Source organism: Streptosporangium sandarakinum (genome assembly GCF_050942225.1).
In the GTDB taxonomy this organism is placed as follows: Bacteria; Actinomycetota; Actinomycetes; order Streptosporangiales; family Streptosporangiaceae; genus Streptosporangium; species Streptosporangium nondiastaticum.
Map to the genome: position 1 here is coordinate 3351411 of NZ_CP192034.1, position 57671 is coordinate 3409081.

Sequence of the window (57671 nt, forward strand, 5' to 3'; positions counted from 1 at the left end):
GGCCGGCCCGCCGCGTCCGTTCGGGGCCCGGGTCCGCACCGGGGTTCCGCCGCGGCCGGTCGGGACCCGTTCCGACCGTTCGGGGGCCCCGGCGCGGGCCGGTCCCCGGGTCAGCCGGGCACCCTCCGGGGATCCCCCGGGGGGACGCGGCCGTTCCTGGCCTGGCGCTGGCCGGGAGGGCGCCCGCCGACCAGGCCGCCGGAGCGGTCCCGGGGCCTGAGCCAGTCGCCGAAGTCCTCACCGGTGACCCGCTGGAGCAGCTCGACGTCGTCGGCGAAGTACGGGATGAGCCGCTGCCGCTGCTCCCAGGTGAGCGGGCGCCGCGGGTCGCCCCGCCGCTGGAGCAGGCCCTCGATCGGCTCGGCCAGCGCCGTGCCCAGCCTGCCGGGCAGGAAGCGCCCGGCCAGTGCCCCGGCCCGCGCGGCGGCCGACAGCAGGGCGTGCCTGCGGCCCGCGTCGGGATGGGCGGTCACGTTCTCCCGGGGCACCTCGGCGAGCAGGCCCTGCCGTACGCCGAGGAAGGCGCAGATGCGGTCCAGCGTCACCGCGGGCCGGTCCACCAGGTCCCGGTAGCGGAAGGCCAGCACCTGCTCGCGGGGGAACAGCGTGAGCAGGTGCGCGAGCTGCTCGCCGTACCGGCCGAGCCGCACGTAGTGCCAGAAGTGGGCCCAGCCGGCCGTGACCCGCCGGTCCTCCTCGGCGCACGCGCGGACCACGTCGCCGATCGGCTCCAGGCCCGCCGACCACAGGTGGGTCCAGTTGGAGTGCGCCCGCTCGACCGGGTCGCGCAGCACGACGACGAACCGGACGTGCGGTACGGCGTCGTGGATGCGCCGGTGCGCGGCGCGGTCGTAGAGATAGAAGGGGGTGGCCTCGCCGCTGAGGGTCCCCGGCGGGGCGGCGGCGAACAGCGCCTCGTAGTCCTCCCGCCGCCAGACGTGCTCGCGGTAGGTCTGGACGTCGCCGGGCCCGCCGCGCGTCGGCGGCGGACCGTCGGTGAGGAAGAACTTCGGCTCCTTGACAGGGGACAGGTAGAGCTCCGGATGGCGCTGAAGCGCGGCGTGCAGGGCGGTGGTCCCCGCCTTGGGAGCGCCGGCGATCAGGAAGTCGGGCAGGGGCATCGTCGTCCTCTCGGTACGCCGTGACGAATACCGGTCTTCCCTACCAATTTTGTGGGATAGTTTAAACATGGGCCTGGATCCGACGCGCTCATCGAGCGCCCGCGCCGAGACGCCCCTGACCGCCGCCATCATGGCCGGCCGCTGGATCCGTTCGGCGGCCGTCGACGACGAACGGGGGCGGCACTGGCGGGCCAACCCCGACGCCCGCGGCAGGTCGGCGCTCTCCCCGGAGCCCGGCTCGCTCTACGCCGGGGCGGCCGGCATCGTGCTGTTCTTCCTGGAGCTCGCCGCCGCCACCGGCCACGAGGCGTACCTGGAGGACGCCCGTGCCGGGGCCCGCCACCTCGCCGCCACCTGGCCGGAGCAGCGGGACGTCTCCCTCTACCACGGCCTGGCCGGCACGGTGTTCGCGCTGACGCAGGCCGGCTGGGTGCTCGGCGACGAGGAGTTCGGGGAGGCGGCCCTGGCCGCCGCCGGCCGGATCGTCCGCGCCGCGCGTCCCGTGCGCGGCGGCGTCGGCTGGTCGCGCGAGCCCGCCCAGCGAGGCGACGGCGGGGTGGTGCTGGGCCTGCTGCACGCCGCCGCCGTCCTCGGGGCGCCCGCCCTGGAGGAGCTGGCCGTCGAGGCGGGCGAGCGCATCGCCGGGCAGCCGGTGCCCGGCCATCTCTTCGGCGACTGCCCCGGCCTGCCCGCCGACGCGGTCACCCCGGGCTTCCTGTCCGGTACGGCCGGCACCGCCTTCCTGCTCGCCCGGCTGTACGGCGTCACCGGCGACGTGCGGTTCCTGGAGGCGGCGCGGCGGGGGGCGGACTTCGTCCGCGCGGTCAGCGTCGTCAGCGGCGAGTGCGCCGTCGTCCCGCACCACCTGCCGGAGGGCCGCGGCCTGCACTACCTCGGGTTCTGCTCCGGCTCGGCCGGCGTGGCGAGGATGTTCCACGAGCTGTACCGGGTGACGGGCGAGGCGTCCGACCTGATGTGGGTGGAGCGGCTGGCGCGCGGCGTCATGCACAGCGGCGTGCCGTACCGGCGCACGGCCGGGTTCTGGAACTCGGCCTGCCAGTGCTGCGGCACCGCCGGCCTGCTGGAGCTGTTCGTCGGGCTGTGGTCCGAGACCGGGCGGGAGCCGTACCTGGAGTTCGCCCGCGAGCTCGCCGACGACCTGATCGGCCGCGCGGACGGCCACGACGGGCTGGGCCTGCGCTGGTACCAGGCGTACCGGCGGCTGCGGCCGGGCGAGGTGTCGGCCGACACCGGCTACATGGTGGGCGCGGCGGGCATCGGCGCCGCGCTGCTGCACCTGGACGCCGCGCTGCAGGGCGGGACCCGGCGGCTCATCCTGCTGCCCGACAACCCGTTCCCGGCCATCCCCGCGCCGCCCGCGGTGCTGCGTCGCGACGGCGGCCACGGCGGCTGAAGGGCGGCCGTCACGTCTCCGGTCCGGGAACGGCCGCAGTGGTCGTGGGGCTCCCGGCGGGCGCGTCGCTCCGGACAGGGCCCGCCTAATTTCATGCAATCCTAGTAGGAAAAGTTGACTTATCCGGCGGGGGATCGTAGGTTCGAGGACATGAGCCTGGGGCTTCACCTGACGCGTCGCTCGCACGTGGACTTCTGCCACGTCGCCAGCGCGCAGTGTCGTTGATCGCGGATCACCGGCGTCCAACCGCACTCCACGAGGGCGCACGCCCGGCCTGCCGCCGCATCCGAACCCTCGCGTCCCCGCGTGGCCGACGACGCCCACGCGTCCTCCCCCTCATCGTCTTCCCCCGGCGCGCCCCGCCCGCGGCACGGCGCCGCGCGAGCGCGCCCCTCCACGAGGAACCACCCCCGTGATCAGAACCAGACACGCCCTTCTGTCCCTCCTTCTCGTCGCCGCCCTCGCCGGCTGCGGCTCCGCCTCCGCTTCCGGCTCCTCCCAGCCCGGCGCGCCGGAGGTGACCGAGCTGCGCTACCAGGGCAGCGTCGGCGCCGTCACCTTCCCCGAACTGGCCGAGGCGCTCGGCTACCTCGGGCCGATCAGGCTGAAGTGGATCGGCAACACCATCTCCGGCCCGCAGGACATCCAGGCCGCGGCCACCGGGCAGACCGACTTCGGCGGCGCGTTCAACGGCGCGATCGTCAAGCTCAAGGCGGCCAAGGCCCCGATCAAGGCCGTGGTCGGCTACTACGGCAGCGACACCGACAGCTACGTCGGCTACTACGTCACCGGCGACTCGCCGATCAAGGGCCCCCGCGACCTGATCGGGAAGAAGATCGGGGTCAACACCCTGGGCGCCCACCTGGAGGCCGTGCTCAAGGAGTACCTCAAGCGCGGCGGCCTGACCCCGCAGGAGATCGGCAAGGTCGAGCTGGTCGTCGTGCCGCCGGTCAACACCGAGCAGGCGCTGCGCCAGGGTCAGATCGACGTGGCCGCGCTGTCCGGCATCCTGCGGGAGAAGGCCCTGGAACGCGGCGGCATCCGCCCCCTGTTCAAGGACATCGACCTGTTCGGCTCCTTCACCGCGGGCAGCGTCGTGCTGACCGAGCGGTTCATCCGGCAGAACCCCGACACCACCCGGAAGTTCGTGGAGGCGTTCGCCAGGGCCGTCGAGTGGACGCGCACCCACTCCCGCCAGGAGGTGATCGCCAAGTACCGGGAGATCATCGCCCGGCGGGGCCGTAACGAGGACCCCTCGACGGTCGGCTTCTGGAAGAGCAGCGGCGTGGCCACCCAGGGCGGGACGATCTCCGACAGGGACTTCCAGACCTGGATCGACTGGCTGGGGCGCGAGGGCGAGATCAGGCCCGGCCAGGTCAGGGCGTCCGACGTCTACACCAACGAGTTCAACCCCTTCGCGAACGGGAGGACCTCGTGAGCGCGCACGCCACCGGCGGGGACACCGCGGGAGAGACCCTCGTGAACGGCGCCGCCGCGCGGCTCGGCTCACTGCGACGCCACGCGTCGCGGCTCGGGGGCTTCCGAGCCGGTGCCTTCCCTCGTCACCCACTCGCCACGCTCGCTCCCTCCTCAGTCCGGACACCGGCCGCCCCCTCGCAGGCGAAGATCGGGATTCGGAACGTCGGCAAGGTCTTCCGCACCCGCGGCTCGGACCGCCCGTTCACCGCGGTCACCGGGGTGGACCTGGACGTCCGCGAGGGGGAGTTCCTCACCCTCGTCGGCCCGAGCGGCTGCGGCAAGTCCACCCTGCTCGACCTGATCGCCGGGCTCACCGCACCGACCGACGGCGAGATCCTCATCGACGGCCGCGCCGTCGACGGTCCCGGCCTCGACCGGGGCATCGTCTTCCAGCAGTACGCGCTGCTCCCGTGGCGTACGGCCCTGGCCAACATCGAGTTCGGGCTGGAGGCCAAGGCCGTTCCGAGGCGGGAACGGCGCGAGCGGGCCCGGCACTACCTGGACCTGGTCGGGCTGGCCGGGTTCGAGCACCGCTACCCGCACGAGCTGTCGGGCGGCATGCGCCAGCGCGTCGCGATCGCCCGCAGCCTCGCCTTCGACCCCGACGTGCTGCTGATGGACGAGCCGTTCGCCGCCCTGGACGCCCAGACCCGGGAGTCGCTGCAGGAGGAGCTGCTGCGGGTGTGGGAGAAGACGCACAAGACGGTCGTGTTCATCACCCACGGCATCGACGAGGCCGTCTACCTGGGGCAGCGGGTCGCGGTCATGACCTCCCGACCCGGCCGGATCAAGGAGATCGTCGACGTCCGGTTCGACTCGCGCGAGGGCGACCTGCGCGCCGACCCGGTGTTCGGCGAGTACCGCCACCACATCTGGAGCCTGCTGCGCAACGAGGTCGCCGCCGGCAGGGAACAGGAGCGGACCGTTGACTGACATCCTGGCCGCACCCGCGACCGGAGCCGCCCGGGGCGACGCCCCGGCCCCGGCATCGCCCGCCACCCAGACCCAGACCCAGACCCAGACCCAGATCACGGCCCCGGCGCCGGTGTCGCCCGCCGCGCCGGAAAGCCCGAAGAGCCCGAAGAGCCCGAAGATCCGGGAGACCCGGGAGACCCGGGAGGCCCCGGAGAGCCCGGAGACCTCGCGGCCCGCCCGGCTCGCCGGCCTGGCCCGGCTCGGCCGCCGCGTCCGGCTCGGCCCACTCGCGCGGCGGGCGCCGGCCGTGGTGCTGCTCGCCGCGACCTGGGAGGTGCTGCCCCGCACCGGGGCGGTGGACCCGGTCTTCGTGCCGCCGCTGTCGGAGGTGCTGCGCGCCTGGTACGACCTGCTGCTCGGCGGGCAGCTGCTGGAGCACTTCCAGGCGTCGCTGGTCCGCTCCCTCACCGGGTTCGGCCTGGCCGTCGTGCTGGCCGTACCGCTCGGGCTGGCCATCGGCTGGTACCGGCCGGTCGCCGACTTCCTCAGCCCGGTCCTGGAGATCTTCCGCAACACCTCGGCGGTGGCCCTGCTGCCGGTGTTCATCCTGATCCTCGGCCTGGGGGAGCCATCGAAGATCGTCTTCGTGTTCTACGCCTGCTCCTGGCCCGTCCTGCTCAACACCGTCAGCGGGGTCAGGACCGTGGAGCCGCTGCTGGTCAAGTCGGCCCGATCCCTGGGGCTCGGCCCGCTCAGCCTCTTCCGGAAGGTCATCCTCCCGGCGGCCGTCCCCACCATCTTCACCGGCATCCGGCTGGCGGGCGCCTCCTCGATCCTCGTCCTGCTGTTCGCCGAGATGGTCGGGGCCAAGGCCGGCCTCGGCTACCTCGTCCAGGACGCCCAGTTCAGCTTCCGCATCCCCGACATGTACGCCGGGATCATCACCATCTCCGCCCTCGGCCTGCTGTTCAACCTGCTCCTGCTCGCCGTGGAGCGGCGATTTTCCACCTGGAGGACCACCTGATGCCCACCCGGACGCTCCACCTCAACGCCTTCCTCATGGGTGTCGGCCACCACGAGGCGGCCTGGCGTCACCCGCGCACCGAACCCGCCCGCCTCACCGACGTCCGGCACTACCAGCAGCTCGCCAGGATCGCCGAGCGGGGCCGGCTCGACTCGGTCTTCCTCGCCGACAGCCTCGCCCTGCAGGGCGACGTCCGGTACAACGCGCTGGGCGGCCTGGAGCCGCTGACGCTGCTGGCGGCGCTGGCCGCGGTCACCGACCACGTCGGCCTGATCGCGACGGTGTCCACCACCTACAACGAACCGTTCCACGTGGCCCGCAAGTTCGCCTCGCTGGACCACATCAGCGGCGGAAGGGCCGGCTGGAACATCGTCACCTCCGCGGGCGAGGCCGAGGCGCGCAACTTCGGGATCGAACGCCCCGCCCACGCCGACCGCTACGCCCGGGCCGCCGAGTTCCTCGACGTCGTCACCGGGCTGTGGGACGGCTGGGAGGACGACGCCGTCGTCGGCGACCGCCTCGGGGGCCTCTACGCCGACGCCGGCCGGATCCACCCGCTCGACCACGACGGCCCCCACTTCCGGGTCCGCGGCCCGCTCAACACCTCCCGCCCGCCGCAGGGCCACCCGCTGCTGGTGCAGGCCGGCTCCTCCGAGGACGGCAAGGACTTCGCGGCCCGGTACGCCGAGGCGGTCTTCACCGCCCAGCAGACGCTCGCCGACGCCCAGGCGTTCTACACCGACATCAAGGGCCGCCTCGCCCGGTACGGCAGGCACCCGGGCGACCTGCTGGTCCTCCCCGGCATCTCCCCGGTCATCGGCTCCACCGAGCGGGAGGCGCGCCGGCTGGAGCAGGAGCTGCAGGACCTCATCATCCCCGCGTACGGCCTGGCCCAGCTGTCCCACCTGGTGGGCATCGAGCTGACCGAGGACGCGCTGGACCGTCCCCTGCCGGACGTCTCCGCCGAGACGGAGGGGGCGCAGAGCCGCCGCAGGCTCGTCATCGACCTCGCCCGCCGGGAGGACCTGACCGTGCGGCAGCTCCTCGGCCGCCTCGCGGGCGGGCGGGGGCACCGGGTCCTGGCCGGGACCCCCGAGCGGATCGCCGACGAGATCCAGCTCTGGTTCGAGAACGGCGCCGCCGACGGCTTCAACGTCATGCCGCCGGTCCTGCCGGGCGGCCTGGAGGACTTCGTCGACCACGTCGTGCCGGAACTGCAGATCAGGGGCCTGTTCCGGCGGGAGTACGAGGGCCGCACGCTGCGCGACAACTACGACCTGCCCCGGCCGGCCTCCCGCCGCGCGCGGCCCCCGGCCGGTGGGCGGCTCGACTCGGCGGACCCGGTGGGTACGGTGGGCCCGGCGGACGCGGTGGTGGCCTCGTGACCTCCGTCGTGACGCTGGTCGGCAACCCCCGCGGAGGGTCCAGGACGCGGATCGCCGCGGTCGCGGCCGCCGAGGCGATCGGGGAGCGGATCGGGCACGACGGCTCCCACGAGGTCGTGGACCTGTCGGCGCTCGGGCCGCAGCTGCTCGCGCCCGGCCCGTCCGCGGGCGTGGAGGTGGCGCTGGAGCTCGTCACGGGCGCGGACGTGCTCGTGGTGGCCAGCCCCACCTACAAGGGGACCTACACCGGCCTGCTCAAGGCGTTCCTCGACCGGCTGCCCCCGGCCGCGCTGACCGGGGTCGCGGCGCTGCCGGTGCTGGTCATGGGCGACCCCCGGCACGCCCTCGCCGTCGAGGTGCACCTGCGGCCCCTCCTGGTCGAACTCGGCGCGCACGTCCCCACCCCGGGGCTGGCGCTCCTGGAGCCGGAGCTGCCGGACCTCGGGGAGGTCCTCGCGCGCTGGACCGCCCGGGTCGCCCCCCAGGTGGCGGCGGCGCTCGGGGAAAGGACGGGAATCCGGCTCAGGGAGGGAGCGGGGACATGACGGAGACCCTGTGGAACCGGTCCGTGGACCACGACACGTTCCGGCAGGCCCTCGCCGTACACGCCGCGGGCGTCGTCGTGATCACCGCGCAGAGCGAGGGCGTCCCGGCCGGGCTGACCGCGACCTCGTTCTCCTCGGTCAGCCTGGAGCCGCCGCTGGTCTCCTTCTGCGTGGACCGGGACTCGACCACCTGGCCCCGGCTGCGGGCCGCGGACCACTTCGCGGTCAACATCCTCACCAGTGACCAGGCGGGCCTGGCGGCCCGGTTCGCCAGCAAGGGCGTCGACCGCTTCGCCGAACCCACCCGATGGCGTCCCGGGCCGCTCGGGGCGCCGCTGCTGCAGGACGTCTCCGCCCACCTGGTCTGCCTGCCACACCAGACGGTCGACGTGGGCGACCACATCCTCGTCGTCGGCCTGGTCGCCGAGGTGAGCGTGCGCGACCGGGGCCTGCCGCTGCTGTACCACCGGGGCCGGTTCGGGCGGTTCGTCGCCCACCCCTGACCCGGTACGGCGCCCCGGAGGGGAGGTCTCCCCCCGAAGGTCTCCGGCGGCGCCGTCACCGGACGGCCGGGACGCCGCCCGCCGGACTGGGGCGGGCCGCGTCCCGTGGCCGTCACCCCGGGCCGGGGCCGGGCCGTCTCGGTGGATCCGAGCCCCGGCCCCGGCCGTCATCCGGGGCCGGGGCCGCTTCCACCGGTCCCGGCCCCGGTCCTGCTTCCCCGGCCCGGAGCCCGATCCCGGCCCCGGGTGTCCGGGGCCGGGGCTCGGGTCAGTCGTCGCCCCAGTCGCCGCCGCCGAAGTCGCTGTCGTCGTCGCCCTCGAAGGTGTCGCCGATCTCGTCGACGATCTCGGCCGCCACGAAACCGCCGACCAGCCCGGCCGCGCCCGCGGCGGCGACGGCCCCGAAGCCGGGCCCGCCGTGATGACCCTGGTGGCCGTGGTGCCCGCCGTGGGCGTATGGGTCGTGGTGCGCGCCGTGGGCGTACGGGTCGTGGTGCCCGCCGTACCCGTGCCCGGCATGTCCGTGGGCACCGCCGTGACCGTGCTGGGACAGGGCGGCCAGCCAGCCGTTGATGTCGGCGGCCCAGTCGCGGTGCAGGGCCTCGTCGTGGCCGACGCGCCAGCGGCCGAAGGAGTCGCCGCCCGAGCCGTGGAAGCCGCCGCGCCGGTCGGCCTCCAGGACGACGTCCATGCCGCCGGGGCCGGAGACGAAGGTGAGCTCCACCTCGTTGACCAGGCCCGAGTAGGCGGGCGGCGGGTAGAACTCGATCTCCTGGTAGAACGGTAGCCGCTGGTCGGCGCCGTAGATGTGGCCCTGCTCCAGGTCGGCGCTCTTGAACTGGAAGCCGAGCTGGGCGAAGGCGCGCAGGACCGCCTCCTGGGAGGGCAGCGGCTCGATCTCGACCGGGTCCATGTCGCCCTTGTCCACCGCGCCGGCGACCGCCAGCTCGGTGCGCACGCCCATCGCCATGCCGTGCAGGCGCTGACCGTGGATCTCGGTGACCGGCGCCTCCCACGGGACGGGAAGCTCGAAGGGGATGACGCGGTCCTCGCCGGCGCGCAGCCGGAACGACCCGGAGACCTCGGCGCGCAGGAACTCCATCATGCCGACGTGCTCGCCCTCGCCGTACTCCGACTCCACCCGGGTGACCAGCCCCAGGGCGACGTACTGGATGTCGGTGTCGAAGTCACCGCCCTTGATCCGCACCTCGCCGCGCAGCGGCCCGCCCGGCCGTACGCGCGGAGTGGCCAGGACCGTGTCCACCGACGGACCCCCGACCCCCAGGGCCCCCAACATGCGTTTGAAGATCACGGCTTCCTCTCCCTGTGACGTCCTGAATGGTGAACCACCCGCTGGAACGATCAACCGGGGAGCACGGTTCCCGCCGTCCGCCCCGGGATTCCGGGGGAGGACGGCGGCGCCGCCCGGGCGGCGGCGGAGGAGGGCCGGGAGGTCAGGCGCCGTAGGCGAGGTTGGGGCGCAGCCAGCGTTCGATCTCGGCGACCGGCAGGCCGCGCCGCAGCGCGTAGTCCTCGATCTGGTCCCGGCCGAGCCTCCCGACGGTGAAGTACCGCGACCCCGGGTGGGCGAACATCAGCCCGCTGACGCTGGCGGCCGGGGTCATCGCGAAGGACTCCGTCAGGTCCATGCCGATCCGCCGGGCGCCCAGCAGGTCGAACAGATCGCGCTTCTGGCTGTGGTCAGGGCTCGCCGGATAGCCGAACGCGGGGCGGATGCCCCGGAAGCGCTCGGCGTGCAGGTCGGTGAGCGACGGGTCGGCGTCCGGCTCGTACCACTCGCGCCGCGCCCGCAGGTGGATCCACTCGGCGAACGCCTCGGCTAGCCGGTCGGCGAGGGCCTTGACCATGATCGACCGGTAGTCGTCGTTGTCGGCCTCGAACCCGGCGGCGAGCTCCTCGGCGCCGTGCACGGTCACCGCGAAGCCGCCGAGGTGGTCGCCGGCCGGGGCCACGTAGTCGGCGAGGCACCGGTTGGGCCGCCCCTCGGGCTTGGCCGTCTGCTGGCGCAGCATCGGCAGCCGTACGGCGCCGCCCGCGGCGTCACCGGCGTCCACCACGAGGTCGTCGCCCTCGGAGCGGGCCGGCCAGAAGCCGTAGACGCCCCGCGCCCGCAGCGTGCCCGCGGCGACGATCTCGTCGAGCAGCACGTTGGCCTCGTCGAACAGCTCACGGGCCACCGGCTGGTCGAGGATCGCCGGATACTTGCCCTTCAGCTCCCAGGCCAGGAAGAAGAACTGCCAGTCGATCATCTCGCGGAGCTCGGTCAGACCGGGCTCGACGACGCGGACACCGGTGAAGGCGGGCACGGGCAGGTCGTCGAAGGAGACCCGCTCGGGATTGACGCGGGCCCGCGCCAGCGTCAGCATCGGGCTGCGTTCCCGGGAGGCGTGCTGCTCGCGCAGCCGCTCCTGCTCGGCGCGGTTGGCCGTGTCCAGTTCCTCGGCGCGGCCCGGGTCCAGCAGGTCGGAGACCACGCCGACGACCCGGGAGGCGTCGAGCACGTGGACCACCGGGCCGCCGTAGGCGGGGGCGATGCGGACCGCGGTGTGCTGGCGCGAGGTCGTGGCGCCGCCGATCAGCAGCGGCAGCCTCATCCCGCGGCGCTCCATCTCGGCGGCGACCGAGACCATCTCGTCCAGCGACGGGGTGATCAGCCCCGACAGGCCGACGGCGTCGGCGCCCTCGGCGACCGCGGTGTCGAGGATGCGCGAGGCGGGCACCATCACGCCGAGGTCGACGACCTCGTAGTTGTTGCAGCCCAGGACGACGCCCACGATGTTCTTGCCGATGTCGTGCACGTCGCCCTTGACGGTCGCGAGCACCACCTTGCCGCCGCCCCGCCCGGTGCCGCCGCTCGTGCCGTTCGCGTTGTCCGTGCGGTTCGTGTCGGCCGCGAGGTCCGCCGCGCCGCCGGTCACGGCGCCGTCCGCGTCACCCGCCGTGCCGGCTGCGCCGCCGTCCGAACCGTGCGCCGCGGTCCCGTCCGCGCCGCCCGCGCCGTTCGCGTCATCCGCTCCGGCCGCCGCGAGCCGCGCCCGCTCCTTCTCCGCCTCCATGAACGGTTCCAGGTAGGCGACCGAGCGCTTCATCACCCGCGCGCTCTTGACCACCTGCGGCAGGAACATCTTCCCCGAGCCGAACAGGTCGCCCACGATCTTCATGCCGTCCATGAGCGGGCCCTCGATCACATCGAGGGGCCGCGCCGCCTGCCGCCGCGCCTCCTCGGTGTCCTCCTCGACGAAGTCGGCCACGCCGTGCACGAGCGCGTGCGCCAGGCGCTTCTCCACCGGTGCGTCGCGCCAGGACAGGTCCACCGTACGGCGGGTGCCGCTCCCGCTGACCGTCTCGGCGAACGCGACGAGCCGGTCGGTGGCGTCGGGACGCCGGTCGAAGATGACGTCCTCGACGAGTTCCAGCAGTTCGGCGGGGATGTCCTGGTAGACGGCGAGCTGGCCGGCGTTGACGATGCCCATGTCCAGCCCGGCGCGCACGGCGTGGAAGAGGAACGCCGAGTGCATCGCCTCCCGCACGACGTCGTTGCCGCGGAAGGAGAACGACAGGTTGGAGATGCCGCCGCTGGTCCGCACCCCGGGGCAGCGCTCCTTGATGAGCGGCAGCGCCTCGATGAACGCCTTGGCGTAGCCGTTGTGCTCCGAGATGCCGGTGGCGACCGCCAGCACGTTCGGGTCGAACACGATGTCCTCGGCGGGGAAGCCCGCCTTCTGGGTGAGCAGGTCGTAGGCGCGGCCGCAGATCTCCACCTTGCGCTCGACGGTGTCGGCCTGCCCCCGCTCGTCGAAGGCCATGACGACCACGCCGGCGCCGTGGTCGCGGATGTGCCGCGCCTGCGCCAGGAACGGCTCCTCGCCCTCCTTGAGGCTGATCGAGTTGACCATGCCCTTGCCCTGCACGCACCTGAGCCCGGCCTCCAGCACGCTCCACCGCGAGCTGTCGATCATGATCGGGACGCGGGCGACCTCCGGCTCGGTCGCGATCAGGTTCAGGAACGTCGTCATGGCCCGCTCGCTGTCGAGCAGGTCGGCGTCCATGTTGACGTCGAGGAGGTTGGCGCCGCCGCGCACCTGCTCCAGCGCGACGTCCACGGCGGCCTGATGGTCGCCCGCCTCGATGAGGCGACGGAACCGGGCCGAGCCGGTGACGTTGGTGCGCTCGCCGATCATCACGAAACCGGTGTCCACGCCGATCTCGAACGGCTCCAGCCCGCTGAGGCGGGTCCGCTCGGGCGGCGCCGGGACCCGGCGCGGTTCGAGTCCGGACACCGCGCCGGCGATCCGCTCGATGTGGCCGGGCGTGGTCCCGCAGCAGCCGCCCACGACGTTCACCGTCCCGGCCGCGGCGAACTCGCCGAGCAGCCCGGCGGTCTCTTCGGGCGTCTGGTCGTAGCCGCCGAAGGCGTTGGGCAGCCCCGCGTTGGGGTGGCAGGCCACGTAGGTGCCGGCCAGGCGCGACAGTTCGGCGACGTGCGGGCGCATCTCCTCGGCGCCCAGCGAGCAGTTCACCCCCACGACCAGGGGGGAGGCGTGCGCGACCGAGGTCCAGAACGCCTCCACGGTCTGGCCCGACAGCGTGCGCCCGCTCAGGTCAACGATCGTCACCGAGATCCACAGCGGCAGGTGCGGGGCGACGTCGCGGGCCGCGGCGACCGCCGCCTTGGCGTTGAGCGTGTCGAAGATCGTCTCGATCAGCAGCAGGTCGACGCCGCCCTCGGCCAGCGCGCCGATCTGCTCGGCGTAGGCGGCGTACACCTCGTCGAACGTGACCGCCCGGTAGGCGGGGTCCTCCACGCGTGGCGACAGAGAGAGCGTGACGTTCAGCGGGCCGACCGAGCCGGCCACGAACCGGCCGCCGGCCTCGTCGGCGGCCTGGCGGGCGAGCTGGGCGCCCCGCAGGTTCATCTCCCGCACCAGTGACTGCAGGCCGTAGTCGGCCTGGCCGATGCTCGTCGCGGTGAAGGTGTTGGTCGTGGTGATGTCCGCGCCCGCGGCGAGGTAGCGGCGGTGGACGTCGAGGATGAGGTCGGGGCGGGTGAGGTTCAGCAGGTCGGGGTCGCCGGTCACGTCGAGCGGGTGGTCGCCCAGGATCTCGCCGCGGTAGTCGGCCGGGGTGAGCCCGGCGCCCTGCAGCATCGTGCCCCACGCCCCGTCGAGCACCGCGATCCGCCGGTCCAGCAGCTCCCGCAGCGCGCGGGTCCGGCCGGCGGCCCGGGTCGCGGTCTCCTGTGGCGCGCCGCCGGGCGCGGGGGCGGTGTCGCGGGTGGTCGCGCGGGCGGAAGACGTGTTCATTCGGCTCACCTCCGTTGTCGGAGGCGCCCTTGTCGAACAGGTAGGGGACCGAGCGTGGCGGGTCTTGGGCCCGTTGCAGCGCCTCTCGGCCTTTCCGGATCAAGGTTAACCCGGCCGCCCCCGTCCGGGCCAACTCGTTCCGGCCTTCGGGACGAGGTGAGCACGGCACCGGAAAACCGGCGATGCCGTACGGCGGGCACGGGCCGCTCCGGGCCTCGCGCGGCCCGGAATCCGCGCGGCCCGGAACCCGTACGAGCCGGAATCCGTGCGGTCCGGAACCCGCGCGGGACGCGCCGGGGTGTTCAGCCCTGGAGCGTCAGGGCGAGGCGGCGGGCGAGGCCGGTGTTGCGGCGCCCGCCGAGCCGGTGGACCGCCGTCTCCAGGGCCTCGCGCCGGCCGACCAGGACCACCCACGCCTTCGCCCGGGTGACCAGGGTGTAGAGCAGCCGGCGGCGCAGCATGACGCCGCCGGCCTCGGCGACGATCGGCGCCACCACGAACGGGTACTCGCTGCCCTGCGAGCGGTGCACGCTGACGGCGTAGGCGTGGGTCAGCTCGTCGAGCTCGTCGAAGCCGTACTCGACGACCTGGCCGTCGTCGGTGCGGATCTCGACGACCCGGCTCTCCGGGACGACCGTGGTGACCGTGCCGGTCTCACCGTTGAAGACGCCCTTGTCGTAGTTGTTGCGGATCGGCATGACGCGGTCGCCGACGCGGAAGACCGTGGAGCCCGCCCAGTGCTCGGCCGCGCCGTCGCGGGCGGGGTTGAGCCGCTCCTGGATCATCCGGCCCAGCTCGACGGTGCCGGTGGGACCCCTGCGCATCGGGCACAGCACCTGCACCTCGCCCGGGTCCACCTTCTGCTTGCGGGGGATCGCCACCGTCGCCAGGTGGACCACCCGCTCGGCGACCCGCTCGGGGTCGTCGAGCTCCTCGAACCAGAAGCCCCCGCCGCCGGGGACCGCCGGGATCTCGCCGGCCCGGATCCGGTGGGCGGCCTCGATGATCCCGCTGCCCTCGGCCTGGCGGAAGACGTGCGTCAGCCGGACCCGGGGGATCTCCTCGACGCGCAGCAGGTCGGCCAGCACGCTGCCGGGGCCGATGCTGGGGAGCTGGTCGCTGTCGCCGACCAGCAGCAGGTGGCTGCCCGAGGGGATGGCCGCGGTCAGGCGGGTGGCCAGGTGCAGGTCCAGCATGGACGCCTCGTCGACCACGATCAGGTCGGCCCGCGCGGGCGTCTCCTGGAACAGCGTGCCCTCCTCCTCGTCGGGCCGGTGGGCCAGCATCCGGTGCACGGTCATCGCGGGCATGCCGACCAGCTCCGACAGCCGCTTGGCGGCCTTGCCGGTCGGCGCGGTGAGGGTCACCGAGCCGCCCGCGGCCCGCACCACCCGGGCGATGGTCCTGACGGTGTGGCTCTTGCCGCAGCCGGGGCCGCCGGTGATGATCGACACGGTGCTGGTCAGCGCCATGTTCACCGCGATCCGCTGGTCCTCGTGCAGCGCGGGGTCCTCGTGGAAGGCGCGCAGGGGGAGCTCCGAGGGCGCCTGCCAGAGCCGCGTCAGGTGGGTGGTCAGCCGCAGCTCGCGGTCGTGGAGGTAGGCGAGGTAGGCGACGGTCCGGCCGGTGCCGTCGAGGGCCGCCTCGACCACCACCCGGCGGTCGGCCACCAGGGCGTCGACCATCCGCCGGATGACCTCCTCGTCCTGGCCGACCAGCTCCATCGTCTGGGTGACCAGGGCGGTCAGCGACAGGTAGCAGTGCCCGCCGCCGGCCGCGGCCGCCTCCAGCCGGTCGAGGATCGCCGCCCTGACCCGCTGCGGGCTGCACTCCGGCACCCCCGACTGCAGGGCGATCTTGTCCGCGGTGGCGAATGCGACGCCCCTGACCTGGCCGATGAGCTGGTAGGGGTCGGCGGACAGGATGGCGGCGGAGTCGGAGCCGAACGCCTGGTAGACCTTGGCGGCCAGCAGCGGGCTGATCCCGAAGCCCTGCAGGACGACCATGAGCGCGGCGATCGCCTTCTGCTCGCGCCACGCCTCGGTGATCTGGCCCTGCCGGGTCGGGCCGATGTTGATGACCTCGCGGAGCCGCTCGGGCTCGGCGTCGATGATCTTCAGCGTCTCCTCGCCGAAGTGGTCGACGATGGCGTGGGCCAGCCTCGGACCGATGCCGCGGATCAGGCCCGAGCCGAGGTAGAGGCGGATGGCCCGGACGGTGGACGGCACGATCCGCTCGCAGCCGTCGACCACGAAGCGCCTGCCGTGCCGGGGGTGCTCGTCCCACCGCCCGGCGAGCCGGAGCGTCTCCCCGGGCTGCACCCCGGCCAGGGCGCGGCCCGAGGCGACGAAACCCGGGCCGTCGTCGGCGCTCATCCGGGCGACGGTGTACTCGTCCTCGCGGACGTACACCAGCTGCTCGACGGATGCCTCCATGGGACATCACTGTAGGCAACGGGACCGACAGGCCGCCGCCGACGCGGGCGGAGGACCCACGCCGGGGCCCGTACCGGGTACGGCTCGCACCGGGTACGGCGTGCGGGTGAAGGGGCCACGCCGGCGCCGCTCCGGGGACCGGGTCCGTCCGGGGCGCACAGCGCCCCGGGAGAGATCCGTCATCGCGCGTCGCGTATTCCGAGAACGTACGCCGCGGTGAGCGCGACGACACGGTCCTCGTCATGTGACAGATCCGCGAGGGCCTGTGAGGCCTTGGTCCCCGGGATGTCCGCGAGCGCCTGCGTCAGCCGTGGACGCGCGGACGATGCGACGGCGCCGTGGGCGAGGCGATCGACGAGCATGGTGGCGATCCGGTCCGCCGACGCGGGACGACTCGCCAGCGCGCTCAGCGCGTCGGCCGCGTCGGCGTCGTTCGTCCCCTCGACGACCATGTCGATGAGCGTCGGGACCGCGTCGGCCACCCCGCGTGCCCCGAGCGCCAGGGCCGCGTACCTGCGGACCACGATGTCGGGGTTCGTGAGGGTCTCCCGCAGCAGCGCGGTCGCCTTCCCGCCCGGAATCTCGGCGATGGACCGGACGGCACGTTCGCGCACCTCGGCCGCCGGTGAGCCGAGGCCCTCCGCCAGCGGCGCCAGTCCGTCGTCGCCCGATCGCGCCAGAGCCCACCGGAGGGCCCCGGCGACGTTCGGGTCCGTCTCACTCAGCACCGCCTCGACCAGCGCTTCCACGGGCACCGGAACCTCTCCGGCCGAGGACAGGGCCGCGCGCTGGCGCTTGCCGGCGCTCTTCGCCCCCAGATCCTGGAGGAGTGCGACGATGTGGAGGACGTCCTCCCAGCCCGCGGGTTCCGCGGCGCCGATCCGGCGGAGCCGGGTGAGCAGGTCCGTCTCGGCCGCGATGCGTTCCCGCGTCTGGCGGATGAGGTCGTCGACGAGCTCCGAGGGCGTGAAGCCGGGATCGTCGAGCGCGCGCCCGACCTCGCGCAGCGACAGCCCCAACGACCGCAGGCTCTCGATATGGAAGATCCGCCGGATGTCCTCATCGGAGTACTCCCGATAGCCGGCCCCGGTACGACCCGTCGGCCGCACCAGGCCGAGCGAGTCGTAATGCCTGAGCATGCGGGCACTGACCCCGGACCGCCGTGCCACATCACCGATCAGCACTGCCCGTCACTCCTCCTTGCCGGTGCCGCCCAGGGCCACGACGCGCTTCGCCTCCTCGACGGCGAACTCGAACCCGGCGTCAGGGTCGCGCGACAGCCGTTCCGTGGCGATCGCGTGAGCGCGCACGCGGGGGTCGGGATCCGTCATGGCGGCGCGCAGGGCCGGCATGATCACCTCTCCGAGCGCGACCAGCGCCCGGCTGAGGCTCAGCCGCGTCTCGCGCCCGCCGCGTCCGAACTGTGTCACCAGCACCGCGGCCAGCCCGGTCTCCTCGCCTTCGGGCATGAGCACGACCGCTGCCCGCCAGGCGCTCCGCGCCACCTCGTCGTCGGCGTCGGTCAGCAGCGCCCGTGTGATCGCCGGCCACGCCCGCCGATCCCCGATCTTGGACAGCGTGTGCAACGCCTGGCTTCGTGCCTGCGCGCGCTCCGAGCGGAGTTCGCCGATGAGCCTCGGAACCGTCATCGACGCCGGGTGGCGGGTGAGCGCCCACGTCAGCGTGTCGCGCACATGGAATTCGGGCTCGATCGCGCATCGTTCGACGAGCCCGTCGACGAACCGCGGATCAGGGGCCGTGCCGACCGCCAGCGCCGCCCGCAGCCGCACCGACGAGTCGCCGTCCTCCAGCCCCCGCAAAGCCCGGATCGTGTCCGCGTCCTGTTTCGCCATGGCCATCGGGACCACCTCCTCGCCAACACCGAACACCTTGTCACCGTGTCAAGGTCAAGCGGGGATCACGCCGTGGGCGGGGGAGGGGCGGTGCTGGCCCGGGGGACGAGCCGGGCCGCCTCGTCCTCGACCCCCGGGACGCGCTCGCCGGCGATCAGCGACAGCAGGGTGCGCGCGGCGTGGGCGCCGTAGGCCGGGATGTCGCGGGTCAGCGCGGTCAGCGCCGGCCGTACGACCTGGGACAGGGGAGAGTCGTCCCAGGCCACGATCGACAGGTCGGCGGGCACGTCCAGGCGCATCTCCTGGGCGACGGACAGGCCGGCGACGGCCATGATGTCGTTGTCGTAGATGACCGCGGTGGGCCGGTCGCGGGAGCTGAGCAGGCGGCGGGTGGCGCGGGCGCCCTCCTCGCCGGTGTAGTCGGTGTGCACGACGACCTGGTCGTCCAGGCCCAGCTCCGCGCAGACGGCGGTGAACGCCCGGTCGCGCAGGACGGTGTGGACCAGCCGGGGCAGCCCGGCGACGCGGGCGACGCGGCGGTGGCCGAGCGCGGCGAGATAGCGGACGGTCTCCTGGACGGGGGCGTCGTCGTCGGACCAGACGGGGACCAGCGAGCCCGCCTCCGAGGGGTGGCCGAGCGCCACGGCGGGCATGCCGAGCGTCTCCAGTTCGGTGACGCGCGGGTCGGCGAAGTGCAGGTCGACCAGGATGGCGCCGTCGACGCGGCCCTCGCCCCACCAGCGGCGGTAGGTCTCCATCTCCTGCTCGTGGTCGGTCACCATCTGCAGCATCAGCCCGTAGGAGCGGGCCGACAGCTCGCTCTCGATCCCGCTGATCAGCTCCATGAAGAACGGTTCCATGCCGAGGACGCGCGCCGGGCGGCACACGGCCAGTCCCACGCTGCGCGCCCGCGCGCCGTTCAGCGCCCGCGCGGCGCTGTTGGGCCGCCAGCCGATCTCCTGGGCGATCGCCTTGATCACCGCCCGTTTGGCCTCCGACACCCCGGGGCGGTCGTTCAGCGCGTAGGAGACCGCCACCTTGGAGACGCCCGCCCGGCGGGCGATGTCGGCGATCGTCGGCCGCTTCACGACGCCCCCTGACTGAATCGGTTCGGTTCTCGATGTCCACGCGCACCCTACTACCTGACCGCGCACGCCCACAGCCGGAGCACCCGTGATCCGGACGCGCGGGCGGGCGGCGGATCCTGCGATGTCCCCGCTGTTCGGCGCGGGTGGGCTCCGTCGGGGCGCGGGCCGGGCGGCGCGGCGGGACGTCTCGAAGGAGTCACGGCTATTGACACGCCGTGCACGCGGAATTTACGTTCTCGGTACTTATCCGGTTCAGTCGCATCCCGGAGCGGTCCGGCCCCGTGCCGTCGCGTCAGAGGGTGTGGCGCGGGTTGCGACACCATCCACCGGCTCGAAGACGGGGAGCGTGCTTTCGCGGCGCACTGGGAGCGCTCCCACAAGGCCCGCGGGAGCCATGCTCCCGCGGGCCGATCCATCGGGGGCCTGGAACGACGTTCAGACCTCCGCCGGGCGGCGGGGGAAGGAGAGACAGATGCGAAACCGGGTGCGGATCATCCTCCCGCTCCTGGCGACGGGCCTGGCCGTCGCCGCGTGCTCCGGCGGCGGGACCACGCCTCCCGCCCAGGGCTCCGGTGCGGCGAGCGCGCCCGCCGCGGCCCCCGGTGGCGGAGACGGCGGCGCGCTGCCCCGCAAGGAGACGCTCTACACCACCGGCTCCCAGTGGGGGCCGCCGGCCAACTTCAACCCGATCCGCGAGTGGGACTACGCCACCGGCACCAAGGGCCTGGTCTACGAGACGCTGTTCCACTACGACCCCAACGCCGCCAAGCTCGTCCCCTGGCTGGCCGAGAGCGGCTCCTGGACCGGCGACAAGACCTACGAGGTCAAGCTCCGCTCCGGGGTGAACTGGTCGGACGGCAAGCCGCTGACCGCCAAGGACGTGGTCTACTCCTACGAGCTCGGCAAGATGGAGACCATCCCGTTCCACAACATGTGGGACTGGCTGAAGAGCGTCGAGGCGGTGGACGACCGGACCGCGCGCTTCACCTTCTCCAAGGCCAACTACCAGGAGTGGGACTTCAACCTCTACGGCCGCGCCATCGTTCCCGAGCACGTCTGGAACGGCAGGTCGGAGGAGGACGTGCTCAACGGGGTCAACGAGAACCCCGTCGGCACCGGCGCCTACACCTACAAGAGCCACAGCCAGGACCGCGTCGTCTGGCAGCGCCGCGACGACTGGTGGGGCAAGACGGCCCTGAACATGGAGCCCAAGCCCAGGTACATCGTCGACATCGCCACGCCCAGCAACGAGGTCGCGATGGGCATGCTGCTGCAGAAGGGCCTGGACCTCAGCAACAACTTCCTGCCGGGCGTGGCCAACCTCGTCAAGGGCGGTTTCGGCATCACCTCCTTCTACAACGAGCCGCCGTACATGCTCTCGGCCAACACCGCCTGGCTGGTCCCCAACACCACCAGGAAGCCGATGGGCGACCCGGCCTTCCGCAAGGCCCTCGCCTCCTCGGTCGACACCAAGAAGATCGTCGAGGGCGTCTACGGCAACCTCGTCAAGGCCGCCGGCCCCACCGGCCTGCTGCCGCAGTGGGACCAGTTCGTCGACCAGGCCGCGGTGTCCTCCGCCGGGTTCTCCTTCGACACCGGCAAGGCCAAGAAGCTCCTCGCCGACGCCGGCTACAAGGACCGCGACGGCGACGGGCTGGTGGAGAACAAGGACGGCTCGAAGATCAAGCTGACCCTCATCGTGCCGTCAGGCTGGACCGACTGGATGGAGGCCGCCCGCGTCATCGCCTCCGGCGCCAAGGCCGCCGGCATCGACGTCACCCCCGACTTCCCCGACTTCAACGCCCTGGTGGAGAAGCGCAACAAGGGCGACTTCGACCTGGTGCTCAACAACGAGCGCCAGCTGTCCAACACCCCGTGGACGTACTACGAGTACGTCTTCCAGCTTCCGGTCCGCAAGCTGCAGACCACCGTCAACTTCGGCCGCTACGAGAACGAGAGGGCCTGGAAGCTGGTGCAGGAGCTCGACCAGGTCAAGACCGACGACGTCGCCGGCATGAAGGCGAAGATCGCCGAACTCCAGAAGTTCCAGCTGGAGGAGCTGCCGGTCATCCCGCTCTGGTACAACGGCCTGTGGGCCCAGTCGAGCACCAGCGTCTGGAAGAACTGGCCCTCCTCGGCCCCGAACGCTCCCAAGTACGCGCCGGCCATGTGGCGCAACTGGATGGAACTGGGCGGCTTCGAGATGCTCACCCAGCTCCAGCCCGCCTCCTGACCGTTCGGTACCGCCCCTCCTCCCCCTCCCCTCCTTCCTGGGGGAGGAGGGGCCCTCTTCGGGAGATCTCTCGTGCGTCGATATTTCGGCAGGAAACTGGTGGTCTACGGGCTGACGTTCATCGTCGCCGTCACGGTCGACTGGATGATCCCGCGGTTCATGCCCGGTGACCCGGTCGCCGGCATGGTCGCCCGGGCCAACGTCAGCCAGCCCGCGGCCGTCGAGGCGATGAGGCAGTACTACACCGGCCTCTTCGGCTTCGACCAGCCGCTGTGGCGGCAGTACCTCAACTTCTGGGCGGCGCTGCTGCACGGCGACTTCGGCATCAGCATCTGGGTGTTCCCCACCCCGGTGAGCGACGTCATCATGGGCGCCGTGCCGTACACGCTGGGGCTGATGATCCCGTCGGTGCTGCTGAGCTGGGTCGTCGGCAACCGGCTGGGGGCGTACGCGGCCCGGCGCAGGCTGCTGGACAACACCGTCCTGCCGGTCGGCTACGTCCTGACCGCGATGCCGTACATGTGGCTGGCGGTCCTGCTCGCCTGGGGGCTGGGCGTGATCGCGGGCGTCTTCCCGATCGCCGGCGGCTACAGCTTCTCCATGCAGCCCAACTGGTCGGCGGAGTTCCTGCTCGACCTGCTGCACCACTGGGTGCTGCCGTTCGCCTCGCTGTTCCTCGTCGCGCTCGGCGGCTGGGCGATCGGCATGCGCAACATGATCATCTATGAGCTGGAGTCCGACTACTCCACCTACCTCGCCGCGCTCGGCGCGCCGCAGCGGCTGATCCGGCGCTACGCCTTCCGCAACGCGGTGCTGCCGCAGATCACCGGCCTGGCGCTCCAGCTCGGCGTGCTGGTGGCCGGCGCCCTGGTGACGGAGATCGTCTTCTCCTACCCGGGCCTGGGCAGCCTCATCCTCAAGGCCATCCAGAACCAGGACTTCTTCCTGCTGCAGGGCACGTTCATGTTCATCGTCCTCGGCGTCCTCGCCGCGAACTTCATCATCGACATCGTCTACGTCGTGGTCGATCCGCGGACGCGGGCGGGAATGGCGGGTGCTCAGGCATGACCGCGCTCCAGGAAGCCGTCCCCCGCGACCCCCGCGGCGCCGCCGCACCGGTCAGCGGGCGCCGCGAGGCGCTGCACTTCGCGCTGCGCAACGGCAAGCTCCTCGCCGGCGCCGGCGTGGTCCTCGTCCTGCTGCTGCTGGCCCTGATCGGGCCCCTGACCATCGACGCCCCGCCCAACGAGTACGTCGGCCCGCCCATGAAGGCCCCCTCGTCGGAGTACTGGTTCGGCACCACCACCTTCGGCCAGGACGTCTTCGCCCAGTTCGTGTACGGCCTGCGCACCACCTTCGCGGCGGGCCTGCTGGGCGGCGTGGTCGCCTCCCTCATCGGGATGGTCGTCGGGTTCCTGGCCGGCTTCCGCGGCGGGCTCCTCGACGAGATCCTGAACATGCTGACCAACATCGTCCTGGTCATCCCGACGCTGGCCGTGCTGCTCATCATCAACGCCTACCTCGGCATCCGCAGCGTCGTCGCGCAGGCGATCTTCATCGGCCTGACGTCGTGGCCGTGGGCGGCGCGGGCCATCCGGGCGCAGACCTTCTCGCTGCGCGGCCGGGACTTCGTGGACCTGGCCAGGCTGAGCGGCTCGAACACCTGGAAGATCATCACCAGGGAGATCGCGCCGAACATGAGCTCCTACCTGCTGCTGACGTTCATCCTGCTGTTCGGCAACTCGATCCTGATCGCCTCGTCGCTGGACTTCATCGGCCTCGGCCCCACCGAGGGCGTCTCGCTCGGCCTGATGCTGCAGAACGCCAGCCAGTGGAGCGCCATGCAGCTCGGCATGTGGTGGTGGTTCATCCCGCCCGGCGCCGGGATCACCGCGATCGTCGGAGCCCTGTACGTCGCCAACGTCGGCCTCGACGAGGTCTTCAACCCGAAGCTGAGGGAGACATGAGCCTGCGGGTCAGCGATCTGAAAGTGCACTACCGGACCCTGCGGGGCGACGTGCGGGCGCTCGACGGCGTCTCCTTCGAGCTGGGGGACGCCGAGATCCTCGGCCTGGCCGGGGAGTCGGGCTGCGGCAAGACCACCCTCGGCAAGAGCCTCATCCGGATGGACGGCCGCATGCGCCACGTCGGCGGCACCGTCGAGCTCGACGGCACGGAGCTGCCCATCGGCGACGACCGGCGGATGAACGACTTCCGCTTCCACGAGGTCTCGCTCGTCCCGCAGTACTCGATGAGCGCGCTGAACCCGACCCGCAAGATCGGCAAGATGGTGGGCGAGCTGCTGTGCTCCCGCGGAGTCACCCCCGACACCGCCAAGCTGCTCGGCCGCCTGGACGCGGTGGGCCTGCCCCACGAGGTGCTGGACCGCTACCCGATCGAGCTGTCCGGCGGCATGAAGCAGCGCATGGTCATGGTCATCTCCACCCTCCTGGACCCCTCGCTGCTCATCGCCGACGAGGTCACCTCCGCCCTCGACGTCTCCACCCAGAAGGCGGTGGCCAGGGCGCTGGCCGGCTTCCGCGACAACGGGTTCGTCAAGAGCATGATCTTCATCACGCACGACATCTCGCTCACGTACCAGATCGCCGACACGATCATGGTCATGTACGCCGGGAAGCTGGCCGAGAAGGCGCCGGCCAGGACGATCGTCGAGGCGCCCCGGCACCCCTACACCCGGATGCTCATCGACTCGCTGCCCGAGGTCGGCGTGCGCCACGCCGACCGCAGGCTGTCGGGCATCGCGGGCAGCCCGCCGTCGCTGCTCGACCCGCCCCCGGGCTGCCGCTTCCGGGACCGCTGCCCGCTCGCCTTCGACCGGTGCGCCGAGGAGCCACCGGCCGCCGAGGTCGCCCCCGGTCACTTCGTCGCCTGCTGGAAGGCATGATGCTCAGACTCGACAACGTCACGAAGGTCTACAAGGTCGGAGCCTTCGGCGGCAAGACCCTGACCGCGGTCGACGGGGTGAGCTTCGACGTGCCGGAGGGCCAGGTCGTCTCACTGATCGGCGAGAGCGGCAGCGGCAAGAGCACCCTCGGCAAGATGATCCTCGGCCTCGTCCCGGTCACCGCCGGCTCGATCACCCTCGACGGCGCCCCGGTGCGGCCCGGCAAGGAGTACTACCGGCACGTCCAGGGTGTCTTCCAGGACCCCTTCAGCACGTTCAACCCGGTGTTCAAGGCCGACCGGGTGTTCCAGCTGATCAGGGAGGCGTACTTCCCCGCGGCGACCGCCGCCGAGTGGGACGAGCGGGTGCGCGCCGCCCTGCGGGACGTGCGCCTCGACCCCGACCAGGTCCTCGGCAAGTATCCCCACCAGCTCAGCGGCGGCCAGCTCCAGCGCGTCCTCATCGCCCGGGCGCTTCTGCTGGACCTCAAGCTGCTGGTCGCCGACGAGATCACCAGCATGCTCGACGCCTCCACCCGCATCGACGTGCTCAACCTGCTCGCCGAGATCAAGGGCCGGGGGCTGGGCGTGCTGTACATCACCCACGACCTGTCCCTGGGCAACTACCTGGCCGAGCGGACCGTCGTGCTCCGGCACGGGACCGTCGTCGAGATGGGCGCGACCGACAGGGTCTTCGGCCGCCCGCTGCACCCCTACACCCGGCAGCTGCTGTCGGCCGTGCCGCGCCTGCACGCCCCCTGGGAGGACGCCGAGCCGGTCACCTCCTGCCTGTACCACGACGGCGGCGCCACCGGCGGTCTCGCGGAGGCCGAGGAGGACCACTTCGTGGCGTGCGCCCGGCTCGAAGGCTGCCTCGAAGAACGCCCCGGAGGCCGTCCCGGAGGCCGTCCCGGAGGCCGTTCCGGGGGTCGCCTCGAAGGCCGTCCCGAAGGCCGCTGAGAAGAACGCCCGGCGGTCACCGGAAGCCCGGGGCCGCCGCGAGAAGGAGAACCACTTGAGCATCTACCGTCCGCTGCACGACGGCTGGACCCTCACCGCCGTCCCGCGTGGCGCCGGGGTGAACGCCGTACCGTCCGGCGCCGGGGCGACCGGGGCGACCGGGGCGACCGGGGTGCCGTCCGGCGTCGAGGCGGCCGAGGTGGCCGGGGTGCCGGCGACCGTGCCCGGCTGCGTGCACACCGACCTGCTGACCGCCGGGATCATCGACGACCCCTACCTGGACGACAACGAGACCCGGCTCACCTGGATCGGCCGTACCGCGTGGCGGTACGAGACCGCCTTCACCTGGACGCCGGACGGCCACGAGCGGACCGACCTCGTCTGCGAGGGCCTCGACACCGTCGCCACGGTCGTCCTCAACGGCGTCACGGTCGGCGCCACCGCCAACCAGCACCGCTCCTACCGCTTTCCCGTACGGCACCTGCTGCGTGAGGGGGACAACACCCTCACCGTGGTGTTCGGCTCCGCCTACGACTACGCCGAGGAGCGGCGGGCGGCCCTGGGCGACCGGCCGGGGGCCTACGCCGAGCCGTACCAGTTCATCCGGAAGACGGCGTGCAACTTCGGCTGGGACTGGGGGCCGGCCGTGGTCACCGCCGGGATCTGGCGGCCGATCGGGCTGGAGAGCTGGAGCGGCGCGCGGCTGGCCGGGGTGCGCCCGCTGGTCACCCTCGACGGGACGGACGGCAGGGTGACGGCGCACGTCAGGGTCGAGCGCGCCGCCCAGGAGCCGCTCACCGTCACCGCCGAGGTCGCCGGCGTCACCGCGGAGGCCCGGCTGGAGCCCGGGGAGCACGAGGCCGTCCTCGACCTCACCGTGCCCGCCGTCGAGGTGTGGTGGCCTCGCGGGTACGGCGCGCAGCCCCGCTACGACCTCGCCGTCCGCCTGCACGGGGGACGCGGCGAGCACCCGGAGCCCGGCGAGCCCGCGGAGCCCCTGGAGCCGGGGGATCGGCGGGAGTGGCGGCGCCGGATCGGCTTCCGCACCGCCGAGCTGGACCGCGAGGCGTTCGGCCTGCGGGTCAACGGCGAGGCGGTGTTCGTGCGCGGCGTCAACTGGATCCCCGACGACTGCTTCCCGAACCGCGTCACCCGCGACCGCCTCCGGGAGCGCCTCACCCAGGCCGTCGAGGCCGGTGTGAACCTGCTGCGGGTCTGGGGCGGCGGCCTGTACGAGAGCGACGACTTCTACGACCTGGCCGACGAGCTGGGCCTGCTCGTCTGGCAGGACTTCCCGTTCGCCTGCGCCGCCTACCCCGAGGAGGAGCCGTTCCGCTCGGAGGTGGAGGCCGAGGCCAGGGAGAACGTCACCCGGCTGGCGAGCCACCCCAGCCTGGTGCTGTGGTGCGGCAACAACGAGAACATCGAGGGCCACGCCGACTGGGGCTGGCAGGAGGACCTGGCGGGCCGCAGCTGGGGCGCGGGCTTCTACTACGACCTGCTGCCGCGGGTGGTCGCCGAGCTCGACCCGACCCGGCCCTACTGGCCCGGCAGCCCCTACTCCGGCGCCCCCGACCTGCCGCCCAACGACCCCGCACGCGGCACGGTGCACATCTGGGACGTGTGGAACCGCGAGGACTACACCCGCTACGCCGCCTACCGCCCCCGCTTCGCCGCCGAGTTCGGCTTCCAGGGCCCGGCCGCGTACGCCACGATGCGCAGGGCGATCAGCGGTGAGCTGGCCCCCGACGCGCCCCTGGTGCTGCACCACCAGAAGGCGATCGACGGCAACGGCAAGCTGCTGCGCGGCCTGGGCGAGCACCTGCCCCGGCCGGAGGACTTCGACGACTGGCACTACCTGACCCAGCTCAACCAGGCGCGGGCCATCGAGTTCGGCGTCTCCCGCTTCCGCGCGCTGGCCCCGCACTGCACCGGCAGCATCGTCTGGCAGCTCAACGACTGCTGGCCGGTCACCTCCTGGGCCGCCGTCGACGGCGACGGCCGCCGCAAACCCCTGTGGTACGCGCTGCGCCGCGTCTACGCCGACCGGCTGCTCGCCGTCATCGACGGCGAGGCCGCGCTGGTCAACGACTCGGCCGAGCCGTGGCACGGCGAGCTGTCGCTGGTCCGGCACGACCTGTCGGGAGAGATCCTGGCCGAGGAGACCGCCGGGGTGACCGTCGCCCCCCGCTCCGTCACCCGCCTCCCGCTGCCCGCCGCCGTGGCCGCCCCCGGCGACCCGGCCGCCGAACTGCTCGTCGCCCGCCTCGGCGGGACGCGCACGGTGTCCTTCTACGCCGAGGACACCCGGGTGGCCTTCCCCGAGGCCAGGTGGGACGCGCGCGCCGAACCGGCGAGGGACGGCTACCGGGTGACGGTCACCGCCCGGACCCTCCTGCGCGAGCTGGCCCTCTTCCCCGACCGGCTCGACCCCGGCGCCCGGGTGGACGACCTGCCGGTGACGCTGCTGCCGGGGGAGAGCGCCGTCTTCCACGTCACCGCCGGCGACCTCCCCGATCCGGACGCGCTGACCGCCTTCCCGGTGCTGCGCTGCGTGAACGAGCCCCGCCGGTGACCGTCCTCGCCCTGGACATCGGCGGCACCAAGTTCGCCGCCGCGGCCGTCACCGCCGACGGAGACGTGACCGCCCGCGCCGAGGTGCCGCTGAGCCGCGCCGGATCGCCGGACCGGGCACTCGCCCAGGTCGTCGAGCAGGTCACCGCCCGGGTGCCGGCCGACGCGATCGAGGGGATCGGCATCGGCTCGGCCGGCCCCCTCGACCCGCGCGCCGGGACGGTCAGCCCGGTCAACATCCCCCGCTGGCGTGACTTCCCGCTGACCGCCGCCGTCGGCCGGATGCTGCCCGGCCGCCCGGTACGGCTGGCCGGCGACGCCCAGTGCATGGCGCTGGGGGAGTGGTGGCGGGGGGCCTTCCCGGAGGAACCGGAGAAGCCGGGAGCCGCGGCGCCGGAACCGTCCGCCGAGGCCGCGGCGGGGCCGGGGGAGGAGCCGCGGCGGGCGGGCTTCCGCGCCGTGCTGGGCGTGGTGGTCTCCACCGGCGTCGGCGGCGGCTTCGTCCTGGACGGCGTGCCGTACCTCGGCCCGACCGGCAACGCCGGCCACATCGGGCACATCACCGTCGATCCCGGCGGCGACCCCTGCCCGTGCGGCGCGTCCGGATGCGTGGAGACCGTCGCCAGCGGGCCCGCCATGGTCCGCTGGGCCCGCGCGGGCGGCTGGACCGGCGCGGACGCGCGGGCGCTCGCCGCGAGCGCCCGCGCCGGGTCCGCGATCGCGCAGGCCGCCTTCCGCCGCGCCGCCGACGCGCTCGCCACCGCCTTCCACACCGCCGCGGCCCTGCTCGACCTCGACCGCGTCGTCGTCGGCGGGGGCGTGGCCGCCGCCGGGCCGATCCTGTTCGACCCGCTCCGGCAGGCGATGGCGGAGAACGCCGGGCTCGGCTTCACCCGCCGCCTGCGGGTGGACGCCACCTCCCTGGGCCGCGACGCCGGCCTGCTCGGCGCCGCCGCCCTCGTCCTGCCCCGGCGTCTCCCGGACACCCGGCCCGGAGCCGCGCCCGCCGTCCCGGAGTGATCCCGCGGGTGTCCCCCGGGCGTCCGGCCCGGAGAGCCGGGGATCCGGCCCGCGAGGACGCCCCGGGCGGCCGTCCGCCGTGCCGCGCGCCGCCGTAGAGTGGGCCGGGCTCGAAGAGGGCTCGGAAAGAGCTCGCAGGGGCCGCCCCCGGCCTCGCGGGCCGCCTGTGACGCAGACGGAAGGGTAGAAATACTCATGGATCAGCTGACGCTGATGGCCGTACACGCCCATCCCGACGACGAGGTGATCGGGACCGGCGGGATTCTGGCCAGGTGCGCGGACGAGGGCATCCGCACCGTCCTGGTCACCTGCACCAACGGCGAGCAGGGCGACGCCCCCGGCGGGACCAAGCCCGGCGAGGACGGCCACGACGAGGCGGAGGTGAGCGCCCTCCGGCTCCAGGAGCTGCGCGAGTCCGTGGCCCACCTCGGGATCGACCACCTGGAGCTGCTCGGCTACCACGACTCCGGCATGGAGGGCTGGGCCGCCAACCAGTCGCCGGACGCCTTCGCCAACGTCCCCGTCGAGCAGGCCGCCGCGCGGCTGGCCGAGCTGATGGAGCGTTACCGTCCGCAGGTCGTGGTCACCTACGACGAGAACGGCGGGTACGGTCACCCCGACCACATCCAGGCCCACCGGATCACCGTGGCGGCGGCCGAGGCGAGCGGCGTCCCCGCCAAGCTCTACTACACCGCCGTGCCCCGCGAGCGGATCGCCGAGCTGTTCGAGTTCCTCCGCTCGACCGGAGCGGCTCCGGAGGACTTCGAGCTGCCCGACGACTTCGGCGTCCCCGAGGAGCAGATCACCGCGATGGTGGACGTCGCCCCCTACGTCGAGCGCAAGCGCAAGGCGCTGGAGGCGCACGCCAGCCAGGGCGAGAACATCTTCCTGCTGCGCATGCCCGCCGACGCCCAGCACCGGGCCTTCTCCCACGAGGCGTTCATCCGCGTCTTCAGCCGCGTCCCCGCCCCGGGCCGCGAGGAGCACCTCTTCGACGGCCTGCGCTGAGGACGGCCTGCGCTGAGGACGGCCCACCCCGGCGGTCACCGGCGTCGACGGTGCCCGTATCGACGATGGTCCGTGCCGGCGGTGACTCGCGCCGACGGCGGCCCAGCGGCCGGGCCGGGCGCCGGGCGCGGTCAGCCGCCGAGCGGAACGCGCCAGGTCAGCAGGGTCCCGCCGTCGGGGGCCGCGCCCGCCTCGAAGGAGCCGCCGAGCTGCCGGGCGCGGTCCTCCATGTTGCGCAGGCCGCTGCGCCTGCCCTCACCGGGCAGTCCCACGCCGTCGTCGCGGACGCGGAGGAGCAGCTCGTCGCCGGCCGCCTCGACCAGCACGTCGGCCTTGGAGGCCCTGGCGTGGCGCACGATGTTGGACAGGGCCTCGCGCAGCACGGCGGTGAGCTGCTCGGCGACCGGGGCCGGAACCCCGTTGTCGAGGCGGCCCTCCATGCGCAGTCCCGGCATGAACCCCAGGTGTCCGCGCGCCCCCTCCACCAGCTCCACGACCTGCGCGCGCAGGCCGGGGGCGGCGTCGCGGGGGGCCTGCAGGGCGAAGATGGTGGAGCGGATCTGCCGGATGGTCTCGTCCAGCTCGTCGATCCCGTGCCGCAGCCGGGAGGCCGCCTCGGGGTGCTCGACGAAGCGGACGATGCTCATCAGCGTCATGGCGACGGCGAAGAGCCGCTGGATGACGACGTCGTGCAGGTCCTTGGCGATGCGGTCGCGGTCCTCCAGCAGCCCCAGGCGCTCGGCGTCCCGCCTGGCCTCGGCCAGCTCCAGGACGAGCGCGGCCTGACCGGCGAAGGACCGCAGGGTGTGCAGCTCGCCGGTGCTGAACGGGAGCCGGCCGGTGCGCTTGCCGAGCTTCAGCACCCCGCGGACGGCCCCGGCCCGGCCCAGCGGCACGGCGGCCACCGGGCCGATCGGCGTCTCCCCGCCGGCGGTGAAACCGCCGTCGACCTCGGTGAGGTCGGTGACGTCGGCGGAATCGGTGGCGGAGTCGACGATGGGGAAGGCGCCGGCGGCGTCGCGTTCGCTCGCCGTCACCGGCTCGCCGCTGAGGAAGGCCCGGCCGGCGAGGGTGCCGGAGACGGGGACCTCGCTCTCGGCGGGCCGGACACCGGGCTCACCGTCGCTGATCTCCCACCGCAGCGTCTCCCCGGAGGGGTCCGGGAGCATGACCGCCACGACGTCGGCGCCGGCCATCTCCCGGGCCCGCCGCGCCACCAGCGTCAGCACCTCGGTGGGCTCGGCGCCCGACAGCAGAGCGGTGGTGACGTCGGAGGACGCCTGCAGCCACACCTCCCGGCGGCGGGTCTCCTCGTACAGGCGGGCGTTCTCGATGGCGACGCCGGCCGCGGTGGCCAGCGCCACCACGATCGCCTCGTCCTCCTCGTCGAACTCCCCGCCGCCGCGCTTCTCGGTGAGGTAGAGATTGCCGAACACCTCCTCGCGGACCCGCACCGGCACCCCCAGGAAGGAGCCCATCGGCGGGTGACCGGGCGGGAAGCCGTACGACTCCGGGTGCCGGGACAGGTCGGACAGGCGCAGCGTCTGCGGCTCCTTGATCAGCAGGCCCAGCAGGCCCAGGCCGTGCGGCCAGTGCTCGATCCGGGCGATCTCCTCCTCGCTCAGCCCGACCGGGACGAACTGTACGAGCGTGTTCTCCTCCCCGATGACGCCCAGCGCGCCGTAGCCGGCGTCGACCAGGGTGGTGGCGGTCTCCACGATCCGCCGCAGCACCGTCTCGAGATCGAGGTCGCTGCCCACCGACACGACCGCCTCCAGGAGGGCGTGCACGCGGTCGCGGGTGGCCAGCACCGCCTCCAGCCGCACCTGCAGCTCTTCCAGCAGCTCATCCAGCCGCATGCTGGGCATCAGGGAACGGGGCTCCTTCTGCGTCATAGGGGAAGTCTGGCATCCGGGAGCGCCGGGGCCCACCGCGGTGGGTCGCCGGAGCGCCGAACGCCACCTCGACGAGCCGCCGGGCCAGCAGGCGGGCGGGGTCGAGAACCGGGACGGGGACGCTGGAGCGGTCCAGGGCCAGGACGAGCTCGGTGCACGCGGTGACGACCCGCTCCGCGCCGCGATCGGCGAGGGAGCGGGACAGCTCCGCCAGCGCCCGCCGGTGGGCCGGTTGGACGCCGCCGCCCTTGACGGCGCCGATGGCCGCCGTGACCTGCCGCTGACCGGATTCGTCCGGCTCGATCACCGCCACGCCGCGCCGTCGCAGAGCGCCCGCGTACAGGCCGGCGCGCAGGGTGCCCGAGGTGGCCAGCACGCCGGCCGCGCGGACGCCGTCGGCCGCGAGGGCGTCGGCGGTGACCTCGATGATGCTCACCAGCTCCAGCCCGGCCTCCTCCGCCAGAGGGGGGACGAAGGCGTGGGCGGTGTTGCAGGGTACGGCGAGCACCTCGCACCCCGCCTGCTTCAGACCCTCGACGCCGCGCCGCAGATACGGGGTCGGGTCCTCGCCGCCGCCGAGCAGGCTCAGGGAACGGTCGGGGACGCGGGGGTCGCCCCAGATGACGACGGGCACGTGTCCCTGGTCACAGGTGGCCGCCGTCTCCTCCACGAGCTTGCCGTAGAAGTCGACGGTGGCCGCCGGACCCATGCCGCCGAGGACGCCGACCAGCCGGGTCCTGCTCACCGGGTGCCCCCGGTGGCCCGCCCCTCCGGCCGGTACCGGGGCGCGATCGTGGAGCTGAGTCATCTGGAGGCGTCCTCTTCCATGCGGTGAGCCGGAGCGAGCGGGGGGGTGGGCCCGGGGCGGACCCGGGACGGCTACCCGCACAAGGATCGAGGTATAAGGTGCATTCGGTCTCTAAACGCAGCAATGTGACATTGAAGGATCGATCATGCAGGATTCCGGCATCGAGCCCCGGCGGCTGCTGTCGGAGACCGACCTCGAACTCATCGACGCCCTCCAGATCAACCCGCGAGCGAGCTGGGTGGAGGTCGGGGCGGCGACCCGCGCGGACCCGGTGACGGCGGCACGGCGCTGGCAGCGGCTGAACAGCGCGGGGGAGGCGTGGACCACCGTCGCCCTGGGGCAGCGCCAGATGCACGCGATGAGCATGGCCTTCCTGGAGATCGACTGCGAGGCCGGAGCGGCGGTCGAGGTCGCCGGCACGCTCGCGGCGGCGGGCCACCTCATCACCGTGCAGCACGTCGCCGCCGATCACGACCTGTTCGTGATCGCCGTCGCCGCGTCGATGCCGGCGCTGGCGGACTACCTGCTCACAGACCTGCCGCGGGTGCCCGGCGTGGCGAAGGTGCGCACCCATGTCGCCACGCGCGTCTTCGAGGCATCGTGCCGCTGGCGGCTGCGGGTGCTGCCGCCGCGGTCCGCGGGCGCGCTGGCCAGGCGGCCGGGGCCGGCGGAGTCCACCAGGCAGATGGACGAGATCGACCGGCTGCTGTTCAAGGCCCTGCTCGCCGACGGCCGCGCCGGCTACTCCGAGCTCGCGCAGGCCGTCGGCAAGTCCGAGCGCACGGTGCAGCGCAGGCTGTCACGCCTGGTCGCGACCGGCGACATCGACTTCCGCTGCGACCTGGCGCGCTCGCACGCGGGCTGGCACTCCTCGGCGGTGCTGTGGCTGCGGATGCCGGACGGCCTGCTGGAGGAGACGGGCCGGGCGCTGCTCGACTGGCCGGAGACGCGGACGTGCGCGGCGCTCGCGGGCGCCCGCAACATGCTCCTCACCGTCGGCCTGCACGGGGTCTCCGACCTGCACCCGCTGGTGGTGCGCCTTGAGGAGCGCTTCCCGTACGCGAGCATCGCCGACCGGCAGATCGTCCTGCGGCAGTCGAAGCTCTACGGGCGGCTCCTCGACCCCTCCGGCCGCTGCACGGGCGTCGTCCCGGTCGACCCGTGGAGCCTGTCGCCGGGCGTCTGACGTTCAGCGCGGCGCGGGGATCGCGCCTCCGCGGGCCTCCCAGCACAGGCCGGCCCGCAGCACATCGGTCTCGCCGCGCCCCACCAGCTGCAGGTCTCCGATGGCCAGCGCGGGCAGGCCGAGCGCGGAGACGACGGAGGTGATCCGGCCGACCTCGCCGCGGACGGCGGCCTCGTCGCAGCCGGCCCGCGGCGCGGGGCCGCCGAGCGTCGGCGTGATCAGGACGTCGACGCCGGCCATCTCCGCCGAGAATCCGGCCCGGACGGCGGAAAGCTCCTCCACCGCCCGGCGGTACTCCCGATGGCCGATCCCGCCGGCGTCGTCCAGCTTCCGCCGCACGCCGGCGCTGTAGCTCGCGGCGTTCGCCGGGTAGGTGGCCTCGTGGGTGCGCCGGGCCTGCGCCCCCACGATCGTCCAGTACGGGGACAGGATCCCGTACGGCAGGGCGATCTCGCGGATCTCGGCGCCCAGGTCCGCGAACTCATCGGCCTGCGCGCATCCCTCGGCGACGCCGACGACCAGCCCCGACAGCGAGCGCGGCGGCTCGACGGCCTCTCCGGAGAGCACCCGCCACACGCGCGCGCAGTCGGCGACCGAGGTGGTCATCGGCCCGACCACGTCGAACATCGGGGCGAGGGGCGCGACCCCCTCGGAGGAGACGACGCCGGCCCTCGGGCGCAGGCCGACCACGCCGCAGCAGGCCGCCGGGATCCGCACCGAGCCGCCGGTGTCGGTGCCGAGGCCGAACCGGGCGATCCCGGCGGCGAGCGCCGCGGCCGTGCCGCCGCTCGACCCGCCGGGCGCCAGGTGCTCGTGGCGCGGGTTGCGCACATCGCCCCAGTGCGGGTTCTCGCTCGTGACACCCCAGGCGAACTCGTGCTGGTTGGCCTTGCCGACCAGGAGGGCCCCGGCGCGCTCCAGCAGTTCGACGCACGGCGCGGTGGTCAGCGCCTCCTCGCTCCCGTACAGGGCGGACCCCCGGGTGGTGGGGAGCCCGGCGACGTCGATCATGTCCTTGACCACGAACGTCCAGGCCCACAGCTCGGGTGGCGTGGCGGGCGCCGGCCGGTCGCGACGTGCGAGCCGGTCGATGACCGGCTCGGCGCCGGCCTCGATGAGGATGTTGTGCCCGCGGTGGAGGCGTATGGCCTCGGCGGACCTGGCGATCGCCGCCTCGTGTTCCACAGTCAAGGATCTCCTAACGCCCGCTCCGGCCACAGGGAAGGCCGGTCGGTGACGGTCGGCGCGCCGGGTCCGTCACCGGCCGCGTCCGTGATCCGGCACATGCTGGCAGATCCGCCGTGCCCAGTCGAGTGCGCGGGACCGGTCAGAGCGTCAGCGCGTCCAGCAGGGACTGCAGCCGGGCGGTCTCGCGGCCGGGATGGACGAGGGTGAAGATGCTGCGGCTGATGTTCAGCCACGGCACGTCGGCGATCACGATGTCGGGGCCGTGCCCGCGCAGCGCGAGTTCGGGGACGAGCGCCGCACCCATCCCCGCCCCGATCATGGCTATGGTGATCTTGAAGTCGTCGGAGTGGCAGGCCACCCGGGGGTGCAGCCCCCAGTGGGCGAACAGGCCCTCGAAGATGGCGGCGTCGCTGGTCGCCGGGTGGTGCATGATCCACGGCAGGTCGACGAGGTGCTCGGCCCGGTAGGGCGCCAGGTCGGGCCAGCTGCGCGGGAGGACGAGCTTGTAGCGGTCCTCGGCGATCCAGCGCCGGCCCAGCGCGGACGGCCACGACAGGCCGGAGTTCCCCACCTGGTAGATGATCGCCGCGTCCATCTCGCCGCCGGCGCCCAGGCGTGGGATGAGCTGGGAGGACTCGGCGACGGAGACCCTGATGCCGGCGCGTTCCTCGGGCTCCATCCGCCGCAGCACGCCGGTCAGCACGTCGGTGAAGCTGGGGAAGACGCCCAGGCGGATCTGCCGCTCGCTGTTCCGGTGCACGGCCTGCACGGTGGCGACCATGCGCTCCATGTCGATGAGCACGGTCTCCGCATGCCTGGCCAGCACCTCGGCGGCGCTGGTGGGCAGCGCGCTGTGGGCGGAGCGGGTGAACAGCCTGACGCCGATCTCCCGTTCCAGCGCGGCCATCTGCTGGGAGACGGCCGACGCGGTGTAACCGAGCCGGTTGGCGGCGGCGGCGAAGGACCCCAGCTCAACGACTTCACGGAGAGTACGCAGGTGTTCCGGCTTCAGCATTAGAGTTCCTTGTGCTCAGAGGTGCTGAATGTCGTGTTTATAGCGCTTCCGCCTTCTTTCCGCCACTCCTACAGTGATGGCCACCGTCAATCGAGCCGAACCCTAGAGAGTCATATGAGCATCCGCGTGTACCGCAACGCCGCCATCCGCACAGGAGACAGCGGCAACCCGTTGGCCCAGGCCATGGCCGTGGACGGTGAGCGGCTACTGGCCGTCGGCGGAGAGGCCGAGGTGCGCGAGGCCGCGGGCGGGGGAGCGGAGCTGATCGACCTGGAGGGCGCCGCGGTGCTCCCCGGCCTCTACGACGCCCACATCCACACCGCGCAGTACGCCCAGAGCCTGGACGCGGTGGACCTGCGCGACGTGCGCTCCCTGGACGACGCGCTGACCAAGGTGGCCGCGCACGCGGCGCGACTGCGGCCGGGCGCCTGGCTGTTCGGCGGCCGGTGGAACAGCAACACCTGGGACCCGCCGACGCAGCCCGACCGGTACGCGCTGGACTCGGTCTGCCCCGAGCTGCCGGTCGCGCTGCCCAGCGTGGACGGCCACACGGTGTGGGCCAACTCCGCGGCCCTGCGGCTGGCCGGCATCGACGCCGACACCCCCGACCCGGTGGGCGGTGAGATCGTCAGGGACGCGAGCGGCGAGCCCACCGGCATCCTGCGCGAGTCGGCCTCCTACCCGCTGCGCAACCTCATGGTCTCCGCCGACCTGCGCGACCAGCTCCGCGCCGCGCAGGAGGAACTGCTCGCACTCGGCCTGACCAGCGTGCACGACATCGACGGCGAGGACTGCCGGGCCGCCTACCTGGAGCTGCGCGACGCCGGTGAGCTGAAGATACGCGTGCACAAGGCGATCCCGATGACCCATCTGGAGGCGGCCATCGCCGAGGGGCGCCGCACCGGGCAGGGCGACGACTGGTTCCGCACCGGACCCGTGAAGATCTTCAGCGACGGGGCGCTGGGCTCGCACACCTGCCACATGGGCGAGTCCTTCGCCGGCGAGCAGGGCAACGTGGGCATCGCGGTCACGCCGTACGAGGACCTGGTCAGACTGTTCGGCACGGCCGCCGGGGCCGGCATCGCGGTGGCCACGCACGCCATCGGAGACCAGGCCAACCACCTGGTCATCGACGCCTACGAGGCCATCGGCCGTACGGCCGGGCTGCGGCACCGCATCGAGCACGCCCAGCACCTGCGGACCGCGGACCTGGCCAGGATGGCCAGGCTGGGCATCGTCGCCTCGATGCAGCCCGTGCACTGCACCAGCGACATCGACCTGGTCGACACCCTGCTGGCCGGGCACGAGCTGGCCTCCTACGCCTGGCGCGGGATGCTGAACGTCGGCGTCGCGCTGGCCTTCGGCTCCGACGCCCCGGTCGAGCACCCCAACCCCTTCGCCGCGCTGTACGCCGCGGTGACCCGTACCCGCGTCGACGGCACGCCCGCCGGCGGCTGGCAGCCCGAGCAGCGGCTGAGCATGGGCGAGGCCCTCACCGCCCACACCCTCGGCGCGGCCTACGCCGCGGGCGAGGAGGACCACAAGGGCGTACTCGCACCCGGCAAGCTCGCCGACTTCATCGCGGTGGACACCGATCCCTTCGTGGAGTCGCCGGCCGCCGTGCTGCGTACCAAGGTCATGACCACCGTCGTCGGCGGCGAAGTCCGCTGGCAGCACTCCTGAAGGAGCACCCCCTTGAAGACCCGGATCCTCACCACGCTCGCCGCCGGCGCGCTGCTGGCCGCCACCGCGGCCTGCGGCGCCCAGTCCCTCGACGACGGCGCGTCCGCCACGGCGCCGGCCGCCGCGCCGGACGTCGTCCTCGACCAGGCCCCCGCCGAGGAGAAGGCGGCCGACGTCATCAACGCCATCACCCCCGACAAGGACCTCGCCGCCAAGGCGCCGGCGAAGCTGAAGTCCGACGGCCTGAAGGTCGTCTCCTCCATCGGCTACCCGCCGATGGAGCTGTTCGCCAGCGACGGCAAGACCCCGATCGGGTTCGACCCCGCCCTGTCCAGGGCCATCGCCAGGAAGCTCGGCGTCAAGGTGACCATCACCGACGAGGAGTTCAACTCGCAGATCCCCGGCGTGCTCACCGGCCGCTACGACTTCGTCATCTCCTCGATGACCGACAACCCCGAGCGGCAGGGCCAGGTCACCTTCGTCGACTACGTCCAGGCGGGCTCGGGGCTGCTGGTCAAGGCCGGCAACCCGGCCGGCGTCAACGGGCCGAAGGACCTGTGCGGCAAGACGGTCTCCGTCGTCGACAACGGCTCCTCGATGGAGCTGGCCGAGAAGTACGACGCCGACTGCAAGAAGGACGGCAAGGCCGCGGTGGACATCCTGAAGTTCCCCGGCGACACGGAGGCCATGCTCCAGGTGGGCAACGGCCGCGCGCAGGCCCTCATCACCGACTACGTGGTGGCCGCCTACAAGGCCGCGGACCCCAAGCTCGCCATGGAGGCGATCACCCTCGAAGGCACCGAGAGCCCGTGGGGCATCGGGATGAAGCCGGACAACAAGGAGCTCATCGAGTCCGTCAAGGGCGCGCTGGACTCGCTCATCCAGAGCGGGGAGTACGGCAAGCTGCTCGCGGCGTGGAACCTCGACAAGCTGGCCGTCCAGTCCGCCGTGGTCAACGGCGGTAAGTGACCATGCGGACCGAACCGATCACCGACGCGTCGGGCAGGCCGATCCCCGTCGCGCGGACCTGGCACTGGGGCCGCTGGCTGGCCGCGGTGGTCGCGCTGGCGGTCGCGGCCCGGCTGGCCTACCTCATGGTGGCCAACCCGAACCTGGAATGGGGCAAGGTCGCCGAGTACCTGTTCCACGAGCGGATCCTGAGCGGGGTCTGGGTCACCATCGAGATCTCGGTCCTGGCCACGGCCCTCGGACTGGTCCTGGGCGTGCTGGTCGCGATCATGCGGCTGGCGCACAACCCGGTGCTGAGCGGACTGGCCTCGTTCTACATCTGGTTCTTCCGCGGCACGCCGGTGCTCGTGCAGCTCATCTTCTGGTACAACCTGGCGTTCCTGTTCCCCGAACTGGTGCTCAAGGTCCCGTTCACCATGATCGGCGTCAAGTGGGACACCAACCAGGTGATGACCGGCTTCACCTCGGCCATGCTGGGGCTGGGGCTGAACCTGGCCGCCTACTTCGCCGAGACCGTGCGCGCCGGGATCCAGGCCGTCGACCAGGGCCAGACCGAGGCGGCGTACGCGCTGGGCATGACGCCGGCCAAGCGGATGCGGGTCATCGTGCTGCCGCAGGCGCTGCGCATCATCATCCCGCCCACCGGCAACGAGTTCATCTCCATGCTGAAGACCACCTCGCTGGTCTACGTGGTCGCCGGGCACGACCTGATGACCAACGCCAGCCAGATCTACAAGGCGAACAACCTGATCATGGAGCTGCTGATCGTGGCGAGCCTCTGGTACATGCTCATGACCGCCGTGGCGACCTTCCTGCAGGGCAGGCTGGAGCGCCGCTTCGGCTCCGAGGCCGTACGGCTGGTGCGCGGCGGCGGCCTGGCCGCCAGGATCCTGCCGAAGGCGGCCGCATGAACGCGGCGGGCGAGCAGATCGTGCAGGCCTCGGGCGTCCGGATGGGCTACGGCGACGTGCAGGTGCTCAACGGCGTCGACTTCACCGTCGCCTCCGGCGAGGTGAGCTGCATCATCGGCCCGTCGGGCTCGGGCAAGTCCACGTTCCTGCGGTGCCTCAACGGCCTGGAGCCGGTGCTCGGCGGCAGCCTGCGGGTGCTCGGCGAGGAGGTCGGCCACACCCTGCGCGGCGGCAGGTACCACCCCTGGACGCCCAAGGAGTTCGCCGCCTTCCGCAGGAACATCGGCATGGTGTTCCAGCGCTTCAACCTGTTCGCCCACCACAGCGCACTGGAGAACGTCGCCTGCGGCCCCGTCCACGTCCTGGGCACCCCCGCGGACCGGGCGCGGACGCTGGCCATGGAGCACCTGGACCGGGTGGGCCTGGCCGACCACGCGCACAAGCGGCCCCACCAGCTCTCCGGTGGCCAGCAGCAGCGGGTGGCCATCGCCAGGGCGCTGGCGATGAACCCGGCGCTGATGCTGTTCGACGAACCCACCTCCGCCCTGGACCCGGAGCTGGTCGACGAGGTGCTGGAGGTCATGAAGGGCCTGGCCGTCGAGGGGATGACGATGGTCGTGGTCACCCACGAGATCGCCTTCGCCAGGGAGGTCGGCGACCGGCTGACCTTCTTCGCCGACGGTGTGGTCGTCGAACAGGGCCGGCCCCGCGAACTCCTGGCCAACCCGGGCCACCAGCGGACCAGGGCCTTCCTGTCCAGCGTGCGCGACCCGAAGGAGCGCGAGGAGTCCCGGTAGGCGGTCCGGCCGGAACATCGTGGGAGGCCCGGCCTGAACAGGCCGATCCCGCTCGGCGGCCAGGCGTACGGCCTGGGGCCGGTTCCGGCCGGCATCGGCTTCTAGTACATCGGCGGGACGAGCAGCAGGTCGTCCGTCTGGTAGGTCAGGTCGCCCCTGACGTCCACCACCCCGTCCACCTCGTGGATGGCGGCGGAGGCCGCGGTGACCTGCGAGCTGCGGGGGACCTGGCCGGTCAGCGTGACCACGCCCGCCTCGACCTCCACGGTGACGTCCTCGACCGGCACGCCGAGCCCGGCCAGAACGTCCTCGACCTCCAGCCGGACGTCCTGCGACGGCCGCAGGAAGACCTTCAGCAGGTCGCGCTGGTGGACGGTCCCCACCATCCTGCCGGTCACCGGGTCGATCACCGGGAGCTGCTTGATCCTGGCGGTGTGCATCAGCCGGGCCGCGTCCCGCACCGGCGTGCCGATCGTGACGGTGATCGCCGGGCTGGTCATGATCGCGCCCGCGACGGTGCCCGCGGCCTTGCGCCGTTCCCGGCGCTGCTCGCGGCCCTCGAACAGGGCCGCGCCGTACCGGTTGCCGGTCGTCTCCTTGAGCAGGAGGTCATCGTCCGACACCACGCCCACCGGACGCCGGTCGGCGTCGATCACCGTCACCGCGCCGACCTTGAACCGCTGCATGGTGGCGACCAGTTCGGCGAACGGCGCGTCCTGCCGGACGGCGATGGCCACCTTGCCCATGATGTCCTTCACCTGCATCGTCATCGCTGACCTCCTCGTGTCCGGCTCAATCGTGCCGCCCCGGGGCGGGGCGGGGGCAGCGACGAAGGTCCCCGGGGCGAGGGACGTTCATCCTCGCCGCCCCCGGCCGATCGGCCCGCACCTCGCGAACCGGACACCGGATCCGGTCTCACGGTCCGGGGGACCGTGTGCCGCGGTCGGGTCCGGGGTCCGTCCCTCACCGCGGGGCCGGAGCCTCCGGGGGCCGCGCGCCGCGGCCGGGTCCGGCGTCCGCCCCTCGCCGCCGGGCGTCGTCGCTGTACTAGGGTGCCGAGGGTGTACGTGAAGATCTGCGGGCTGCGCGAGCCCGGGCATGTGACGGCCGCCGTCGAGGCGGGGGCGGACGCGGTCGGCTTCGTCCTCACCCGGAGCCCCCGGCGGATCACCCCCGCCCTGGCGCGGGAGCTGGCCGCGGCGGTGCCGCCGCACGTGCTGACCGTGGCGGTCTTCGCCGGGGAGACCCCGGACGAGATGCGGGCCGCCGCGCTGGAGGCGGGGGTGCGCGCCGTACAGCTGCACGGCGACCATCCGCGCGAGGACTTCGCCGCGCTGCGGGACCTCGGGCTCACCCTGGTCCGCGCCGGATCGGCGAGCGCCGACCCGCACTGCGGCGCCTTCGGCGAGGACCTGCTCATCGTGGACGCCCCCAGGCCCGGATCCGGGGAGCCGTGGGACTGGGCCGCGGTGCGCGGGCGTCCCACCGGCCAGTGGATGCTGGCCGGCGGCCTGGACCCGGCGAACGTCGCCGAGGCGATCGGCGCCGCCCGGCCGTGGGGGGTGGACGTGTCGAGCGGGGTGGAGACCGCGCCCGGGGTGAAGGACGCCGGGCTCATCCGCGAGTTCGTCGCCGCCGCCCGCGCGGCCGCCCCCGCGCGCTGACCCCGCCCCGGCTGGGCGCCGGGCCGGATCGAGGGGTGAACGCCCGTTTCATACGCGTTCGGGTGACCCGGGGAGATCACCGGTGATATACACCCCTGGAAACCCCAGGGGGTGAGGCATGCGCAGGAAACGGCTCCTGGCACTGATCGGCACGGCGGTGGCGATCGTCGTCGTCAGCGTGTACGGCCTGCTGACCGCGCCGGACGCCGGGCGAGCCTCCCCGGGGCGGACGCCGGGCCCGACGAGGGAGATCACCCTCACCGACGAGGAGCCGCCCGGCCAGGCGCCCACCGGGCCACTCGTGTCCCCCACCCCCACCCCCACCCCCACCCCCACCCCGGCGACCCCCGAGGCGGCGGCGGCGCGGTACGTCGAGGCGTGGCAGGACGGGAACCTGACCGCGATGGCGGCCCTGGTCGCCGACCCGCCGGCCGACTTCGCCGGGCGGCACCTGGACTTCGACCGCGACCTGCAGGTCTCCTCGCTGTCCCTCACCCTCGGTGAGACGTTGCGCGAGGACGCGGCGGCGGCCGAGTTCGCCTTCCACGGGGTCCGGCGGATGGAGGGCTTCGACGACCCCTGGGAGTTCGCCTCGGTGCTTCACCTGGCGCGGCGGGACGACACCTGGAAGGTGCTGTGGACCCCCGAGACGATGCACCCGTCGTTCAGAGACGGCGGCTCCGTCCAGCGCACCGAGACCGCGTTCCGCCGGCCCGCCACCCTCACCCGGGAGGGCGAGCCGTTCCCCAGGCACAGCAGGGCCGACCGCTACGTCTCCGGGCTGGAGGGCACGGTGACGGTGCCCGCCCTGGTGGAGCGGCCCTCGGGCCGCGAGCTGCTGGCCGCCCCGGTGCCCCCGCTGGACGGCAGGCGCAGCACGATCTCCCGGCCGGTGCAGGCCGCCGCGGCCCGCGCCCTGGACGGCGTCGGCGGGCCCGCCGCGATCGTGGCCCTCGACGTCCGGAGCCGCCAGGTGCTCGCGGTGGCCGACACCCTGGACGAAGGGCAGGCCGCGTTCACCGGCCTCTACCCGCCCGGCTCGACCTTCAAGATCGTCACCGCCGCCGCGCTGCTGCGCGCCGGCCTCACCCCGGACACGCCGCTGCCGTGCCCGGCGGCCTACACCGTCCCCAACGGCAAGAGCTTCAGCAACGACGGCGGCGCCGACCACGGCACGGTGACCCTCACCGCGGCCTTCGCGTTCTCGTGCAACACGACGTTCGCCCAGCAGACCTACGAGCGGCTGGGCGGCGGACGGCTGGCCGCCGAGGCCGCCGACCGGTTCGGCTTCCGGGTCAAGCCCGGCCTGAGCACGTGCCGGATCGGCCGGGGTGAGACCCGGGACGAGCTCACCACCGACGCCATCGGCCAGAACTCGGTGCTGGCCAGCCCGCTGTGCATGGCGGAGGTCGCCGCCGCCGCGGCGAGCGGCGTGTGGCGGCCCGCCGTCATGACGGACCGGCCGGCCCCCGACCTGCCGGCCGCCGTCCCGCTCGACGACGGCGTGGCCGCCGCGCTGCGCACGATGATGGCGGCCGTGGTCACCGAGGGCACCGCCGCGCGGGCCGGCCTGCCCCCGGCACCGCCGGCAAGACGGGCACCGCCGAGGTGGGCGACGGGGCGTCGCACGCCTGGTTCGTCGGCTACCGCGACTCGGTGGCCTTCGCGGTGTTCGTCCGGCACGGCGGTGGCGGCGGCGCGGTGGCCGCACCCATCGCCGCCCGGTTCCTCAGGGCGCTCTGACCGCGGCGGGGCGCTCCGGCCGCGATCCCAGGACGCTCCGACCACGGCGGGGAGTGTCCGGCCGAGGTCTCCTCAGGGCGCTCCGACCGCGGGGGCGCTCCGACCGCGCCCCCTCAGGAGTCGGACGGCAGGCGCTCCAGCCGCCGACGGAGCTCGGTCACCTGGAGCGGCTCGGAGATCCCGTCCCACGGCGCCAGCGCCGCCAGCCCCGCCCCGCGCCGCTCGGGCGCTCCCGCGGGGTCGAGCCGGGCGAGGTGCAGGTTCGCCAGAGCGGTGGTGACCCCGGCCGGCGGCAGCCGCCGCAGCGCCGAGCGCAGCAGTCCGGCGGCCTCCTCGCACCGCCTCTCGGGGAGCGCCGCCGCCCGGTGCACCTGGCAGCGGAGCCGGCCGCGCCCGTCGCCGGACCGCTCGTGCAGCTCGGCGGCCCTCGCCCAGCCCTCCAGGGCCTCGTCCTCCTGGCCCCGGTACCAGTGGACGAGCGCCAGGATCTCCCGGACGTGCGCCTCGACGCGCGCGTCACCCGCGGACGCGGCGCCGCCGAGGGCCCGGATGAGCAGGTCGCCCGCCCCCTCGTACAGGTACCGGGCCTCCTCCTTGCGCCCCTGGAAGTCGCAGATCTGCCCCCAGCGCACGTGCAGGACGGCCATGTCGAGCCACAGGACGGCCTGGCCGGTGGCGTCCCCGCCGGGGAGGGCCTGGCCGTACCGCACCAGTGACGACTCCACCGTGGCGTACTCGTCGCCCTTGGCCAGCAGCGTCAGCGCGTGCGCCAGGTGCAGCTGGGCGGGCCAGGACTCCGGGTCGGTCAGCAGCCGTTCGGCCCGGCCGAGACGCCGCCCGGCGGCGCCGGGATCGCCACGCGTCAGGGCGATCAGGCACAGCCGCAGCTCGGCGTTCGCCCGGACCGCCTGGTTCCCCAGGGCCGACGCCGCCTTCGCCAGGGCCAGGGCGGTCTCCTGCCTCTCCTCGACGCGCTGCTCGAAGGCGAACCACACCTCCAGGGCATCGGCGATCCGCCACAGGGGGCCGCCCCCGCCCCGTTCCGGCCGGTACTCCCGCAGCATCTGCAGCAGCGTCCTGTCCTCCAGGGCGAACCAGCCGCGGGCGTCCTCCTCCGGCAGCCGTCCGGCGAAGAAGTCGGCCCGGTCGGCGAGGTGCTCGGCCAGGCGCCGCCACGCCTTCGCACCCCGGCCGTCCGGCGTCCGTACGGCGGGGCGGGCGGCGTCCGTCACCCGGAACCGCGACTCGCGCACCTTCTCCGCCAGGCCGTGCCGGCACAGCTCCTCCATGACGTGCCCGGCGTCGCGTTCCGGCCGGCCGGTGAGGGCGACGATCTCGTCGATGCCGAGCTCGGCGACCGGGGCGTGCGCCAACAGTGCCAGCAGCCGCCGCGCCGCCCGGCTCAGCCGCTCCACCTGGAGGCCGAACAGCCACCGCAGGGCGAGGTCGTGGGCCCCCTGCTTCGCCAGGTCGGTCACCAGCGTCGCGATCGGGACCTTCGGGTTCTCGGCGAGCCAGCGGCCGGTCCCGACCGCGACCCCGGGCATGCGCAGGAACCGGGCCGCCAGCTCCTCCGTCGCCGCCGGGTCGGCGTCGATCCGCTCGGCGGGGACCAGCGAGCGCAGCAGCGCCACGACGTCGGCGGGGGCCAGGGGGCCGGCCCGGACGACCGCCACGTCCCCTGGGACCGGGTCGTTCACGTCCGCGTCGAGGGTGCCCGCGGTGATCATCGTGCTCTCCGGCGCGTCCCGCGGCAGCCAGCCGACCTGGCTCCACCGGGAGACGTTGTCCAGAAGCAGCAGGTGGCCGGGGGCCCGGAGGGCGGTGGACACCTCCTGCGCCGCCGCCTCCAGGCTCGTCGCCGCCTCCAGCGGGCGGCCGAGCGCGCGCAGCACGCGTTCGGCCACGCTCCGCGCGCTCTCCGGCCGGCCCCGGTTCTGCCCCCGCAGGTCCACGTAGTGCTGCCGCTCGGGGTCCGGCACCAGCGCCCATCCGGCGGCGACGGCCAGGGCGCTGGTGCCGGACCCGGCCATTCCCCGCACCACGACCATGCGGTGCTCCTCCGCCCGGCCGGTCACCTCGGCGATCTCCGCGTCCCGCCCGAACAGCGGCTCGACGGGCGCGGGCAGGCCCCGGGGCTGCTTCGGGGGCGGGGGGAGCTCGCGCCGGCGCAGCCGCCGCACGCCGGACACCACGCCGTACAGCAGCATCCCCCCGCCGAGCGCGCCCCACTGCGGGACCACGTCCAGGAAGTTGTTGAAGAAGATCTCGACCATGGTGGCCCCCCCGAACCACCCGAGGAACTCCACCAGCCTGTCCGCCGGTTCCCTGTCCCGGGGCCGCCGCGCCCCGCGGGGCCTCATCGGCGGATCCCCTGCGTCAGCCCCCGCACCAGCCACCTGCCGGCCACCAGCAGCAGCACCGCGGGTACGGCCGTCATCAGCGTCCCCTGCGCCGCGAGCTCCCCGGCCGAGGTCGTGAAATATCGTGACGCCTGCAACATGGTCAGCGGCGCCTGGTCGGCGGCCGGCCAGTTGAGCAGCAGGCTGACCACCACGTCGTTCCACACCAGCACGAACGACAGCACCGCCACCGTCGCCACCGCGGGAGCGCCGTCCCGCACCACCCGCGTCATCGCCGAGCGCCCGTCGGCGAAGCCGTCCAGCGCCGCCGGTCGCGGCACCGACATGAACGCGTTGCGCAGCAGCAGCACCCCCAGGGGCAGCAGCAGCGCGGCGTGCACGAGGCCGAGGACGAGCGTGCTGCCCAGCGACCCGCCCAGCGCCCTGCCCAGCGGCGCGGCCAGCACCTGCGGCGGCAGTACGGCCAGCACGACCGCCGCCGCGGTGACGGCCCGCCGCGCACGGCGGGGAGGGCCTCGTGCGTCAGGGCGTAGGCGGCCGGCACCGCCGGCAGCACGACGAGGAACGCGGTCAGCAGCCCGCGCTGCGCCGTGGCCCACAGCGCGTCCGCGAAGAAGCCGCCGTCGAGCGCCTCGCCGTACGAGCCGGGCCCGTAGCCGCCGGTCCACCACCCGGAGGTGGCCGCGGCGTCCGGGGACCGGAACGAGGTGAGCAGCAGGACCGCGAAGGGGAACGCCCAGATCGCGGTGACCGCCCCGGCCACCGCCCGCGGCCACCACCGGGCGCGTCCCGCCGCGGCCGGCGACCGCGGCCGTCGCGGGCGCTCGGCCTGGGGCCAGTCCTGGCGCAGCCGCCACAGTACGGCCAGCGCCACCGCGACGGCCGTCACGGTCAGCAGGACCGCCAGCGCCGCCGCCCGCCCGTCCCCGAGGACGGTACGGCGACGCCACCACAGCAGCCCGGCGACGTCCACCTCCGGCTGCACCGAACCCGGCGCCCCCACCAGGACCAGGTCGAACACCCGGGCCGCGGCGGTGAGGACGATCAGCAGCGCCACCGCCGCCGTGGGGAACAGCGCGGGCGCCACCACCGCGCGCAGGCGCCGCAGCGGCCCCGCGCCGAACGCCCCGGTCACCCGCAGCAGGTCCTCGGGAAGGTTGGCCAGGCCCACCTGGAAGACCAGGAACGCCAGCCCCGTCCACTGCCATACGAACGCCAGGCCCAGCACCAGCCAGATCCAGCCGGGACCGGTGAAGAGCACCGGCTCGGGCAGCAGGGCGTTCACCGTGCCCAGGCCGGGATCGGGCGCGAAGATGATCCGGAAGGTCACGCCCGCGGTCAGCGGGGACGTCACCGCGGGCAGCGTCAGCGCGGCCAGCAGCAGCCTCCGCGAGCGCGGCCCCACGCCCCGGGCGAGCCAGGCGAGACCCAGCCCGAGCGCGCAGACCACCGGCGCGAGCACCAGCCAGACGGCGTTGTGCAGCAGGGCCGTCCGGACCTGCTCGTCGTTCACGACGTCCCGGTAGGCCGCCGGGCCGCCGTCCCCGGCGAGGCTCGTCACCACGGTCGCGGCCAGCGGGACGAGCAGGCCGGCGGCCGCCAGCCCGGCGGCGGGCAGCAGCCGCCGCCACGCCTCCCACCGGCCGCGGCCGGCCGACTTCACCGGCGTGCGCGTGTCGTGGTACGGGGCCGCCTCGAAGAGGAAGGCGTCGTCGCGGCCCATCACCCGCCACCCCGCCAGGCCGCCGCCTCCACCGCCGCGGCGTGCGCGGTCCGCCCGGCCTCCTCATGGTCCCGGCCACCGACGGCGACCGCGGCGAACAGGTCGGTCAGGACGCGCCAGAGCCCCTGGCCGTCCCCGCCGGCCAGGGCGCCGCCGAGCCGGTCGGACAGGTCGAACGCGATCGAGCGGCCGGACGCGCGGGCGCCGGGCCCCACGGGCTCCGCGAGCTCACGGAGCTGGCGCGCCAGCGACCGCACCGGCACGGGGTAGTCGTCGTCGCGCAGGCCCCCGCCGAGGGACAGGAACCCCCGGCGCCGGCCCAGGCGGCCAGCGGCCCGCGCATCTCCCCGCCGGTGAGCCGCGCCACGAACCGCCTGCCCCGCTCCCCGGAGGAGGCCAGCGCCACCACGGCGTCCCCGCCGGCCAGCACGGGCGGCCGTTCCCCGCCCGCGGGCCAGGGGAAACGGAACCAGCGGGCCTCCCGGCCCGGCGAGCGGTAGCGGTCGATGACCGGCCAGGCGAAGTCGGGGCCGGCCACCATGTCGGCGCGGCCGTACCGGAAGACGTCGAGGATCGCGTCGTGGAACTGGGTGACCAGCGCCCGCCGCCCCCCGCCGGGGACCAGGCCGGGGACGGCCCACAGCTCCGCCAGCCGGATGAACGCCTGCGCCACCCGCTCGTCCCCCCAGTCCGCCGGGTCCAGCAGGTGCAGCCTGCCGTACAGGTCGGGGGCGAGCCCGAGGAGGACGTTCTCGAACCAGTCGGTGAGCGCCCACCCGTCGGCCGCCGGCACGGAGAGCGGCGGGCGGCCCGAGGCCGCGCGGGACCGGCACAGCTCCAGCCACGCCTCCCACGCGGCGGGCGGCGACGCCACGGCTTCCGGCCGGTACCACACGAGCGACTTGTGCGCGACCTTGAACCAGACGCCCCTGACCCGCCCGTCGTCCGCGCAGCGCACCAGGTCCCGCCAGAACGGCGGGTCCTGCGAGGCGAGCGGCTGCAGCCGGGCGCAGATCTCCGGGTCGCCGATCAGGCCGGGCTGCGGCACGATCGCCACGTCGGGGGTCGCGGCCGGGGCCACCGGTTTCCGCAGCAGCGCCGCGATGTCGTTGCCCGCCGAGTAGACCGTCACCGGCTCGTCCTCCAGGACCCGGCGGAAGCGGGCCAGCTCCCAGCCGCTCCACACCACCGCGACCCGCAGGGGCCGCTCGGCGGAACAGCCGGTCAGCCCGGCCGCGGCCAGCCCGGACAGCGCGGCCAGGGCCCGCCTACGGTCCATCCGCATCGACGACCTCCCAGCGGGCCGAGGGGGCGCCCAGCGTCTCGATCCGGTCGCCCTCGTCGCCGACCACCAGGACCGGCAGGTGAGGGAAGGCGGCCAGGCTCCTGCCCACCACCGAATGGCAGGGCGGGTGGCCGGCGCGGTCCTCCACCAGCACCGCGTTCGGCCTCCGCCAGTGGCACATCGCGCGGGCGAACGCCACCCAGAGCCTCTGGTCCGCGGACAGGTCGTACGGCCGGCGGTCGAGCGGCACGTCCAGGTCGAGCCGGTCGGTGATGAAACGCACCTGTCCCCGCAGGAAGTCCTTTCCGTACCGGTGTCCTTTTCCGTCGCGGCCGCGCAGCCCGAAAACGATGTTCTGCTCGATCGTCAGGTGGGGCAGCAGCCCGCCCCCGGCCGGCACCAGCGCGACTCCGCGTTCCCGCGAGGGCAACGAGGTGACCTCCTCCCTCCCGCTCAGTATCCGGCCCCGGACCGGCCACGCCCGGCCCAGCAGCACGTCGGCGAAGGCGTTCGCGTCACCGGCGTCCTCCGCCAGCACGACCCCGACCCGCCCCGCCGCGACCGACAGGAGACCCGGGTTCAGGGCGCGGGGCCTTCCTCCGTGCTCCCAGGAAAGGCCGTCCAGCTGAAGCGGCCGTCCCGTCACGAATTCATCACTCCATATGTCGCCGGGGGTACTTACTTCTATAACGCACCGGAATTGGAATACGGAAGGTTATCGGGAAGTCCGCCGGAAATCCTTTTTCGGCCCTGCGGAATATATGGAATCGGTCTTTTTCCGGGGTCGTACGCCCGCGCCGCCGCCGGACGGCGGCCGGTGGAGGGCTGCCGGAGGCGGCGGCGCGGGCGTACCGTGTGGTGATCACCGATGGGCGACCGTCGAGAGGAGCCGCCGCCATGGGCGCCACCGGCAACACCGAGATCTACCGCAGGGCCCGCGACGGACTGCTGGGCGCGGGCGGCGACCACGCCGGGGCGGTCGCGCGGTTCGCCTGGCCCCGCTTCGAGGGCCCCTTCAACTGGGCCGTGGACTGGTTCGACGCGATCGCCAGGGGCAACGACCGCACGGCCCTGTGGGTGAGCCGGGAGGACGGCTCGGAGACCCGCGTCACGTTCGACGAGATGGCCCGCCGCTCCGACGCGGTCGCGGCGTTCCTGGCGGCCCACGGCGTCTCCCGGGGCGACCGGGTCATGCTGATGCTCGGCAACCAGGTGGAGCTGTGGGAGTCGATGCTGGCGGTGATGAAGCTCGGAGCGGTGATCCTCCCGGCCACCACCGCCCTCGGCCCGGCCGACCTGCCCGACCGCGTGGAGCGGGGCGGCGTGCGGCACGTCGTCGCCAACGCCGCCGACGCCGCCAAGTTCGACGGGGTGGGCGGCGACTACACGAGGATCTGCGTGGGCGGCGCCCCGGCGGGCTGGGCGGACTACTCCGAGGCCCACGTCGCCCCGGCGCCGCCCGCGCCGCACCCGGGCACCGCGCCGGACGACCCGCTGCTGCTGTACTTCACCTCCGGCACCACCAGCAGGCCCAAGCTGGTCGAGCACAGCCAGGTCTCCTACCCGGTGGGCCACCTGACGACGGCCTACTGGATCGGCCTGCGCCCCGGCGACGTGCACCTCAACATCAGCTCGCCGGGCTGGGCCAAACACGCCTGGAGCTGTTTCTTCGCGCCCTGGATCGCCGAGGCCACGATCTTCGTCTGCGACTACCGGCGGTTCGACCCGCGGGCGCTGCTGGAGCGGATCCGCGATGCGGGGGTGACGACGTTCTGCGCCCCGCCCACGGTATGGCGGATGCTGATAAAGGCTGATTTGTCCGGCGGTCCCGGCCGGCTGCGGGAGGTCGTCTCGGCGGGCGAGCCGCTCAACCCCGAGGTGATCGAGCAGGTCCGCCGCCACTGGGGGCTGACCCTGCGCGACGGCTTCGGCCAGACCGAGACCACCCTGTCGGTCGGCAACATCCCCGGCATGCCGGTCAAACCGGGCTCGATGGGGCTGCCCCTGCCCGGCGTGCCGGTGGTGCTGATCGACCCGGTCACCGGGCGGCCCGGCGACGAGGGGGAGATCTGCATCGACCTCGGCCGCCGGCCCGTCTCACTGATGACCGGCTACCGCGGCGACGACGAGCGCCACGCCCGGGCGACCGCCGGCGGCCACTACCACACGGGTGACGTCGCCACCCGCGACGCCGACGGCTACGTCTTCTACGTCGGCCGCACCGACGACGTGTTCAAGTCCTCCGACTACAAGATCTCCCCGTTCGAGCTGGAGAGCGTGCTCGTCGAGCACCCCGCGGTGGCGGAGGCGGCCGTGGTGCCCGCGCCGGACGAGCTGCGGCTGGCGGTGCCGAAGGCGTACGTCGCCCTGGCGGCCGGGTGGGAGCCGGACCGCGGGACCGCGCTGGCCATCCTGCGCCACGCCCGCGAGAGGCTGCCGCCGTACCAGCGGGTGCGCCGCCTGGAGTTCGCCGAGCTGCCGAAGACGGTGTCGGGCAAGATCCGCCGGGTCGAGCTGCGCGGCCTGGAGGAGGAGGCCGTGCCCGGGGGCGGGCGGCCCGCGGAGTGGCGCGACGAGGACTTCCCCGAGCTGCGCTCCTGACCGGGCGCCCCCGTGCTCCGGACGCTCCGGGCGGGCGGGGGCCGCCCGGACGTCGCGCCCCGGAATTCGTCGCGAGGGACGCTCCACGCGGCCGGGGGACGGCCCCCGGGCCGCCGCGGTGGCGTGGATCAGCCGGACCGGAGGGGCTCGCGGGGAGGGGCTCACCCCGCAGCCAGCCGGCCAGCCGGTCGCGCTCGACGAGGATCAGGCCCGCCTCCCCGGCCTCGGCGAGGGCCTGGCGGGTCAGCCGCCCGGAGGTGACCAGCACGCCGGTGTGCCCGGCGAACGCGTGGGCCAGGGCGCCCAGGAAGTTGCGGACCTCCGGGGCGCCGACGCTGCCGGCGTAGCGCTTGCACTGGAAGGCGTAGCGCCGGCCGTCCGGGCCGACGGCGGTGAGGTCCACGCCCCGGTCGCCGGAGCCGCCCAGCTCCCGGATCTGGCGGAAACCGTCCCGACGCAGCAGCCCGGCGGTGAGCGTCTCGAACTCCGGGCCGGTCAGCCGGTCGACCCGTTCCAGCTCCAGGTTGGCCTCGAACCACCGGCGCTGCCGCGCGGCGACCGTCCGGGCCCGGACGATCGGCACGGCCGCCGCCGCGGCGAGCACGGCGACGGCCGACGCCACGAACCACGGCAGGTGCGACCGGGCGAACGGCAGCGCGCTGCGCAGCGCGGCGTAGGCGAGCACGGCGGCCACGCCCCACAGGAACAGGTCGGTCCACTCAAGCCTTCCGCCGCGCCGGCCCTTCCTCGTCCCGGTCCGGCGTCCCCTGGCCGGTCGTCGGCTCGGCATCGTGTCAGCTCCCGCGGGGGTAGGGGGGATCGGGCGCTCGCGCCCTCGGCGGAACCGTTTCCCCCGATCGGGGCCCGCAACCCCGCCGGGCCGCAACTCGCGCGGCCCGGCCGTACCCGTACGGCGTTCCCGCGATGCCGCGGGAGCGCCGGGCCGGTCAGCTCGCGCCGGGTACGGTGACGTTCTTCTCCTTGAAGTCGTAACCGTTCTGCGCGGCGCCCTGCTGGAGCTGGCTGAACGCCTGCCTGCCCGAGGTCACGTCGGCCTCGGTGGCCGTGCCGTTGCGCAGCTTGGCGGTCAGCGCGTCGAAGCGGTCGCTCACCGCCTTGACGCTCCGGCACAGGCTCGGGTTGGCGAGCGCGAAACCGCGGGCCACCTTCAGCTCGTGGATGGTGAACAGGCCCGCCACCGCCGCCTTCGCGAAGGTGCGCTTGCGCTTCTCCGCGCCGGCCTTGAACCCGCCGCTGCGCAGCGGCCGGTAGATGTAGCGGTGGAACGCCCCCAGCGCGAGGCCCGCGTGCAGCGCGAAGCGCGTCTTGGCGAGCGGCCTGGCGTTGGCCCCCGTGGGGCACTCCCCTTCGTAAGCGAGGTCGGGGCCCGCGTGCGGCGGAGGGGCCGCCGCAGGCGAGGTGGCGACCACCGGGACCTCGGGAGGCGGGGCGGCCGGCCGCCGGTCGCCGCCGCACCCGCCGAGCAGGGTCGCCGTCAGCAGCGCCGCCATCGTCACGGCGGCGGGTCCGGCACTTCGAGCAGCCATATCTCCCCCTGGAACGTCACGGCGCCGGGATCGGCGGACTCCTCCCGGTTATCCCCGCTGTGACGTCTCCGACACGGAGGGTGCTCAACGTCGCGGTGCGAGCTCCCGGACGGCGGAGACCAGGAGGCCCAGTTCCTCGTCGGTGTTGTAGTAGTGCGCCGAGGCACGCACCGCGGCGGGGACGGCGTTCGGGTCGAGACGCTGGTGGGCCTGGTCGGTGACGCTGACGTTGATCCCGCGCTCCCGCAGGACGCCCTTCATCTCGGCGGACTCGCGGCCCGCGACGGTGAAGGTGACGATGCCGCAGCGGCGGGCGCCGCGGTCCAGCACCGTCACACCGGGCGTCGCCGCGAGCTCCTCGCGCAGGCGGGCGGCCAGGCCGGTCACCCGCTCCTCGATGGCCCGCACGCCCAGGGCGGCGGCGTATCCGGCGGCGACGCCCAGCCCGATCTGGCCCGCGACGTAGCGTTCCCACGTCTCGAACCGGCGGGCGTCGTCGCGGATCTCGTAGCGGTCCGGGGCGGTCCAGACGGCCGAGTGCAGGTCGAGGAAGGGCGGCTCCAGCTCCCGGAGGAGGTCGCGCCGCACGTACAGGAACCCGGTCCCGCGCGGGCCGCGCAGGAACTTGCGGCCGGTCGTCGACAGCATGTCGCAGCCGATCTCCCCGACGTCCACGGCGAGCTGGCCCACCGACTGGCAGGCGTCCAGCAGGAACAGCACGCCCGCCTCCCGGCACAGGCGGCCCACCTCGGCGGCCGGGTTGACCAGGCCGTTGTGGGTCGGAACGTGGTTGATCGCGACGAGCCGCACCCGGCCCCGGGACAGTTCCGCGGCGAGCGCGTCGAGGGACAGCTGCCCGTCCCCGTCATCGGGCAGCACCTCCACGCTCACCCCGCGCGCCTTCGCCACCTGGTGGAAGGCGATGGCGTTGCTGGCGTACTCGCTGGTGGTGGTGAGGATCCGGTCGCCGGCGGCGAACGGGACCGCGTAGAACGCCATGTCCCAGGCGCGGGTGGCGTTCTCCACGTAGGCGATCTCGTCGCGGTGGGCGCCGACCAGCCCGGCCACCGCGTCATAGAACCCCTCGGTCAGCTCCCGGGCCAGGTCATTGGCCTCGTAACCGCCGGTGCGGGCCTCCAGTCGCAGGTGCTCGGTCACCGCGTCGAGCACCGGGGCCGGTGGCAGCGCCGCCCCCGCGTTGTTGAGGTGCGCGACGGACGCGCAGCCCGGCGTGTCCAGGCGGACCTTCTCGACGTCGATGCCGTCACCCGCGGCCATGGTCATGGTCTCTCCCGTCTCCGATGCCGTCATATACGCCCCCACCGTATCCGGTGGCGTCGCCCCGCGCCCCGGCCGGGATGTCGCGGACGGCGCCGGGGGTGCGGCTCACCGGCCGGCCCTCGGCCCGCGCGAGCGCGGCGTAACGTATCGCGTTCCGTACGGCGGCCCCTCCGGAGTCGTTGTTGAAGTACACGTAGACGTCGTGGTCGCGGCCCCACTCCCGGTCCAGGCGGCGCAGCCAGGAGCGGAGCGCGGCGTCGCCGTAGGACGGCCGGGGGAGGGCGCGTCCCTCGTGGAAGCGCAGGTACCCCCAGTCGGCGGTGCGCCACAGCGGGGAGACGGGACGGCCCAGCCGGTCGGCCCAGCACAGCGCCGCGCCGTGCGCCGACAGCACCTCGCGGACGGGCTCGGCCCACCAGGACGGGTGGCGCGGCTCGACGGCGACGCGCACCCCGCCGGGGAAGGCCCGCAGGCACGCGTCGAGCCGCCCGGGGTCGGCCCGCAGCGTGGGCGGGAGCTGCAGCAGGACGGGGCCGAGCCTGTCGCCCAGGCCGCCGGCCGCCGCCAGCATGCGCCCGACCGGCTCCTCGGGGTCCTTGAGCCGTTTGACGTGGGTGAGGAAGCGGCTCGCCTTGATGGCCATGACGAATCCGGCGGGGGTGCGCGCCGCCCAGTCCTCGAACGTCTCGCGGGCCGGGAGCCGGTAGAAGCAGTTGTTGTTCTCGACGGTGGCGAAGCACTCGCCGTAGCGCTCCAGCCAGAGCCGCTGGGGCAGCCCCGGAGGGTACAGCTCACCGCGCCAGTCGGCGTACTGCCAGCCGGAGGTCCCCACGAACATCATCGGCCTCTCCCGTCGGTCACCGCCCCGCACCGGCAGGTCTGCCCGGTGGGACGGCCCCGACACGGGCGGCCCCGGGGCGGACGGCCCCGCACCGGGCCGGGGGCGTGCCCGGTGACCGGACCGCGCCGGAGCGGAGCCGCCGCCGCGTGGCGTGAGGGCCGCTGTCAGCGCAGGTTCACGTCGGCGCGGGCGCTCCAGACCGCCAGCGCGGCCGCCAGGGCGCAGGCGCCGCCGAGCCACAGAACGGCCTGGAGGGTGAGGGAGTCCACGATGACGCCGCCGACCAGCGCGCCGAGGCCGATCGACAGGTTGAACACCGCCACCCACAGGGAGGAGGCCGCTTCCACGGCCTGTGGCGCGACCTTGATCATCCATGTCTGCAGGCCGACCGACACGCCGCCGAAGGCCAGGCCCCAGGCGATCAGCAGTACGGCCCCGCCGATCGCCCCCCGGCCCAGCAGCAGGTAGAGCGGCATCGCGGCCGCCAGGGTGACGGCGATGACCAGCACGGTCCGGTGCGGACGGCGCGCCAGCGCGGCACCGGCGACGAAGTTGCCGACCATGCCCGCCACGCCGAACCCGAACAGCAACGGACCGACGAGCCGCTCATCGATCCCCGACAGCTTCTGGAGCACCGGGCTCACGAAGGTGTAGGCCGAGAAGTGGCCGGTCACGATGAGGAACGTCGCGAGGATGCCGACGCGTACACCCGGGTTGCGGAACTGCCCGGCCAGGAGCCGCGGACGGACGGGCTGGGAGGCGGCCAGTGGCGGCAGTACGGCCAGCAGCGCGAGCAACACGACGAGCGCCAGGCCGCTCAGCGTCGCGAAGGCGACGCGCCAGCCGGAGAACTCACCGAGCAGCGTGCCGAGCGGAACGCCGAAGACGTTCGCGGCTCCGACGCCACCGAAGATGATCGCGGTGGCCCGCGGCACGTTCGCGGGGGCCACGAGCCGGACGGCCAGACCGCTGGCGATGGCCCAGAAGCCCCCGACCGCCACCCCGACCAGCACCCGGGAGGCCACGAGGACGGCGAAACCCGGCGCCATGGCCGAGGCCACATTGGCGAGCGTCATCAGCCCCATCAGGCCGAGCAGGAGGAGCCGCCGGTCCATTCCGCCGACGAGCACCGGAACCAGCGGTGCCGCGGCCGCGGCGATCAGGCTGGGCACCGTCACCATCAACCCGGCCGTCCCCTCGGAGACCGACAGGGCCGATCCCACGGCGGTCAGCAGGCCGATCGGCAGTTGCTCGGCGGTCACCAGCAGGAACGTTCCCAGGGCCACCGCGGTGACCGCCGGCCAGCGACTCCTCTCCGGGTCCTGCCGGCCGCCCGTTCGGATGACGGACTGGTCTGTGGTCATCACCGATACTCCCTCGACTCTTTTGGGATCGGTCGCTCCCATACGTCGGCGAACCCTAGTATGGGAACGATCGCTCCACAAGTCGGGTAGAGTGACGGCATGGGACGGCCCCGGCAGTTCGACGAGCAGGACGCGGTGACCAGAGCGACCGATCTGTTCTGGCGGCGCGGTTACAACGCGACCTCGGTGCGTGATCTGGGCGACGAGCTCGGGCTCACGCCCAGCAGCCTGTACCGGACGTTCACCGACAAGCACACGCTGTTCCTGCGGGCGCTCGACCACTACCGGGCCACCGAGTCCGTCCAGGCCGAGCAGCGGCTGGACACCGATGGCCGTCCGATCCGCCAGGTGCTGCGGGACTGGATGCTGTGGCTGGTCACCTGCCCGGCCGACGGCGAACCCGGCCGGGGCTGCTTCGTGGTCAACACGGCCACCGAACTCGGCGCCACCGACGACCAGGTCCGTCAGCGGACCGAGGCCGCCTTCGACGTCACCCGGCAGGCACTGCGATCACTGCTGTGCGAGGGCCGCCACAACGGCGAGCTGACCACCGGTCTCGACCTCGACGCCGCCGTGGAACTGCTGTTCACCACGGTGCTGGGGCTGCGGGTGCGGGAGCGCGCCGGACACGACCCCGCACGTCTGGCCACCGCGATCGACGCCGTGATCGAGGCCCTGGGGCCCACGCCCGCGGAGCCTTCCTGACCGCCGGCACCAACGGGTCGGCATGACCGCCACCGGAGCCGCCGACGGCCGGGAGGGGAATCCGGTGCGGCCGTGCGCCACCGATCAGAACGGGCGCGGGCCGCCCGCGCCGAAGCCGGTCTCGTGGACCCACAGATGGGTGCAGCCGGGGCACTGCAGGTGCAGGCGGCTGCCGGTGACGCCCAGGAGGTAGCGCCAGTGGTCGGCGCAGTTGCGCCCCGCGCCGCAGTCGGCGCAGTCCCGGTGGTCGCCGCATCCGGGGCAGGGGACCCAGGCCCGGCGGCCCAGGTCGGCGCAGGGATCAATGGGCAGCACGG

Annotated in this window: 47 protein-coding genes and 1 pseudogene (1 of these 48 only partly in view); 25 read left to right on the forward strand and 23 right to left on the reverse strand. The window is 73.7% G+C overall.

The window, feature by feature from the left end; all coding sequences use genetic code 11:
• Positions 1-110: 110 nt before the first annotated feature.
• Positions 111-1121 (reverse strand): sulfotransferase family protein, encoded by a 1011-nt coding sequence (locus tag ACQP10_RS15335; protein ID WP_346023323.1) that lies wholly within the window; start codon positions 1119-1121, stop codon positions 111-113.
• A 67-nt stretch (positions 1122-1188) separates the two neighbouring features.
• Here ACQP10_RS15335 and ACQP10_RS15340 point away from each other — a divergent pair, with 67 nt between their 5' ends.
• The 7 genes from ACQP10_RS15340 (at position 1189) to ACQP10_RS15370 (ending at position 8386) form a co-directional block, all read left to right on the forward strand.
• A complete protein-coding gene (locus ACQP10_RS15340) occupies positions 1189-2535 on the forward strand; it encodes a lanthionine synthetase LanC family protein (RefSeq protein WP_346023324.1) in 1347 nt (448 codons plus the stop codon).
• A gap of 412 nt (positions 2536-2947) precedes the next feature.
• A complete protein-coding gene (locus ACQP10_RS15345; RefSeq protein WP_346023325.1) occupies positions 2948-3973 on the forward strand; it encodes an ABC transporter substrate-binding protein in 1026 nt (341 codons plus the stop codon).
• Positions 3974-4161: 188 nt separating this feature from the next.
• On the forward strand, positions 4162-4947 hold the full coding sequence (locus ACQP10_RS15350) for an ABC transporter ATP-binding protein (RefSeq protein ID WP_346023436.1): 786 nt from the start codon (positions 4162-4164) through the stop codon (positions 4945-4947).
• Complete coding sequence (locus tag ACQP10_RS15355) at positions 4940-5953, forward strand: ABC transporter permease (RefSeq protein ID WP_433541588.1); 1014 nt, start codon at positions 4940-4942, stop codon at positions 5951-5953. The genes ACQP10_RS15350 and ACQP10_RS15355 overlap by 8 nt, the downstream gene beginning before the upstream one ends.
• The gene (locus ACQP10_RS15360; protein ID WP_346023327.1) at positions 5953-7338 is read left to right on the forward strand and encodes an LLM class flavin-dependent oxidoreductase; all 1386 of its coding nucleotides are present in this window, start codon (positions 5953-5955) and stop codon (positions 7336-7338) included. Before ACQP10_RS15355 ends, ACQP10_RS15360 begins: the two co-directional genes overlap by 1 nt.
• Entirely contained in the window at positions 7335-7883 is a 549-nt protein-coding gene (locus tag ACQP10_RS15365) for an NADPH-dependent FMN reductase (protein ID WP_433541589.1), read from the forward strand. Before ACQP10_RS15360 ends, ACQP10_RS15365 begins: the two co-directional genes overlap by 4 nt.
• Complete coding sequence (locus ACQP10_RS15370; protein WP_346023329.1) at positions 7880-8386, forward strand: flavin reductase family protein; 507 nt, start codon at positions 7880-7882, stop codon at positions 8384-8386. The genes ACQP10_RS15365 and ACQP10_RS15370 overlap by 4 nt, the downstream gene beginning before the upstream one ends.
• Positions 8387-8654: 268 nt before the next feature.
• Here ACQP10_RS15370 and ACQP10_RS15375 read toward each other — a convergent pair whose 3' ends face one another.
• From ACQP10_RS15375 to ACQP10_RS15400, 6 genes are all read right to left on the reverse strand, one after another.
• Entirely contained in the window at positions 8655-9698 is a 1044-nt protein-coding gene (locus tag ACQP10_RS15375; RefSeq protein ID WP_433541590.1) for a sporulation protein, read from the reverse strand.
• Positions 9699-9840: 142 nt separating this feature from the next.
• On the reverse strand, positions 9841-13710 hold the full coding sequence (metH, locus tag ACQP10_RS15380; protein ID WP_433541591.1) for a methionine synthase: 3870 nt from the start codon (positions 13708-13710) through the stop codon (positions 9841-9843).
• Between the two features lie 302 nt (positions 13711-14012).
• Positions 14013-16145, reverse strand: coding sequence for an SF1B family DNA helicase RecD2 (gene recD2, locus ACQP10_RS15385; RefSeq protein ID WP_433541592.1), 2133 nt, complete (start codon positions 16143-16145; stop codon positions 14013-14015).
• 179 nt (positions 16146-16324) lie between these two features.
• Entirely contained in the window at positions 16325-17329 is a 1005-nt protein-coding gene (locus ACQP10_RS15390) for a HEAT repeat domain-containing protein (protein ID WP_433541593.1), read from the reverse strand.
• 6 nt (positions 17330-17335) lie between these two features.
• Positions 17336-18034 carry a HEAT repeat domain-containing protein gene (locus ACQP10_RS15395; RefSeq protein ID WP_433541594.1) on the reverse strand — a complete coding sequence of 233 codons (699 nt, stop codon included), beginning with the start codon at positions 18032-18034 and terminating at the stop codon, positions 17336-17338.
• Between the two features lie 29 nt (positions 18035-18063).
• On the reverse strand, positions 18064-19086 hold the full coding sequence (locus ACQP10_RS15400) for a LacI family DNA-binding transcriptional regulator (protein ID WP_433541595.1): 1023 nt from the start codon (positions 19084-19086) through the stop codon (positions 18064-18066).
• 472 nt (positions 19087-19558) lie between these two features.
• Between ACQP10_RS15400 and ACQP10_RS15405 the strand changes: the two genes are divergently transcribed.
• The 8 genes from ACQP10_RS15405 (at position 19559) to ACQP10_RS15440 (ending at position 29785) form a co-directional block, all read left to right on the forward strand.
• A complete protein-coding gene (locus ACQP10_RS15405; RefSeq protein WP_346023335.1) occupies positions 19559-21319 on the forward strand; it encodes an ABC transporter substrate-binding protein in 1761 nt (586 codons plus the stop codon).
• A 72-nt stretch (positions 21320-21391) separates the two neighbouring features.
• A complete protein-coding gene (locus ACQP10_RS15410; RefSeq protein WP_399500380.1) occupies positions 21392-22387 on the forward strand; it encodes an ABC transporter permease in 996 nt (331 codons plus the stop codon).
• Positions 22384-23286, forward strand: a complete 903-nt coding sequence (locus ACQP10_RS15415) for an ABC transporter permease (RefSeq protein ID WP_433541596.1) — start codon at positions 22384-22386, stop codon at positions 23284-23286. The genes ACQP10_RS15410 and ACQP10_RS15415 overlap by 4 nt, the downstream gene beginning before the upstream one ends.
• Complete coding sequence (locus ACQP10_RS15420; protein WP_433541597.1) at positions 23283-24224, forward strand: ABC transporter ATP-binding protein; 942 nt, start codon at positions 23283-23285, stop codon at positions 24222-24224. Before ACQP10_RS15415 ends, ACQP10_RS15420 begins: the two co-directional genes overlap by 4 nt.
• Positions 24224-25183, forward strand: a complete 960-nt coding sequence (locus ACQP10_RS15425; RefSeq protein ID WP_433541905.1) for an ABC transporter ATP-binding protein — start codon at positions 24224-24226, stop codon at positions 25181-25183. The genes ACQP10_RS15420 and ACQP10_RS15425 overlap by 1 nt, the downstream gene beginning before the upstream one ends.
• Before the next feature lie 55 nt (positions 25184-25238).
• Positions 25239-27758 carry a glycosyl hydrolase 2 galactose-binding domain-containing protein gene (locus ACQP10_RS15430; RefSeq protein WP_433541598.1) on the forward strand — a complete coding sequence of 840 codons (2520 nt, stop codon included), beginning with the start codon at positions 25239-25241 and terminating at the stop codon, positions 27756-27758.
• Complete coding sequence (locus tag ACQP10_RS15435; RefSeq protein ID WP_433541599.1) at positions 27755-28777, forward strand: ROK family protein; 1023 nt, start codon at positions 27755-27757, stop codon at positions 28775-28777. Before ACQP10_RS15430 ends, ACQP10_RS15435 begins: the two co-directional genes overlap by 4 nt.
• Before the next feature lie 195 nt (positions 28778-28972).
• Positions 28973-29785 (forward strand): PIG-L family deacetylase, encoded by an 813-nt coding sequence (locus ACQP10_RS15440; protein WP_179817873.1) that lies wholly within the window; start codon positions 28973-28975, stop codon positions 29783-29785.
• Positions 29786-29916: 131 nt separating this feature from the next.
• Here ACQP10_RS15440 and ACQP10_RS15445 read toward each other — a convergent pair whose 3' ends face one another.
• Both ACQP10_RS15445 and ACQP10_RS15450 read right to left on the reverse strand, forming a co-directional pair.
• A complete protein-coding gene (locus tag ACQP10_RS15445) occupies positions 29917-31680 on the reverse strand; it encodes a sensor histidine kinase (RefSeq protein WP_346023342.1) in 1764 nt (587 codons plus the stop codon).
• Entirely contained in the window at positions 31631-32488 is an 858-nt protein-coding gene (locus tag ACQP10_RS15450) for an aspartate/glutamate racemase family protein (RefSeq protein ID WP_433541600.1), read from the reverse strand. The genes ACQP10_RS15445 and ACQP10_RS15450 overlap by 50 nt, the downstream gene beginning before the upstream one ends.
• A gap of 145 nt (positions 32489-32633) precedes the next feature.
• Here ACQP10_RS15450 and ACQP10_RS15455 point away from each other — a divergent pair, with 145 nt between their 5' ends.
• Positions 32634-33674: an Lrp/AsnC family transcriptional regulator gene (locus tag ACQP10_RS15455; protein ID WP_346023344.1), complete on the forward strand. Its 1041-nt coding sequence runs from the start codon at positions 32634-32636 to the stop codon at positions 33672-33674.
• A gap of 3 nt (positions 33675-33677) precedes the next feature.
• Here the strand turns inward: ACQP10_RS15455 and ACQP10_RS15460 are convergent, their stop codons facing one another.
• Both ACQP10_RS15460 and ACQP10_RS15465 read right to left on the reverse strand, forming a co-directional pair.
• Positions 33678-34859 (reverse strand): amidase, encoded by a 1182-nt coding sequence (locus ACQP10_RS15460; protein WP_433541906.1) that lies wholly within the window; start codon positions 34857-34859, stop codon positions 33678-33680.
• A 142-nt stretch (positions 34860-35001) separates the two neighbouring features.
• On the reverse strand, positions 35002-35877 hold the full coding sequence (locus ACQP10_RS15465; protein ID WP_179817869.1) for a LysR family transcriptional regulator: 876 nt from the start codon (positions 35875-35877) through the stop codon (positions 35002-35004).
• A 114-nt stretch (positions 35878-35991) separates the two neighbouring features.
• On the opposite strand from ACQP10_RS15465, the gene ACQP10_RS15470 reads away from it, so the two are divergent.
• The 4 genes from ACQP10_RS15470 to ACQP10_RS15485 are packed head-to-tail and all read left to right on the forward strand — an operon-like array spanning position 35992 to position 40237.
• Entirely contained in the window at positions 35992-37560 is a 1569-nt protein-coding gene (locus tag ACQP10_RS15470; protein ID WP_433541601.1) for an amidohydrolase, read from the forward strand.
• 12 nt (positions 37561-37572) lie between these two features.
• Positions 37573-38529 (forward strand): ABC transporter substrate-binding protein, encoded by a 957-nt coding sequence (locus ACQP10_RS15475; protein ID WP_179817867.1) that lies wholly within the window; start codon positions 37573-37575, stop codon positions 38527-38529.
• A 2-nt stretch (positions 38530-38531) separates the two neighbouring features.
• The gene (locus ACQP10_RS15480) at positions 38532-39440 is read left to right on the forward strand and encodes an amino acid ABC transporter permease (protein ID WP_346023346.1); all 909 of its coding nucleotides are present in this window, start codon (positions 38532-38534) and stop codon (positions 39438-39440) included.
• Positions 39437-40237, forward strand: coding sequence for an amino acid ABC transporter ATP-binding protein (locus tag ACQP10_RS15485; RefSeq protein ID WP_433541602.1), 801 nt, complete (start codon positions 39437-39439; stop codon positions 40235-40237). The genes ACQP10_RS15480 and ACQP10_RS15485 overlap by 4 nt, the downstream gene beginning before the upstream one ends.
• A 101-nt stretch (positions 40238-40338) precedes the next feature.
• Here the strand turns inward: ACQP10_RS15485 and ACQP10_RS15490 are convergent, their stop codons facing one another.
• Positions 40339-41007: a CBS domain-containing protein gene (locus ACQP10_RS15490; protein ID WP_246423877.1), complete on the reverse strand. Its 669-nt coding sequence runs from the start codon at positions 41005-41007 to the stop codon at positions 40339-40341.
• Between the two features lie 291 nt (positions 41008-41298).
• Here ACQP10_RS15490 and ACQP10_RS15495 point away from each other — a divergent pair, with 291 nt between their 5' ends.
• Together ACQP10_RS15495 and ACQP10_RS15500 are read left to right on the forward strand one after the other, a co-directional pair.
• The gene (locus ACQP10_RS15495) at positions 41299-41901 is read left to right on the forward strand and encodes a phosphoribosylanthranilate isomerase (RefSeq protein ID WP_389995505.1); all 603 of its coding nucleotides are present in this window, start codon (positions 41299-41301) and stop codon (positions 41899-41901) included.
• Positions 41902-42019: 118 nt separating this feature from the next.
• Positions 42020-43924, forward strand: a complete 1905-nt coding sequence (locus ACQP10_RS15500) for a penicillin-binding transpeptidase domain-containing protein (protein WP_433541603.1) — start codon at positions 42020-42022, stop codon at positions 43922-43924.
• A 2079-nt stretch (positions 43925-46003) separates the two neighbouring features.
• Here ACQP10_RS15500 and ACQP10_RS15505 read toward each other — a convergent pair.
• The 4 genes from ACQP10_RS15505 to ACQP10_RS15520 form a co-directional block, all read right to left on the reverse strand.
• Entirely contained in the window at positions 46004-46387 is a 384-nt protein-coding gene (locus tag ACQP10_RS15505; protein ID WP_433541604.1) for a hypothetical protein, read from the reverse strand.
• Positions 46276-47730, reverse strand: a complete 1455-nt coding sequence (locus ACQP10_RS15510) for an ABC transporter permease subunit (protein WP_433541605.1) — start codon at positions 47728-47730, stop codon at positions 46276-46278. The genes ACQP10_RS15505 and ACQP10_RS15510 overlap by 112 nt, the downstream gene beginning before the upstream one ends.
• A gap of 106 nt (positions 47731-47836) precedes the next feature.
• Positions 47837-49015, reverse strand: a complete 1179-nt coding sequence (locus ACQP10_RS15515) for a hypothetical protein (RefSeq protein ID WP_433541606.1) — start codon at positions 49013-49015, stop codon at positions 47837-47839.
• Entirely contained in the window at positions 48999-49661 is a 663-nt protein-coding gene (locus tag ACQP10_RS15520) for a hypothetical protein (RefSeq protein WP_433541607.1), read from the reverse strand. The genes ACQP10_RS15515 and ACQP10_RS15520 overlap by 17 nt, the downstream gene beginning before the upstream one ends.
• A 251-nt stretch (positions 49662-49912) precedes the next feature.
• Between ACQP10_RS15520 and ACQP10_RS15525 the strand changes: the two genes are divergently transcribed.
• Positions 49913-51616 carry an AMP-binding protein gene (locus ACQP10_RS15525; protein WP_433541608.1) on the forward strand — a complete coding sequence of 568 codons (1704 nt, stop codon included), beginning with the start codon at positions 49913-49915 and terminating at the stop codon, positions 51614-51616.
• A 226-nt stretch (positions 51617-51842) separates the two neighbouring features.
• On the opposite strand, the pseudogene ACQP10_RS15530 reads toward ACQP10_RS15525, so the two are convergent.
• A pseudogene (locus ACQP10_RS15530) lies at positions 51843-52139 on the reverse strand (restriction endonuclease); the annotation flags it as partial.
• On the opposite strand from ACQP10_RS15530, the gene ACQP10_RS15535 reads away from it, so the two are divergent.
• Complete coding sequence (locus ACQP10_RS15535; RefSeq protein WP_433541609.1) at positions 52087-52293, forward strand: hypothetical protein; 207 nt, start codon at positions 52087-52089, stop codon at positions 52291-52293. The pseudogene ACQP10_RS15530 and the gene ACQP10_RS15535 sit on opposite strands and share 53 nt — an antisense overlap.
• A gap of 270 nt (positions 52294-52563) precedes the next feature.
• Here ACQP10_RS15535 and ACQP10_RS15540 read toward each other — a convergent pair whose 3' ends face one another.
• From ACQP10_RS15540 to ACQP10_RS15555, 4 genes are all read right to left on the reverse strand, one after another.
• Entirely contained in the window at positions 52564-53163 is a 600-nt protein-coding gene (locus ACQP10_RS15540; protein WP_346023356.1) for a hypothetical protein, read from the reverse strand.
• Positions 53164-53247: 84 nt separating this feature from the next.
• Positions 53248-54447 carry an aminotransferase class V-fold PLP-dependent enzyme gene (locus ACQP10_RS15545; RefSeq protein WP_346023357.1) on the reverse strand — a complete coding sequence of 400 codons (1200 nt, stop codon included), beginning with the start codon at positions 54445-54447 and terminating at the stop codon, positions 53248-53250.
• A complete protein-coding gene (locus ACQP10_RS15550; protein ID WP_346023358.1) occupies positions 54428-55285 on the reverse strand; it encodes a DUF72 domain-containing protein in 858 nt (285 codons plus the stop codon). The genes ACQP10_RS15545 and ACQP10_RS15550 overlap by 20 nt, the downstream gene beginning before the upstream one ends.
• A gap of 164 nt (positions 55286-55449) precedes the next feature.
• The gene (locus tag ACQP10_RS15555) at positions 55450-56649 is read right to left on the reverse strand and encodes an MFS transporter (RefSeq protein WP_433541610.1); all 1200 of its coding nucleotides are present in this window, start codon (positions 56647-56649) and stop codon (positions 55450-55452) included.
• Positions 56650-56748: 99 nt separating this feature from the next.
• Between ACQP10_RS15555 and ACQP10_RS15560 the strand changes: the two genes are divergently transcribed.
• Positions 56749-57354, forward strand: coding sequence for a TetR/AcrR family transcriptional regulator (locus ACQP10_RS15560; RefSeq protein ID WP_399500372.1), 606 nt, complete (start codon positions 56749-56751; stop codon positions 57352-57354).
• An 84-nt stretch (positions 57355-57438) separates the two neighbouring features.
• Here ACQP10_RS15560 and ACQP10_RS15565 read toward each other — a convergent pair whose 3' ends face one another.
• The gene (locus ACQP10_RS15565) at positions 57439-57669 is read right to left on the reverse strand and encodes a hypothetical protein (protein WP_179817851.1); all 231 of its coding nucleotides are present in this window, start codon (positions 57667-57669) and stop codon (positions 57439-57441) included.
• Positions 57656-57671: the 3' portion of a DUF6400 family protein gene (locus ACQP10_RS15570; RefSeq protein ID WP_433541611.1), read on the reverse strand. The gene runs 239 nt beyond the window's last position; the window shows 16 of its 255 coding nt (coding positions 240-255); its start codon lies beyond the right edge, outside the window; it ends in the stop codon at positions 57656-57658. Before ACQP10_RS15570 ends, ACQP10_RS15565 begins: the two co-directional genes overlap by 14 nt.

Coding starts and splice junctions, on each gene's coding strand:
- ACQP10_RS15335 (WP_346023323.1), bottom strand. CDS start 1,121: ATGCCCCTGCCCGACTTCCTGATCGCCGGCGCTCCCAAGGCGGGGACC.
- ACQP10_RS15340 (WP_346023324.1), top strand. CDS start 1,189: ATGGGCCTGGATCCGACGCGCTCATCGAGCGCCCGCGCCGAGACGCCC.
- ACQP10_RS15360 (WP_346023327.1), top strand. CDS start 5,953: ATGCCCACCCGGACGCTCCACCTCAACGCCTTCCTCATGGGTGTCGGC.
- ACQP10_RS15370 (WP_346023329.1), top strand. CDS start 7,880: ATGACGGAGACCCTGTGGAACCGGTCCGTGGACCACGACACGTTCCGG.
- metH (WP_433541591.1), bottom strand. CDS start 13,710: ATGAACACGTCTTCCGCCCGCGCGACCACCCGCGACACCGCCCCCGCG.
- recD2 (WP_433541592.1), bottom strand. CDS start 16,145: ATGGAGGCATCCGTCGAGCAGCTGGTGTACGTCCGCGAGGACGAGTAC.
- ACQP10_RS15405 (WP_346023335.1), top strand. CDS start 19,559: ATGCGAAACCGGGTGCGGATCATCCTCCCGCTCCTGGCGACGGGCCTG.
- ACQP10_RS15415 (WP_433541596.1), top strand. CDS start 22,384: ATGACCGCGCTCCAGGAAGCCGTCCCCCGCGACCCCCGCGGCGCCGCC.
- ACQP10_RS15420 (WP_433541597.1), top strand. CDS start 23,283: ATGAGCCTGCGGGTCAGCGATCTGAAAGTGCACTACCGGACCCTGCGG.
- ACQP10_RS15425 (WP_433541905.1), top strand. CDS start 24,224: ATGCTCAGACTCGACAACGTCACGAAGGTCTACAAGGTCGGAGCCTTC.
- ACQP10_RS15440 (WP_179817873.1), top strand. CDS start 28,973: ATGGATCAGCTGACGCTGATGGCCGTACACGCCCATCCCGACGACGAG.
- ACQP10_RS15445 (WP_346023342.1), bottom strand. CDS start 31,680: ATGACGCAGAAGGAGCCCCGTTCCCTGATGCCCAGCATGCGGCTGGAT.
- ACQP10_RS15450 (WP_433541600.1), bottom strand. CDS start 32,488: ATGACTCAGCTCCACGATCGCGCCCCGGTACCGGCCGGAGGGGCGGGC.
- ACQP10_RS15455 (WP_346023344.1), top strand. CDS start 32,634: ATGCAGGATTCCGGCATCGAGCCCCGGCGGCTGCTGTCGGAGACCGAC.
- ACQP10_RS15465 (WP_179817869.1), bottom strand. CDS start 35,877: ATGCTGAAGCCGGAACACCTGCGTACTCTCCGTGAAGTCGTTGAGCTG.
- ACQP10_RS15470 (WP_433541601.1), top strand. CDS start 35,992: ATGAGCATCCGCGTGTACCGCAACGCCGCCATCCGCACAGGAGACAGC.
- ACQP10_RS15480 (WP_346023346.1), top strand. CDS start 38,532: ATGCGGACCGAACCGATCACCGACGCGTCGGGCAGGCCGATCCCCGTC.
- ACQP10_RS15485 (WP_433541602.1), top strand. CDS start 39,437: ATGAACGCGGCGGGCGAGCAGATCGTGCAGGCCTCGGGCGTCCGGATG.
- ACQP10_RS15490 (WP_246423877.1), bottom strand. CDS start 41,007: ATGACGATGCAGGTGAAGGACATCATGGGCAAGGTGGCCATCGCCGTC.
- ACQP10_RS15500 (WP_433541603.1), top strand. CDS start 42,020: ATGCGCAGGAAACGGCTCCTGGCACTGATCGGCACGGCGGTGGCGATC.
- ACQP10_RS15510 (WP_433541605.1), bottom strand. CDS start 47,730: ATGGGCCGCGACGACGCCTTCCTCTTCGAGGCGGCCCCGTACCACGAC.
- ACQP10_RS15515 (WP_433541606.1), bottom strand. CDS start 49,015: ATGCGGATGGACCGTAGGCGGGCCCTGGCCGCGCTGTCCGGGCTGGCC.
- ACQP10_RS15525 (WP_433541608.1), top strand. CDS start 49,913: ATGGGCGCCACCGGCAACACCGAGATCTACCGCAGGGCCCGCGACGGA.
- ACQP10_RS15540 (WP_346023356.1), bottom strand. CDS start 53,163: ATGGCTGCTCGAAGTGCCGGACCCGCCGCCGTGACGATGGCGGCGCTG.
- ACQP10_RS15545 (WP_346023357.1), bottom strand. CDS start 54,447: ATGACCATGGCCGCGGGTGACGGCATCGACGTCGAGAAGGTCCGCCTG.
- ACQP10_RS15550 (WP_346023358.1), bottom strand. CDS start 55,285: ATGATGTTCGTGGGGACCTCCGGCTGGCAGTACGCCGACTGGCGCGGT.
- ACQP10_RS15555 (WP_433541610.1), bottom strand. CDS start 56,649: ATGACCACAGACCAGTCCGTCATCCGAACGGGCGGCCGGCAGGACCCG.
- ACQP10_RS15560 (WP_399500372.1), top strand. CDS start 56,749: ATGGGACGGCCCCGGCAGTTCGACGAGCAGGACGCGGTGACCAGAGCG.